Annotated in this window: 49 protein-coding genes and 5 tRNA genes; 16 read left to right on the forward strand and 38 right to left on the reverse strand. The window is 40.5% G+C overall.

Annotated elements, in window-relative coordinates; all coding sequences use genetic code 11:
* Positions 1–846 precede the first annotated feature (846 nt).
* A complete protein-coding gene (locus GLP24_RS17190; RefSeq protein WP_152654316.1) occupies positions 847–1,182 on the forward strand; it encodes a DUF1904 domain-containing protein in 336 nt (111 codons plus the stop codon).
* 96 nt (positions 1,183–1,278) lie between these two features.
* The gene (locus GLP24_RS17195; protein WP_101770104.1) at positions 1,279–2,145 is read left to right on the forward strand and encodes an endonuclease/exonuclease/phosphatase family protein; all 867 of its coding nucleotides are present in this window, start codon (positions 1,279–1,281) and stop codon (positions 2,143–2,145) included.
* Here the strand turns inward: GLP24_RS17195 and GLP24_RS17200 are convergent.
* From GLP24_RS17200 to gloB, 3 genes are all read right to left on the reverse strand, one after another.
* On the reverse strand, positions 2,142–2,831 hold the full coding sequence (locus GLP24_RS17200; protein ID WP_101770105.1) for a Yip1 family protein: 690 nt from the start codon (positions 2,829–2,831) through the stop codon (positions 2,142–2,144). The two genes, GLP24_RS17195 and GLP24_RS17200, sit on opposite strands and share 4 nt — an antisense overlap.
* Entirely contained in the window at positions 2,828–4,378 is a 1,551-nt protein-coding gene (locus tag GLP24_RS17205) for a lytic transglycosylase (RefSeq protein WP_152654317.1), read from the reverse strand. The genes GLP24_RS17200 and GLP24_RS17205 overlap by 4 nt, the downstream gene beginning before the upstream one ends.
* A gap of 71 nt (positions 4,379–4,449) precedes the next feature.
* Positions 4,450–5,208 carry a hydroxyacylglutathione hydrolase gene (gene gloB, locus GLP24_RS17210; protein WP_101770106.1) on the reverse strand — a complete coding sequence of 253 codons (759 nt, stop codon included), beginning with the start codon at positions 5,206–5,208 and terminating at the stop codon, positions 4,450–4,452.
* Between the two features lie 41 nt (positions 5,209–5,249).
* Between gloB and GLP24_RS17215 the strand changes: the two genes are divergently transcribed.
* Positions 5,250–6,008, forward strand: coding sequence for a methyltransferase domain-containing protein (locus tag GLP24_RS17215; protein ID WP_101770107.1), 759 nt, complete (start codon positions 5,250–5,252; stop codon positions 6,006–6,008).
* An 8-nt stretch (positions 6,009–6,016) separates the two neighbouring features.
* On the opposite strand, the gene rnhA is transcribed toward GLP24_RS17215, so the two are convergent.
* Complete coding sequence (gene rnhA, locus GLP24_RS17220; RefSeq protein ID WP_045038183.1) at positions 6,017–6,481, reverse strand: ribonuclease HI; 465 nt, start codon at positions 6,479–6,481, stop codon at positions 6,017–6,019.
* 51 nt (positions 6,482–6,532) lie between these two features.
* On the opposite strand from rnhA, the gene dnaQ reads away from it, so the two are divergent.
* Together dnaQ and GLP24_RS17230 are read left to right on the forward strand one after the other, a co-directional pair.
* Positions 6,533–7,252 (forward strand): DNA polymerase III subunit epsilon, encoded by a 720-nt coding sequence (gene dnaQ, locus GLP24_RS17225; RefSeq protein ID WP_152654318.1) that lies wholly within the window; start codon positions 6,533–6,535, stop codon positions 7,250–7,252.
* A 10-nt stretch (positions 7,253–7,262) separates the two neighbouring features.
* Complete coding sequence (locus GLP24_RS17230) at positions 7,263–8,477, forward strand: TIGR03503 family protein (RefSeq protein WP_232616319.1); 1,215 nt, start codon at positions 7,263–7,265, stop codon at positions 8,475–8,477.
* Positions 8,478–8,529: 52 nt separating this feature from the next.
* On the opposite strand, the gene fadE is transcribed toward GLP24_RS17230, so the two are convergent.
* Positions 8,530–10,983, reverse strand: a complete 2,454-nt coding sequence (gene fadE, locus GLP24_RS17235) for an acyl-CoA dehydrogenase FadE (protein ID WP_232616320.1) — start codon at positions 10,981–10,983, stop codon at positions 8,530–8,532.
* 490 nt (positions 10,984–11,473) lie between these two features.
* Here fadE and dauA point away from each other — a divergent pair, with 490 nt between their 5' ends.
* From dauA to GLP24_RS17250, 3 genes are all read left to right on the forward strand, one after another.
* Positions 11,474–13,165, forward strand: coding sequence for a C4-dicarboxylic acid transporter DauA (dauA, locus tag GLP24_RS17240; RefSeq protein ID WP_232577947.1), 1,692 nt, complete (start codon positions 11,474–11,476; stop codon positions 13,163–13,165).
* Positions 13,166–13,266: 101 nt separating this feature from the next.
* Positions 13,267–13,845 (forward strand): D-sedoheptulose 7-phosphate isomerase, encoded by a 579-nt coding sequence (gene lpcA, locus GLP24_RS17245; protein ID WP_232616321.1) that lies wholly within the window; start codon positions 13,267–13,269, stop codon positions 13,843–13,845.
* Between the two features lie 88 nt (positions 13,846–13,933).
* Positions 13,934–14,731: a class II glutamine amidotransferase gene (locus GLP24_RS17250; protein ID WP_221945181.1), complete on the forward strand. Its 798-nt coding sequence runs from the start codon at positions 13,934–13,936 to the stop codon at positions 14,729–14,731.
* An 81-nt stretch (positions 14,732–14,812) separates the two neighbouring features.
* On the opposite strand, the gene purN is transcribed toward GLP24_RS17250, so the two are convergent.
* Both purN and purM read right to left on the reverse strand, forming a co-directional pair.
* Complete coding sequence (gene purN / locus GLP24_RS17255; RefSeq protein WP_232613619.1) at positions 14,813–15,454, reverse strand: phosphoribosylglycinamide formyltransferase; 642 nt, start codon at positions 15,452–15,454, stop codon at positions 14,813–14,815.
* Between the two features lie 4 nt (positions 15,455–15,458).
* Entirely contained in the window at positions 15,459–16,499 is a 1,041-nt protein-coding gene (purM, locus tag GLP24_RS17260) for a phosphoribosylformylglycinamidine cyclo-ligase (protein WP_101770116.1), read from the reverse strand.
* Positions 16,500–16,700: 201 nt separating this feature from the next.
* On the opposite strand from purM, the gene upp reads away from it, so the two are divergent.
* Entirely contained in the window at positions 16,701–17,327 is a 627-nt protein-coding gene (gene upp / locus GLP24_RS17265; protein WP_101770117.1) for a uracil phosphoribosyltransferase, read from the forward strand.
* A gap of 95 nt (positions 17,328–17,422) precedes the next feature.
* On the opposite strand, the gene GLP24_RS17270 is transcribed toward upp, so the two are convergent.
* Positions 17,423–18,676, reverse strand: coding sequence for a uracil-xanthine permease family protein (locus GLP24_RS17270; protein WP_101770148.1), 1,254 nt, complete (start codon positions 18,674–18,676; stop codon positions 17,423–17,425).
* A gap of 275 nt (positions 18,677–18,951) precedes the next feature.
* On the opposite strand from GLP24_RS17270, the gene GLP24_RS17275 reads away from it, so the two are divergent.
* On the forward strand, positions 18,952–20,118 hold the full coding sequence (locus GLP24_RS17275) for a DUF2066 domain-containing protein (protein WP_232616322.1): 1,167 nt from the start codon (positions 18,952–18,954) through the stop codon (positions 20,116–20,118).
* A gap of 103 nt (positions 20,119–20,221) precedes the next feature.
* Here GLP24_RS17275 and GLP24_RS17280 read toward each other — a convergent pair whose 3' ends face one another.
* The 4 genes from GLP24_RS17280 to bepA are packed head-to-tail and all read right to left on the reverse strand — an operon-like array spanning position 20,222 to position 23,107.
* Positions 20,222–20,644 (reverse strand): DUF2069 domain-containing protein, encoded by a 423-nt coding sequence (locus GLP24_RS17280; RefSeq protein ID WP_232616323.1) that lies wholly within the window; start codon positions 20,642–20,644, stop codon positions 20,222–20,224.
* 14 nt (positions 20,645–20,658) lie between these two features.
* Complete coding sequence (gene wrbA, locus GLP24_RS17285; protein ID WP_232616325.1) at positions 20,659–21,258, reverse strand: NAD(P)H:quinone oxidoreductase; 600 nt, start codon at positions 21,256–21,258, stop codon at positions 20,659–20,661.
* Entirely contained in the window at positions 21,255–21,611 is a 357-nt protein-coding gene (gene arsC / locus GLP24_RS17290) for an arsenate reductase (glutaredoxin) (RefSeq protein ID WP_101770121.1), read from the reverse strand. The genes wrbA and arsC overlap by 4 nt, the downstream gene beginning before the upstream one ends.
* 29 nt (positions 21,612–21,640) lie before the next feature.
* Entirely contained in the window at positions 21,641–23,107 is a 1,467-nt protein-coding gene (gene bepA, locus GLP24_RS17295) for a beta-barrel assembly-enhancing protease (protein ID WP_232579540.1), read from the reverse strand.
* 163 nt (positions 23,108–23,270) lie between these two features.
* Here bepA and GLP24_RS17300 point away from each other — a divergent pair, with 163 nt between their 5' ends.
* Together GLP24_RS17300 and GLP24_RS17305 are read left to right on the forward strand one after the other, a co-directional pair.
* Positions 23,271–23,525 carry a sulfurtransferase TusA family protein gene (locus GLP24_RS17300; RefSeq protein WP_232579539.1) on the forward strand — a complete coding sequence of 85 codons (255 nt, stop codon included), beginning with the start codon at positions 23,271–23,273 and terminating at the stop codon, positions 23,523–23,525.
* A 5-nt stretch (positions 23,526–23,530) separates the two neighbouring features.
* On the forward strand, positions 23,531–24,601 hold the full coding sequence (locus GLP24_RS17305; protein WP_101770123.1) for an AI-2E family transporter: 1,071 nt from the start codon (positions 23,531–23,533) through the stop codon (positions 24,599–24,601).
* 75 nt (positions 24,602–24,676) lie between these two features.
* Here the strand turns inward: GLP24_RS17305 and bcp are convergent, their stop codons facing one another.
* Entirely contained in the window at positions 24,677–25,141 is a 465-nt protein-coding gene (gene bcp, locus GLP24_RS17310; protein ID WP_152654329.1) for a thioredoxin-dependent thiol peroxidase, read from the reverse strand.
* A gap of 73 nt (positions 25,142–25,214) precedes the next feature.
* On the reverse strand, positions 25,215–25,751 hold the full coding sequence (locus GLP24_RS17315) for an ACT domain-containing protein (protein WP_101770125.1): 537 nt from the start codon (positions 25,749–25,751) through the stop codon (positions 25,215–25,217).
* A 359-nt stretch (positions 25,752–26,110) separates the two neighbouring features.
* On the opposite strand from GLP24_RS17315, the gene dapA reads away from it, so the two are divergent.
* Together dapA and bamC are read left to right on the forward strand one after the other, a co-directional pair.
* Positions 26,111–26,989, forward strand: a complete 879-nt coding sequence (dapA, locus tag GLP24_RS17320) for a 4-hydroxy-tetrahydrodipicolinate synthase (protein WP_101770126.1) — start codon at positions 26,111–26,113, stop codon at positions 26,987–26,989.
* Between the two features lie 51 nt (positions 26,990–27,040).
* A complete protein-coding gene (gene bamC, locus GLP24_RS17325; RefSeq protein ID WP_101770127.1) occupies positions 27,041–28,051 on the forward strand; it encodes an outer membrane protein assembly factor BamC in 1,011 nt (336 codons plus the stop codon).
* A gap of 83 nt (positions 28,052–28,134) precedes the next feature.
* Here bamC and lipA read toward each other — a convergent pair whose 3' ends face one another.
* The 12 genes from lipA to leuS all read right to left on the reverse strand — a co-directional run bounded on the left by lipA (position 28,135) and on the right by leuS (position 41,263).
* Entirely contained in the window at positions 28,135–29,106 is a 972-nt protein-coding gene (gene lipA, locus GLP24_RS17330; protein WP_045040757.1) for a lipoyl synthase, read from the reverse strand.
* Complete coding sequence (lipB, locus tag GLP24_RS17335) at positions 29,103–29,753, reverse strand: lipoyl(octanoyl) transferase LipB (RefSeq protein WP_101770129.1); 651 nt, start codon at positions 29,751–29,753, stop codon at positions 29,103–29,105. Before lipB ends, lipA begins: the two co-directional genes overlap by 4 nt.
* A gap of 221 nt (positions 29,754–29,974) precedes the next feature.
* Complete coding sequence (gene ybeD, locus GLP24_RS17340; RefSeq protein WP_101770130.1) at positions 29,975–30,256, reverse strand: DUF493 family protein YbeD; 282 nt, start codon at positions 30,254–30,256, stop codon at positions 29,975–29,977.
* Positions 30,257–30,472: 216 nt separating this feature from the next.
* Complete coding sequence (locus tag GLP24_RS17345) at positions 30,473–31,645, reverse strand: serine hydrolase (RefSeq protein WP_101770131.1); 1,173 nt, start codon at positions 31,643–31,645, stop codon at positions 30,473–30,475.
* Positions 31,646–31,875: 230 nt separating this feature from the next.
* Positions 31,876–32,766 carry a septal ring lytic transglycosylase RlpA family protein gene (locus GLP24_RS17350; protein ID WP_101770132.1) on the reverse strand — a complete coding sequence of 297 codons (891 nt, stop codon included), beginning with the start codon at positions 32,764–32,766 and terminating at the stop codon, positions 31,876–31,878.
* Between the two features lie 3 nt (positions 32,767–32,769).
* Complete coding sequence (rodA, locus tag GLP24_RS17355; RefSeq protein ID WP_152654333.1) at positions 32,770–33,891, reverse strand: rod shape-determining protein RodA; 1,122 nt, start codon at positions 33,889–33,891, stop codon at positions 32,770–32,772.
* Positions 33,891–35,846, reverse strand: coding sequence for a penicillin-binding protein 2 (gene mrdA, locus GLP24_RS17360; protein ID WP_101770134.1), 1,956 nt, complete (start codon positions 35,844–35,846; stop codon positions 33,891–33,893). Before mrdA ends, rodA begins: the two co-directional genes overlap by 1 nt.
* 6 nt (positions 35,847–35,852) lie before the next feature.
* Positions 35,853–36,323, reverse strand: coding sequence for a 23S rRNA (pseudouridine(1915)-N(3))-methyltransferase RlmH (rlmH, locus tag GLP24_RS17365; RefSeq protein ID WP_101770135.1), 471 nt, complete (start codon positions 36,321–36,323; stop codon positions 35,853–35,855).
* A 6-nt stretch (positions 36,324–36,329) separates the two neighbouring features.
* A complete protein-coding gene (gene rsfS / locus GLP24_RS17370) occupies positions 36,330–36,647 on the reverse strand; it encodes a ribosome silencing factor (RefSeq protein ID WP_101770136.1) in 318 nt (105 codons plus the stop codon).
* A gap of 222 nt (positions 36,648–36,869) precedes the next feature.
* A complete protein-coding gene (gene holA / locus GLP24_RS17375; protein ID WP_221945164.1) occupies positions 36,870–37,898 on the reverse strand; it encodes a DNA polymerase III subunit delta in 1,029 nt (342 codons plus the stop codon).
* Entirely contained in the window at positions 37,895–38,548 is a 654-nt protein-coding gene (locus GLP24_RS17380; protein WP_101770138.1) for an LPS-assembly lipoprotein LptE, read from the reverse strand. The genes holA and GLP24_RS17380 overlap by 4 nt, the downstream gene beginning before the upstream one ends.
* A gap of 141 nt (positions 38,549–38,689) precedes the next feature.
* The gene (gene leuS / locus GLP24_RS17385; RefSeq protein WP_152654335.1) at positions 38,690–41,263 is read right to left on the reverse strand and encodes a leucine--tRNA ligase; all 2,574 of its coding nucleotides are present in this window, start codon (positions 41,261–41,263) and stop codon (positions 38,690–38,692) included.
* A gap of 169 nt (positions 41,264–41,432) precedes the next feature.
* Between leuS and GLP24_RS17390 the strand changes: the two genes are divergently transcribed.
* The gene (locus tag GLP24_RS17390; protein WP_101770140.1) at positions 41,433–42,002 is read left to right on the forward strand and encodes a zinc ribbon-containing protein; all 570 of its coding nucleotides are present in this window, start codon (positions 41,433–41,435) and stop codon (positions 42,000–42,002) included.
* An 89-nt stretch (positions 42,003–42,091) separates the two neighbouring features.
* On the opposite strand, the gene GLP24_RS17395 is transcribed toward GLP24_RS17390, so the two are convergent.
* The 7 genes from GLP24_RS17395 to mtgA form a co-directional block, all read right to left on the reverse strand.
* Positions 42,092–42,850: a lipid-binding SYLF domain-containing protein gene (locus GLP24_RS17395; RefSeq protein ID WP_101770141.1), complete on the reverse strand. Its 759-nt coding sequence runs from the start codon at positions 42,848–42,850 to the stop codon at positions 42,092–42,094.
* Between the two features lie 124 nt (positions 42,851–42,974).
* Positions 42,975–44,528, reverse strand: a complete 1,554-nt coding sequence (gene lnt, locus GLP24_RS17400; RefSeq protein WP_101770150.1) for an apolipoprotein N-acyltransferase — start codon at positions 44,526–44,528, stop codon at positions 42,975–42,977.
* Positions 44,529–44,531: 3 nt separating this feature from the next.
* On the reverse strand, positions 44,532–45,404 hold the full coding sequence (gene corC / locus GLP24_RS17405) for a CNNM family magnesium/cobalt transport protein CorC (RefSeq protein WP_101770142.1): 873 nt from the start codon (positions 45,402–45,404) through the stop codon (positions 44,532–44,534).
* A gap of 82 nt (positions 45,405–45,486) precedes the next feature.
* A complete protein-coding gene (gene ybeY / locus GLP24_RS17410; protein WP_101770143.1) occupies positions 45,487–45,948 on the reverse strand; it encodes an rRNA maturation RNase YbeY in 462 nt (153 codons plus the stop codon).
* Positions 45,948–47,045, reverse strand: coding sequence for a PhoH family protein (locus GLP24_RS17415; RefSeq protein ID WP_232616324.1), 1,098 nt, complete (start codon positions 47,043–47,045; stop codon positions 45,948–45,950). The genes ybeY and GLP24_RS17415 overlap by 1 nt, the downstream gene beginning before the upstream one ends.
* A gap of 113 nt (positions 47,046–47,158) precedes the next feature.
* Complete coding sequence (gene miaB / locus GLP24_RS17420) at positions 47,159–48,586, reverse strand: tRNA (N6-isopentenyl adenosine(37)-C2)-methylthiotransferase MiaB (protein WP_101770145.1); 1,428 nt, start codon at positions 48,584–48,586, stop codon at positions 47,159–47,161.
* Positions 48,587–48,755: 169 nt separating this feature from the next.
* The gene (gene mtgA / locus GLP24_RS17425; protein ID WP_101770146.1) at positions 48,756–49,484 is read right to left on the reverse strand and encodes a monofunctional biosynthetic peptidoglycan transglycosylase; all 729 of its coding nucleotides are present in this window, start codon (positions 49,482–49,484) and stop codon (positions 48,756–48,758) included.
* A 158-nt stretch (positions 49,485–49,642) separates the two neighbouring features.
* On the opposite strand from mtgA, the gene GLP24_RS17430 reads away from it, so the two are divergent.
* The gene (locus tag GLP24_RS17430) at positions 49,643–50,803 is read left to right on the forward strand and encodes a 2-octaprenyl-3-methyl-6-methoxy-1,4-benzoquinol hydroxylase (protein ID WP_232576396.1); all 1,161 of its coding nucleotides are present in this window, start codon (positions 49,643–49,645) and stop codon (positions 50,801–50,803) included.
* A 162-nt stretch (positions 50,804–50,965) separates the two neighbouring features.
* On the opposite strand, the gene GLP24_RS17435 is transcribed toward GLP24_RS17430, so the two are convergent.
* From GLP24_RS17435 to GLP24_RS17455, 5 genes are all read right to left on the reverse strand, one after another.
* Positions 50,966–51,050 (reverse strand) — tRNA-Leu (locus GLP24_RS17435).
* A gap of 36 nt (positions 51,051–51,086) precedes the next feature.
* Positions 51,087–51,163 (reverse strand) — tRNA-Met (locus GLP24_RS17440).
* Between the two features lie 38 nt (positions 51,164–51,201).
* Positions 51,202–51,276: transfer RNA gene (locus tag GLP24_RS17445), tRNA-Gln, on the reverse strand.
* A gap of 41 nt (positions 51,277–51,317) precedes the next feature.
* Positions 51,318–51,402: transfer RNA gene (locus GLP24_RS17450), tRNA-Leu, on the reverse strand.
* 81 nt (positions 51,403–51,483) lie between these two features.
* Positions 51,484–51,568, reverse strand: a tRNA-Leu gene (locus GLP24_RS17455).
* Positions 51,569–51,582 lie beyond the last annotated feature (14 nt).

Below are 51,582 nucleotides of genomic sequence, written 5' to 3' on the forward strand. Positions count from 1 at the left end.
ATTAAAGAAGGCTCATATCGAAAGATATGAGCCTTTTTGCTATCTATAATTTATGAATATAGTTCTTACTGGCAGAGCAGCAGATTCCGCCATACCGAAAATCAGCACGTGATGGTAGTTCGAACCTCGTAACTTCTGCCATATTCAAGAAAGCCTCGATAGTAATATCGGGGCTTTTTTACGTCTGTATTATTGTAATAGATTAGGTGTGGTTCGTAATTGGCAGAGCAGCGGATTCGCCATACTGAAAATCAGCGTGTGTTGGGAGTTCGAACTTCGTAACTTCTGCCATATTAAAGACGGCTTATATCGAAAGATATGAGCCTTTTTGCTATCTGTAATTTATGAATATAGTTCTTACTGGCAGAGCAGCGGATTCGCCATACCGAAAATCAGTGCGTGTTGGTCGTTCGAACCTTGTAACTTCTGCCATATTCAAGAAAGCCTCGATAGTAATGTGAGGCTTTTTTACGTCTGTATTATTATGATCGAGCAGTATAGCGTTAATTGGCAGAGCAGCGGATTCGCTATACCGAAAATCAGCGCCTGTTGGGAGTTGGAACCTCGTAACTTCTGCCATATTCAAGAAAGCCTCGATAGTAATGTGAGGCTTTTTTACGTCTGTATTATTATGATCGAGCGGTGTAGCGTTAATTGACAGGATCGCTGATTCACCATTCCGAAAATCAGTGCGTATTAGACGTCTGAATATCGTAACTCTTTTTATTACAATCATATTCAAATTTTTATTTAACAATAAATAGGGTTATAGATAATAAAAATTCGAGATAGGGTGATGTTAAGTGGTAATGTAGTAGAGTAAATAGTCAAATTTTTGGAGTTTTTATGCCACATCTTCGTTTTCGTGCGATTGCATTTGATACCGTAAAACATCTATCAACAGCATTAGTTGATGATTTACAGCCATTAATGAAATGTCCTCGTGAAGATTTCACATTAGAGCATATTCCAGCCTCATTTATTTTTGACGGTGAAGTGTCTGATGCTTACCCATTTGTTGAGGTATTTTGGTTTGATCGTGGTCAAGAGGCTCAAGATCGTGTTGCTGCAGTGATTACTGCGGCTATAAGGACTGCGGTTGCCGATAATAATCAAGATGTAGCCGTTATTTTTACCGCGCTGACACCTTCCGCATATTACGATAATGGTCAGCATTATTAATCTGCTGTTATTCCCATCTTGGTTTTATTATTTTTAATTTTATGATGACATTAGCCCATTAATCTAATGGGCTAAGTTGTCTGTGTAGGCGCTATTATGGCACGTAGAACAAAAACAAAAGTGGTTGCTGGTTTAGGTGTTGTGGCGGGCGCGTTGGGGTTCGGGGCGTTTAATTCATCATTTGATGTAACAATGCAACCTGAAGTGACCAATGAAGTTTTTGCCCCACATTTTACTTACCGTTGTATTGAAAGTGAAATTGCGCCACCGCTAGATGATAATGGTGTACTTACGGTTGCAGTATGGAATATATATAAGCAGCAACGCCCTAATTGGCGTCAAGCATTAGAAGAATTTACTCAACAAAGTGATTTGGTGTTATTGCAAGAGGCGAGTTTAAATACCGATCTCAAAAACTATTTAGATGCAAATCATTGGCAAGTGAGAATGGCTAATGCGTTTCGTTTTCTTGATACACCTGCAGGAGTGATGAATTTATCGCGAGTATCTTCACGTCAAACATGTGCTTATCTGGCGATGGAGCCATGGTTACGTTTGCCAAAATCAGCGCTCTTATCGCAATTTACATTATCTGATGGTCAAACTCTTGCGGTAGTTAATCTTCATGGGGTTAATTTTGCCATTGGTTTAAATGAATATAAGCAGCAATTAGACAGTTTAAAATCGGTTTTAGAACAGCACCAAGGACCGATTATATTAGCGGGTGATTTTAATACTTGGCGTAAAGCGCGAATTAAAGTCGTTCGAGCTTTTGCGCATTCGCTGGGATTAAAAGAGGTGCAATACCATAATGATCATAGAGTTAGAGTGCTAGGTAAGCCGCTTGATCATTTGTATTATCGTGAATTGCAGTTGGTAAAATCAGAAGCACCAAAAACAGATGCTTCTGATCATAATCCATTATTAGTGACGTTTAAATTAACGCACTCAGTGATGTACTAAGCTGAAATAATCAGTAACGGCCATACAATGAGTGTTAACACCCAAGGAAGCACTGCGACAACAATGGCTTTTGCACGGTCAAGATCCGTCCAGGCACTCACTGCTGCGTAAGTTAAGGCGATATACCATGGTGCTAATAACGGCATGGTAGTCGCTAGTGCTGCCCAGCGATTATTTAATGGTAATTTTAGAAGACCATTAATACTATTTAAGTCTGCTGCATTAGGTAGAATACTATTGGTGTTAAACATAACATTAATATAACTGGCAATGTCACCAATAAAAGAGGGCAACATAATAAAACAAGCGGCGGCAAGCCATTTACCGTAGCTGTGTTGATGGTGGCTACTTTTAGTGGCTAACTTTAACCATAACGCCAGTACAAAAATCACTGCTGTACGGCCGGTGATATCACTAAAAACTTCACCTGCAAGTAATACTTCGCGCGTTAACCAAGTCTGTTGTGCATTGTCACCAATATTACCTAGTTGGGCCTGTATTGCTTGTTGCAGCCATGGCATATCAACATGGTTAAAGTAACTGCCCCATAAAATGAATGAACCTAAAATAATCATTAAATAAGGTAAAATTGCCCATTTCGGTCGTTCATAGATAGCCGCAAAGCATTCTATTGGTGAACGAAAAAGATCGATAACCGCGACAATCGGGTTTTTAGATGGTGTCATGCTTGTACCTTACGAGGATCAATCACTAATTTTAGCTGTTGACCTTGTTTAATATATTTATTGTTAGCCAGATTATTCCATTTTTTAATCTCAGCAACAGAAATATCATAGCGTTGAGCGATGACACTTAAACTATCCCCATTTTGTACTTTGTAATGGATCGTTTTGTGGTTAGCGGCAGTTTTCTTTGATGTTGTCGATACATTTAAGCGCTGCCCTTGGTGTAATACGGTATTTTTACTTAGGCTGTTAAGTTGTTTAAGCTTTGCGACGCTAGTTTTGTATTTATGGGCAATGTTCCATAAATTATCGCCTGACTGCACCACATAATGCTGTACTTCCATATGGGTAGCGACACGGTGTTGACGATTGACTAATGAGATTGGTGATGCCGGAATTGTCAGTGATTGGCCAATACGAATATTGGTAGTTTTAAGTTTATTCACTTTTTGAATTGTTTTAATACTGCTGTGGTAACGTTTGGCAATTAACCCTAGGCTTTCACCTGATTTAACACGGTGATGATGAGTGATCATACTCGCGTTACGGTTTTGTGCTAATTCACGTCTAAAGTGCTTCACTTTATTGATTGGTAATAATAAATGATTAAGACCATTAGGGGCTGTCACGCCACGACGATAAGCTGGGTTTAAATCTTTTAATTCACGAGTGCTAATACCTGCAAATTCTGCGGCAATGGTAAGATTCATTTGTACGCCAGGTTTAACGATAGCGATAACGGGTTTATTACTGATGGGTTCGATGTGGAAACCGTATTTTTTAGGGTGCATGATAATATCAGCAACCGCATACAGTTTCGGCACATAACTGCTTGTTTCATTAGGTAAATCAAGATTCCAATAATCGGTTGGTTTACCTGCGGCTTTGTTTTTACGGATAGCACTAAAAACACGGCCTTCGCCAGTATTATAAGCCGCTAATGCTTGTTGCCAGTTACCATCAAATTTCTTATTTAAATACTCAAGTAGATTAAGTGCAGCAGTAGTAGATTTAACAACATCACGACGGCCGTCATACCAACTATTTTGTTTTAAGCCAAAACGACGACCCGTATCAGGAATTATTTGCCATAGGCCTGCAGCGGCCATGTTTGAGTATGCATGCGGATCAAATGAGCTTTCTACAATAGGTAAAAGAGCCAGTTCTAGCGGCATACCTCGTTTTTCAACTTGTTCCGTGATGTAGTACAGGAAAGGTTGAGCACGTTGAGCAATAATTTCAAGATTGCGCGGGTTATTTAAATACCAGTTACGGTAATATTGAACGCGCTTGTTGTTCGGAATTTTAGTGGTGATCTGCATCGCGATGCGATCCCATACATCTTGCTGCTGTTGAGGTGTTAGTTGAGCCACAACAGGTTGTGTTTTTTTAATGATAGGAACAATGGGTACTACAGTTTCAACTGGAGTATTAGTTGGTTGCTCAACGACAGTTTTTGATTGGTTAGTATCGGCCTGCGTTGTCTCTTTTGTCGTCTGACAACCTGCGATAACAAGCACACTTGCTAAAAGAATTTTGAATTTCATGACAGTCGTTTGTAGCCAAAATGGTTGGTGATAATACTTGCCCAACCACCTTGGTTACAAGGGGAGAAATGTTAAAATTCGTCTTTCCAACGTCGAAGTGCCGCAAATGTTTCAATATCTGAGTTATCGTACGCTTTATCAGCAACTGAGCGTTTAATACTTGGCTGATCACAACGTAAAAAAGGGTTAATAAGTTTTTCATTATGAAGAGTGGTCGGTAAGGTACTTTGACCGTTTGCACGTAGACGATTAACTTGATCACGATAATGTTGTAAGTGAGCATTATCTTGTTCTGCAACTAATGCAAAAGCAAGGTTTCCTGCTGTGTATTCGTGAGCACAATAGATGTTAGTTTCATCCGGTAATGAAGCTATCTTTTGTAATGAATGAAACATTTGTGCTGGTGTACCTTCAAAAATACGACCACAGCCAGCAGAGAATAATGTATCACCGCAAAATAGTTTTTCATCACCGACATAAGCAACATGACCTAAAGTATGTCCAGGGACACTAAGCACCATAAAGCGTTCACCAAAGATATCAACTTGATCGCCATCTTCGACAGGACGAGTGATACCAGGAATTGGCTCATCATTGGGACCAACAACTTTTATGGCAGGGAAGCGACGTTTTAATTCACTAATGCCACCGACATGGTCATGATGATGGTGAGTAATCAGAATTGCATCTAGAATTAAATTATCTTTTTCTATTGCCTCAAGAACCGGCGTGGCATCCCCTGGATCAACAACGACACAATGATTGTCTGGGTTTTGAATCAGCCAGATGTAATTGTCTTTAAATGCGGGTATGCTTTTAACAGTTAACATGAATTTTGTCTCCAGCCCTATCAGGTGTTGAGCAGTATCTTATGAAGCCAGCGCGTACAGTAACACACATTGAAGTTCCTTATACATGGTCGAATGTGATCAATGGTGAATGGGTAGCAGAATTACTACAGGCGCGACTCGACGAGTGGTGTCCTAAACTATTTGGCTATCATATGTTAAAGCTTGGCGGCCTCAGTGCAGAGCTGACCAGTAGTCATTGTAATATTCAACATCAAATTAGTGTTGATAAATTCAGTCCTAAACGAACTATTACGGCTGATGCGTTAGAGTTACCTTTTATTGAAAAATCATTTGATGCCTGTTTATTAATGCATCAATTAGATTATGCCGTTGATCCTCATGGATTATTGCGTGAAATTGATCGCGTGATGGTTGATGATGGTTACTTAGTGTTAAGTGGTAATAATCCTCTTAGCCTACTAGGTTTACGAGGACTATTGCCTTGGAATCGTAATCATGCGCCGTGGACAGGGAAAATGTATTTATCGTTTCGTATCAATGATTGGTTACGATTATTAAATTATGAAGTGGTATACCAAGAAACATTTGCTATTGTACCGGCGACTCGGCATCTTGCCTGTGCCGCATGGCTTGAGCATGTTTTATCGGAACCGTTATCTGCGGTGGGTAGTTTGTATTTTATTGTGGCACGTAAACGTACTTGCCCATTGAAATTGATCAAACCAACGTGGAAATTACGGCGTCAATTAGCGCCGCTACGTATTAATTGCCGTACTCAAGCTGAAGAAATAGAAACTAAAGCCCCGCCACGTTTATAAATCTAGGTTTAGTTTGGTTGGTAACCAGTATCTGCTTGAGTGGGATTTTCAGCGCCTGTACGCGCTAAAACATCACAACGTTCATTTTCCGGGTGTCCAGCATGACCTTTAACCCAATGCCATTGAACTTGATGACGTTGCGTTTCTTGATCAAGCTGTTGCCAAAGATCGGCATTCTTTACGGGTTTCTTATCCGTAGTTTGCCAACCTCGCTTTTTCCAATTATGGATCCATTGCGTAATTCCCTGACGCACATATTGACTGTCAGTGGTAAGATCAACGCTGCATGGTTGTTTTAAACTTGCAAGTCCCATAATAGCGGCAAGCAGTTCCATGCGGTTATTGGTGGTCATTAAATAGCCACCACTAAGCTCTTTTTCGTGTTGTTTATATCTTAATACCGTGCCATAGCCGCCGGGACCAGGATTACCTAGACACGAACCATCGGTGAAAATTTCTACCTGCTTTATCATAGTGGGTAGTTTTGCCTTAGATAAAAACTTAAGTTTGACATATTAGCGACTATGAAAGCCACAAACCAACGCATTATTGTATTTGATACAGAAACAACGGGTATGAACAAGGCCGGCCCTCATTATGAAGGCCATGGTATTGTCGAAATCGGTGCAGTTGAGATCATTGATCGAAAATTAACCGGTAATTCGTTCCATGTTTATATCAAGCCTGATCGAACTATCGATCCAGAAGCTATTGCTGTTCACGGTATTACCGATGAATTCTTACGTGATAAGCCAGTGTATGCTGATATTCATCAAGAGTTTATGGATTTTATTGATGGAGCAGAACTTGTCGCACATAACGCGTCGTTTGATACCGGTTTTATGGATTATGAATTCCATAAAATGGGCGCAAACATCGCGAAAATAGAAGATATTTGCCACGTTACCGATACGCTAGCCATGGCCAAAAGGCTGTTTCCTGGTAAACGTAACAATCTTGATATCTTATGTTCACGTTATGGTATTGATAATTCTCATCGAACCTTGCACGGCGCATTACTCGATGCTGAGATCCTAGCTGACGTTTATTTGATGATGACCGGTGGTCAAACGTCATTACGTTTAAGCAGTGGCAATGATTCAACAACTGAGAGCAGTATTCGACATCTGGGCAATAACCGAAAAGTATTAAAGGTTATCTATGCATCTGCCGATGAACTAACAGCACATCAAGATAGGCTTGATTTGATTGGTAAAAAGGCAGACGTTATCTGGCGTCTTTAGAGGCATTATATTGCGGCGATTATGGTTACTTATTTTCTATGTTCCGCTTTGTGCTTGGATGCAAATATCGAGTGCTTGGGCGCAAACGGAGACGAGATTAACGTGGCTTGATAATCGCTTTCGCGTTGATCCGGCGATTGAGCAAATATCATTTATTGTTACACGTGAGCAACCGAGTCAATCGGTAGTTTTGGTTGCTCCCGATGGACGAAAGTATTATGCAAATCGTCATTCTAAGACAATGTCGTGGTATACCGATAATGGGATGGATATTGTTTCGATTAACCATCCCATGGCTGGGCCGTGGCAAGCGTTAGGTAAAGTGTCAGCTAATAATGGCATTAGGTTTATTTCTAATATTCAACTACAAGCTGAAACATTACCCTCCCAATTGTATCAAACGGAAGTATTAAAATTTAGTGCACAACTGACTCAAAATGAACAACCATTACTGTTACGTGATTTTTTAGATCGCGTGCAATTGAAGGTGATTTTTTATCCGCTGACATCCATATTATCGAATGAATCGAATGAATCTGCACCGATTGAGGTGGGACAATTTTCGGATGATGGCCAGAAGTATGATGAAGTCGCGGGTGATGGCATCTTTACTGTGGCACTGAATGTGGATGTTGAACCCGGTAAGTATCGCGTTGAAATTGCATCAATTAATGGGGTGTTTAAACGTGTAGTCGAGCAAACGGTGCTCGTTTATCCGACACCAATCATTACGTCATTTGTACAAAGTCATCAACCATTAACGCCGCATAGCGTTGACATTGAGACGAAAGCCGATCAAATGCTTGCGGGGTCATTGGCTGCTTATCTTGTGGTTAAACAACCCCAGCAAAAGCCGACAATTATCCAACAAAGCTCTCACCTTCAACAATCACACTTAGTGCTCTCATGGCCTAATGATGCTCAGATAGGTAAGGCATGGTGGCGTGGTTGGGCTTATGTGACCGATTTATTGACTCAGCGAGAGTTGGTATTTCGTTTGCCTCAACAAAATTATACCCAAGTTGCTGCCGTCGCTGTTGATTTTAGTGTGTCTTTAGCGCAGCAACAGGCAAAAAGGCAGTTAATTGTTCTTCATGAGCAACAACAACAACGGTTATTTTGGGTTGTCGTTACCAATATCGTCATCGTTATAAGTGTGCTGGTGGTGTTATTGATATGGCGACGTAAACGAGTCGTTCAGAGTGATTTAATTGTGCCTAAATAAGCAAGTGATGCTCAGAGACTTTTGCTTTTGAACGTCACAATGATGCGCTTATTTAAGCGGCACTATCAATTGAGGCTGTGGTTTGAAGCGGGTTAATCGCTAATTGTGTTGGATCAAAGTCATCAACATTAATGGTGTCTAACCGTCCTACTTCTGCTCGGTGAAGTAATTGCGCTTCTTCGGTGGTGATGACGCCGAGTTCTAATCCTATTGCTGCAACCTTACCTAATTGCATGAACGGTAATAGTGTCTTCGCGGCTTGACAGACACGATCATAAATTGGTTCTGCTGCGAGAATATCAACTAGAGCGACCTCCATCATTCCAACTGCATTATTTGCTGTTGCTTCTAAAAATTGACCGCGACCAATACGATCTCGCGTAGCTGATGGCGTTTGAATTAAGTGTGCCAGTTGGTGATCTAATTCATCACTCGGTTGGCGGCGACGTAATCCCATCGGTAAAACAATGAATCTTAACCCACGAGCAATAGCTTTATTAGGGAAATTAGCTAAAAAGTTATCAATAGCAACTTCTGTTTGATAAAGCGCATCTTGTAATCCCCAGTGTACTAACGCGATGTCATCTTGTTGCTGACCTTCATCGGTATAACGTTTTAGTGTGGCTGAGGCTAAGTATAATTGACTTAATACATCACCTAAGCGGGCAGATAATCGCTCTTTACGTTTAAGTGAGCCACCCAATGTTGCCATTGAGATATCGGCTAATAATGCGAGGTTTGCGCTATAGCGATTCATTTGTTGATAATAGCGATAGGTTGCATCTTTGTGGGGGGCTGATGAGCCTCGACCATCGGTTAAACCTAACCAAAAACTGCGTATTATATTGCTAAAAACAAACCCAATATGACTAAATACTGCATTATCAAAACGATCAAGTGCACGTTGTGGATCGTCGGTATAAGCGGCATTAATTTCATTAAGTACATAAGGGTGACAACGAATAGCGCCTTGCCCAAAAATGATCATTGAGCGGGTTAATATATTCGCGCCTTCAACGGTAACAGCAATAGGGGCACCTTGATAACTTCGAGCAAGAAAATTACGAGGCCCCATACAAATCCCTTTTCCTCCGACGATATCCATCGCATCAATAATGCTTCGTTGGCTACGATGGGTGCAGTGGTATTTAACGATGGCTGAAATAACCGAGGGCTTTTCACCTAAATCTATACCCGTGACGGTTAATGTTGTCGCAGCATCAAGTACATAAGCATTACCGACAATACGCGCTAAGGGTTCTTCAATGCCTTCCATTTTACCTATTGGTAATTTAAATTGACGACGAATACGCGCATAAGCACCGGTTGCCATTGCGGCTGTTTTTAAACCGCCGGTGGTGTTTGACGGTAAGGTGATACCTCGTCCAACAGACAAGCATTCAACTAACATTTTCCACCCTTGGCCAGCCATAGTTTGGCCTCCAATGATGAAGTCAATTGGAACGAATATTTTATCACCTTGGGTTGGACCATTTTGGAAGGGAATATTAAGTGGAAAGTGACGACGGCCAATCTGAACCCCATCAAGATCGGTTGGGATTAAGGCGCAGGTGATACCAAGATCCTTTTTTTGACCAAGTAAAAAATCGGGATCAAATAATTTAAAGGCTAAGCCTAACACGGTAGCGACTGGGGCTAAGGTGATGTAACGTTTATTCCATGTCAGCTCCATTCCCAGTATTTCTTCACCTTGCCAGATGCCTTTTTTGACGATACCAAAATCAGGAATAGATCCTGCGTCCGAACCAGCTTCTGGGCTAGTTAGAGCAAAACAAGGAATTTCATCACCCGCAGCTAGGCGTGGTAAGTAATAATCTTTTTGTGCTTCAGTGCCGTAGTGTTGTAATAACTCTCCTGGACCTAAAGAGTTTGGTACACCAACCGTTGAAGATAAGACCGCTGACACTCCGGTTAATTTTTGTAATACCAGAGATTGTGCATAAGCTGAAAACGCTAATCCGCCATATTGCTTTTTAATGATCATGGCAAAAAATTTATGCTGTTTAAGTTGTTGCCATACTTCAGGCGGCAGATCGGCGAGATCATGAGTGATATGGAAATCATTGACCATACGGCAAATATCATTGACTGGACCCTCTAAAAAAGCGTGTTCTGCTGGCGTTAGGGTCGGAGCTTGAATGGCATGAAGTTTGTTCCAATCGGGGTTACCACTAAAAAGATCCGCTTCCCACCATACCGTACCTGCGTCAATTGCTTCTTTTTCGGTCTGTGACATTTGAGGTATGATTTTTTTAAAATGTTTCAGTGCTGATTGAGTAATAATTTTTTTACGTAAGATGGCAATATTTAGGGGGAGAGCAATCACGGTAAACGTTAACCAGCTAATAATTCCTGTAACATTTGCTAAGGTACCTAAGACTAATAATGCTGCAATAGTGACAGTGAAAATATGGCGAGATAGTCGGTGATAAGCAAGGATGCCAAGCACACAGATAAAGCTAATTAAGTATATAAATGTCAACATAGCGATTCTCCGCAATCATATAGCAGTACAGTGTATTGTATATAAAGAAGGTTCGTTCTTTGGTCATATTTTTAGCACAATATTACGAGGTGTTTTTTTTAGTATGGCGGCCTTTAAAATCAAGGTAAGAGGTCTAACCACTCATAATTGATTGTAAGTTATTTTTTAAATAAATGTAAAATATTTAATTGTTGAATCAATGGTGGATGAGAACGTAAAAAACACCAAAACAGCGGTTTTACTTGCATTGATCGAGATCATTAGTGAATTTATTTTCACTTGCGAATTATTAGTGAAGCGTTAACATATAGCACTATTGTGATACCGTTCACGTTATTAGAATTGTATGTTTTTTATACGGCCAATAAGTGAATGGTATTTCCGTTTGTTGCCTTTCCCGATTTCCGACTGACAGTTGCCCGCCGGACCCTCTTTCGGGTTGACATCAATGCCTATTTTTTTATGTGCAAATAAGCACAGGGGTTTTGTTGTGTTGATTTTTCAAGCTCTTTCTAAATCGTGGAAACAGGGATATACCCTTTCCAAGCTGCGTGCCGATTTAGTATCTGGTGTTACTGTTGGTATTGTGGCTATTCCATTAGGTATGGCATTATCAATCGCTGTTGGTGTTCCTCCTCAACATGGTTTGTATACTGTTATCGTCGCTGGTTTTTTAGCAGCGTTATTGGGTGGCTCACGGTTTAATATTACCGGTCCAACAGCGGCTTTCGTTGTAATATTATTGCCGATAACACAGAAATACGGTTTATCAGGATTAATGCTAGCGACCATGATGTCTGGTGTTATTTTACTACTGATGGGCATCTTTCGTTTGGGGCAATTGGTCACTTATGTGCCTTATCCTGTAACGACAGGTTTTACAGCTGGGATTGGTTTTGTTATTGCTTTTCTACAGCTAAAAGATCTGCTTGGTTTGCATGTTTTAGGCAGTCCTATTCATTTTCCTGAAAAAGTGATGGCGTATTCACATGCGATCTCAACCACTAATTATGCCGATACATTGGTTGGTATTATTACGATTCTGACATTTATTGTCTGGGCAAAACTGAAAACCCGAATTCCACCCCATTTAGTTTCTTTATTAGTGGGTACAGTTTTAGCACTAGCTTTAAATCACTTTAGTCTTGAGCACGTAACGTTACTCGGTGAAAAATTCAGTTACACCATTGGTAATATTATTGGCCATGGTATTCCTCAAGAAGCACCACAGTTTTTACCACTATGGCAATCAAGTACTTTTAACTGGGCAACAATGATTGAGTTAATGCCATCAGCGTTAACGATTGCAATTTTAGGTTGTATAGAGTCTTTATTGTGTGCCGTAGTTGCTGACGGTATGACCAGTACTAAACATAATCCGAATGCGGAATTAGTTGGTCAAGGTATTGCGAACATTGTTGTACCATTCTTTGGTGGTATCCCTGCAACGGCGGCTATTGCTCGTACTGCGACCAATATTCGTTCTGGCGCTTTTTCTCCAATCTCTGGCATTATTCATGCGATTTTTGTTTTAGCTGCAATGTTAGTATTAGCACCTGTATTGTCTTATGTACCAATGAGTGCCTTAGCCGGTTTACTTATCATGGTGGCATGGAATATGTCAGAAGCACCACACTTTGTACACACATTAAAAGTGGCACCTCGTCGTGATGTTGCTGTTCTAATGACATGTTTTATTTTGACTGTTGCATTTGACATGGTTGTTGCAGTAATTGTTGGCTTATTATTAGCTGGCGTATTGTTTATTCAACGTATTGCAAGCTTAACTACGGTTACTATTACTGATGATAAACATCCGCACCTTAATTTCGGTAGTGATGTTGTGGTGTATGACATTAATGGTCCGTTATTTTTTGCTGCGAGCGAAAAAGCATTCTCTGTAATTGAGCATGCAACAATGGAAACACGTGCCGTTGTGCTTGATTTTAGCGATGTATCAACGATTGATATCACAGCTATTCATGCTTTTGAATCCGCATTGGATCGGTTATCTACTTTACCTGTATATTTGCTAGGGGTACTACCGCATGTTGAACGTAAATTGGAGCATGCAGGTGTATTTGAACTGACAAATCTTCATTTAGTGCAGTCAATTACGCAATTGCAGCAAATTTTAGTGGTTAATTCCGACAAAGCATCAGATCAAGAGTCGACACTGTAAGTTATTTGTATGTAAACTGCGATTATTGATGTATTACACCATCAAGCGAGCATATTGCTCGCTTGATTTGTATTTAATGGAAAACATTGAGAGAGCAGCTTATGTATAAAGATCTGATCCACAGCGAATTGACTGATGCCGCTGACGTCCTAAACCGTTTTTTAAATGATGATAAGAACTTAGCAGATATTGAAGCGGCGGCTAAATTGTTAGCTGATTCATTTAAGCAAGGTGGAAAAGTATTATCATGCGGTAATGGTGGTTCTCATTGTGATGCGATGCATTTTGCTGAAGAATTAACCGGTCGCTATCGAGATGATCGCCCAGGTTATCCTGGAATTGCAATTTCAGATCCGAGCCATTTATCTTGTGTCAGTAATGATTTTGGTTATGAATATGTATTTTCTCGCTATTTAGAAGCTGTCGGCGCTAAAGGCGATATATTGTTTGGATTATCAACCTCAGGCAACTCTGCCAATATTCTGAAAGCAATTGAAGCGGCGCAAGCTAAGGGAATGAAGACCATCGCCTTAACAGGTAAAGATGGCGGCAAAATGGCAGGATTGGCGGATGTTGAAATTCGAGTTCCACATTTTGGTTATGCCGATCGCATTCAAGAAATTCATATTAAAATTATTCATATTTTAATTATGTTAGTTGAAAAAGAAATGGAAAAATAATCGTCGATTGGTTATAAATAAATCAAATAATAACAATGATTATTGATCTTTAAATAAGCATGATTCAGCAAAAAGAGCAGAAATAAAAATGTGTGAATTATTAGGCATGAGTGCCAACGTACCAACAGATATTTGTTTTAGCTTTACTGGTTTAATGCAGCGTGGTGGTAATACAGGACCACACCGTGATGGTTGGGGAATTACCTTTTATGAAGGTAAAGGATGTCGAACGTTCAAAGATCCTAATCCAAGCTGTCAATCACGTATTGCCGAGTTGGTGCAACAATATCCAATAAAGAGTCATGCTGTTGTGAGTCATATTCGTCAGGCTAATCGTGGTGGGGTGAGTTTAGAAAATACGCATCCTTTTACGCGTGAGCTATGGGGTAATTATTGGACTTTTGCTCATAATGGTCAACTGACAGGTTATGAGCAATTAGTGACTGGCCGCAATCAAGCGGTGGGTGATACTGACAGTGAAATTGCATTCTGTTGGTTAATGAACCAGTTAGAGATTCGTTTCCCGGTCTTGCCCGCTGATATGACGCCAGTGTTTGGTTATTTTGCGGAGTGTTGTGACACATTACGTCAATTGGGTGTGTATAACATGCTACTGAGTAATGGTGAGTATGTACTAACTTATTGTACTAATAACTTACATTGGATCACTCGTCGAGCTCCGTTTGGTAAAGCATCATTAATTGATGAAGACGTAACAATTGATTTTCAACGTGAAACAACCGCCAATGATGTAGTAACGGTCATTGCTACTCAGCCGTTAACCAATGATGAAAATTGGCAGAAGATGGTAAGTGGTGAATTTCGTGTATTCCATTTTGGTGAAGTGGTTTATGATGCAATTGCAGTAGATGTTAGTACTTGCTAACGGTAGTGCCCGCTATTAGTAACAGATAATAAAAAGGCGATCTCAATGAGGTCGCCTTTTTTAGATAAATAGATTAAGTCATTACTGTGCAGCATAGCCTTGTGGTGGCAGTTTGTTACCATCTAGCACCGCATCACCATTTTGCATTAATAATCGCTGACTCAGTAGCCATTGGATCACTAATGGATAGATATTATGTTCTTGTCGTTGTACTCGTTCAATAACATCATCGACACTGTCTGTTGTGAAAATTGGCACTTTAGCCTGTAAAATAACGGGGCCACCATCTAACTCTTCGGTAACGAAATGGACACTGGTGCCATGTTCTGTGTCTCCCGCATCAATAGCGCGCTGGTGGGTGTTTAATCCCGTATATTTAGGTAACAAGGAAGGATGAATGTTAAGCATTTTCCCTTGATAATGGTTGACGAAATCTGCAGATAAAATCCGCATAAAACCCGCTAACACAATCACATCAGGCTGATAAGCATCAATTCTTTCAATCAGAGCTTGATCATAATCTTGGCGGTTGGCGTAATCAGTTACAGCAATAGAAAGTGTCTCTATGTTGGCAAATTGGGCTCGCTCAAGGCCATAAGCATCGGCTTTATTTGAGATCACAGCAGCAATACGGCTATTTTTGATGATGCCATTGGCACAACTATCAATAATCGCTTGTAAATTAGTGCCATTTCCTGAGATTAAGACAACAATATTATGCATAGCTTTAGTTAATCTCTACTTGCTCTTCACCGACTGCGGCTGTAGCAATTTCACCGAGCAGCCAAGCATTTTCGCCTTCGGCCTGTAAAATTTCAATTGCCAGTGCTGCTTGTGCTGGTGGTAAAGCAATCACTAAACCGACACCACAGTTGAAGGTTCGGTACATTTCATAGGTATCGACATTACCCGCCTGTTGTAACCAGTTAAAAATAGCAGGCCATTGCCAGCTGTTGCCATCAACAACGGCTTTAGTACCTTGTGGTAATACGCGTGGGATATTTTCCCAGAAACCACCACCAGTAATGTGAGAAATGGCATGAATATCACAGTTCTCAATCATTTTTAGCGCTGATTTGACATAAATTCTAGTGGGTGTTAATAAATGTTCAGATAGTTTTTTACCGTCAAGATCTTGATTAAGATCTGCTTGGGAAATTTCTAATATTTTACGAATTAATGAATAACCGTTTGAGTGGGGACCACTTGAACCGACAGCAATAAGTGCATCGCCAGCAGTGACTTTTGAACCATCAATGATGTCAGCTTTTTCTACCACACCAACACAGAACCCCGCGACATCGTAATCTTCGCCATGGTACATGCCCGGCATTTCAGCAGTTTCACCACCGATGAGTGCGCAACCTGATTGAATACACCCTTCACCAATCCCTGCTACAACGCTGGCTGCAGTATCGATATCCAGTTTACCTGTGGCGTAATAGTCTAAGAAAAACAATGGTTCAGCACCTTGTACAATCAGATCATTAACACACATGGCCACCAGATCAATACCAATGGTATCGTGCTGTTTTAGATCTATAGCAAGGCGAAGTTTAGTTCCTACGCCATCAGTTCCTGACACTAAAACGGGTTCTTTATATTTAGTTGGTAATGAACATAAAGCACCAAAACCACCAATCCCCCCCATAACTTCAGGGCGATGAGTGCGTTTAACTACGCCTTTAATACGGTCAACTAACGCATTACCAGCATCAATATCAACACCAGCATCTTTGTAACTAAGAGAAGAGTTTTTGTTGCTCACAGATGATCCCTCAAACGCATTAAAGTAAAAAACCAACATATAATAACAGCAGTTATTATAGTAAGGCAAACGTTTGCGTCAAATTGTGAGTGTGGCTATTTTTTAGCCAATTAAACATTTGATACTATCGGCAATCGATTGGCTTGGTATATAATGCTGCGATTTTTATATTTTTTTATAATTTAGTTCCCAGGAGTCGAGATGAAAGTCGTTGAGGTGAAACACCCGCTGGTTAAACATAAGATTGGTCTTATGCGTGAAGGTGATATTAGCACTAAGCGTTTTCGCGAATTGGCAACCGAGGTTGGTAGCCTATTAACGTATGAAGCGACTTCAGACTTCGAAACAGAAAAATTGATCATTGAAGGTTGGAATGGTCCAGTTGAAGTTGATCAACTAAAGGGTAAAAAAGTGACTGTAGTGCCTATTCTTCGTGCCGGTTTAGGTATGATGGATGGTGTATTAGAGCATATGCCAAGTGCACGTATCAGTGTTGTTGGTATCTACCGTGATGAAGAAACGCTAGAGCCTATTCCGTACTTTAATAAATTAGCGTCGAATATTGATGAGCGTATTGCATTGGTTGTTGATCCAATGCTGGCGACTGGCGGTTCAATGATTGCAACGCTTGATCTATTAAAAGAACATGGCTGTACGCAATTTAAGGTATTGGTACTTGTTGCTGCGCCTGAAGGTATTGCGGCTTTAGAAAAAGCGCACCCAGATGTAGAGCTATACACAGCGGCTATTGATGAAAAGCTAAATGATAAGGGTTACATTATTCCTGGTCTTGGCGATGCGGGCGATAAAATTTTCGGTACTAAATAATTTTAGTATTGATTATCGCTGATATAAAAAACCGGACCAAGAATGTCCGGTTTTTTTTATTTTAATTGGTCGTCTATAAATGACAATTGTTGTAATTATAGATGTTCAGTATCTTCAATTTGTGCATTATCAACCACATTAGTTTCACCTAAATCTTGTGGTAGAATCAGGTTCAATAAAATAGCAACAATACCGCATAGGCTCACACCTTGTAAGCTAAATTCACCGATACCAAATGCCATTCCACCAATACCAAATACTAATGTTACGGCTACAATCACGAGATTGCGGGCTTTATGTAAATCGACTTGATTTATTATCAGAGTATTTAATCCAACCGTTGCAATCGAACCAAATAATAAAATCATTATGCCGCCCATTACTGGTACTGGAATAGTTTGCAGTATTGCGCCTAATTTACCAACAAATGCTAAAACAATTGCAGTAACCGCTGCCCAAGTCATGATGACAGGATTAAATGCTTTGGTCAGCATAACGGCACCTGTGACTTCTGAGTAGGTAGTATTAGGTGGTGCACCAAGAAAAGAGGCGACAATTGTTGCAATGCCATCACCCGCCATTGTACGGTGTAAGCCTGGTTTTTTGAGGTAATCTTTTCCTGTTACATTAGAAATAGCTAAAATATCACCGACATGTTCTACCGCAGGTGCAATTGCTACTGGAATCATAAACAAGACAGCATTGATATTGAATTCAGGCAAGGTGAAATTAGGAACAGCCAGCCAACTTGCTTGTACAACAGGTGTGAAATCAATAACACCAAAACCAAGACTAGTAACGTAACCTGCTGTAATACCGCCGACGATTGGAATTAATTTTAGAATACCTTTAGCAAAAACACTTAAGGTAATAGTGACCGTAAGGGAAATCGCTGAGATCCATAAAGCAGTATCGTGAGCGATTAATTGCACGTCACCGCCGCCAGTTTTACCTACTGCCATATTCACTGCCGCGGGTGCTAATCCTAAACCGATCACCATGATGACTGGACCGACAACAACGGGAGGTAATAAGCGATGAATAAACCCAACACCACGAATCTTGATGATACCGCCCATGATGACATAAACCACGCCCGCCATCATGAGACCCCCCATAGTGCTTGCAACACCCCATGTTTGGATGCCATACATCATAGGAGCAATAAAGGCGAAAGATGAGGCTAGAAAAATGGGTACCGATCGTTTAGTGACGACTTGAAATAAAAGTGTGCCAGCACCTGCGCCAAATAAAGCCACATTAGGATCCAGTCCTGTTAATAACGGAACCAGAACTAATGCGCCAAATGCTACAAATAGCATTTGTGCACCTTGAAGAACCTGCATCATGATATTCATCTCTAAGTAAAAAAAATCGCGCAATCCTATCACGAAAGCAAACGATAACCTAGATTAATAAAAGACGAAAAGTACCTGTAATTGCTCGAATTTAGAACGAATGGCGTTTTGTTTGCATATGAGTGATCTTTGCACTATTAAAAATGTGAGTTATAAAATGATATTGCTGAAATTGTCGAATAATTTTCTCATTCTCTGCGCTATGATACGGCACCAATGATAAAGCCTGTTGTCTGCTTTAATAGGTCCATTTTTTTGAGTTAACCATGAGTCTTACTATGTTGCGATTTGCATTATTATTTTTAGCGGTATTGGTATTGCCGGTACAAGCTGCGACGGTAAATGATCTTTATCGAACCCAAGTTACTTTGATCGGAAGTGACCAACAAGCCGATCAAGCTGCCCGTGAACAGGGATTAGCAAATGTGTTGGTAAAAATATCAGGTAATACTGATATTTTAAATAACGCTACGATTAAAACTGCGATTACTAATAGCGGTCGTTATGTTAGTCAGCTTGGTTATAGTCAAGTTGATGGTCAACGCGCTATTAATTTAAGCTTTGATAAAAACCAAATTAAACAATTATTGATTAAATCAAAAGCGAGTATTTGGAAAGAGCAACGTCCAAATATTTTAGTGTGGATGGTCGATAATGATGGCCAGCAACGTAATATTCTGTGGGATCAGTCAACCAATGCGTTGGTTAACGACACTAAACAAGCCGCTGATAGTCGAGGTTTACCATTAACGTTCCCTGTGGGAGATATAACGGATGAAACGGCTGTAAATGCGTCAGATTTATGGGGTGGTTTTATTGATCCTATTGCTGTGGCAAGTACGCGTTATCATGCGGATGGATTATTATTGGTGAAAGCGCAACAACAGCCAGACGGAAATGTTAGCTTAAATTGGCAGTTTTATCCGCAGCAACCAAGTAAGATTGCAACGGCAGAAGTACAACCGATTACAGGTACAACATCTGGCACATTGGCACAATCATCAAATAAGATGATTAATCAAGTGACGGATTACTTAGCTAATAAATATGCCGTCGTTTTAGGTGGTGTTGCTGGTGGTAAAGTTAATATTGAAGTTGATAATATTCAGTCAACTGAAAACTTTTTTGCTCTAGAAAAAATGCTTAATGGTTTAACGACTGTGAACAGTGCTAATGCCATGAGAATTAAAGGCGATAGTGTTATTTTTCAATTAAATCTTCAAGGTTCTGAGCAGGCATTCCATCAAGAGATTAGCCATGATGATCAAGTGCGTCAAACTCAATCAGCAATAGCTTTTGCTGCTGATCCTGTCGTGTCGACTACCTCTGCAATAATCCCCGTGACAACTGATACTGTCAGTGCTGTACCATCAGTGACTGCTTCAAGTGCATTAACCGTAACGGCACAAAATATTTATTCTTGGAATAGTTAATTACATATTAACAAAGTAATTAGATGACGTTATTTTGAGTAAAATAAACAACCTCAGTATATTCAGTGCTGAGGTTTTTTTTATCACATTTTAGTGCTAACGATTAATCGTTATAGCGCGCATGCTCTTCACGCTCAACTTGTGATAATCGTTTTAATTTAATCCCTAGTTCTTTAGCCCGCAAACGCGCAAAAAGAATGTTACTAATAAAACATACACTAACGATAATCAACTCGATGGCAGCTAATCCTTGTTCACCATCATTGAGGACGATAAGCGTGACGGCATGCAGAACATAAAACATTAGAATAAAATTTGCCCATGCATGGGTATAAGGTTTTGCAGCAAATATTCCGGGTAAGGGTAATAATAAGGGGATGACCCATAACGCGGTGATGATGAATGCGGATAATTGAGGATGAGACGATAGTTGTAATTGCCATAGGCTAATGAAAATAATCAAACTGCAATAATTGATCAATGCAGATTGACGAGCAAAATGTGTTAGTCGTTGCATTTTGGGCATGAAGACTCCTTTTTCTAGCCACTTAATTTACATGCTATGGTTGCTAAACGCCGTCCAATGGCTTGAGCAAGTGCTATTTCATCTGGGTGTAATTGTTTATTTGTACCGTTATTAATATGCGATGCGCCATAAGGTGTGCCGCCATGGTGCGTTGTATGTAACAACGGTTCAGAATAGGGAATCCCCACAATTAACATTCCATGATGTAATAGCGGTAACATCATTGATTGTAGCGTAGTTTCTTGACCGCCGTGTAATGATGACGATGAGGTAAACACGCAGGCAGGTTTTCCTATTAATGTACCGGATAACCATTCGGCACTAGTACTGTCTAGAAAGTGTTTGAGTGGGGCTGCCATATTGCCAAACCTAACAGGACTTCCCATCGCCATTGCTGAACATTGCTTGAGATCATCATGAGTGACAATGGGATCAGTACTTGTTTCTATCCGTGTCGATATTACTGATGTCGTCGGTGTTGTATGAATGTCTGCTACCGTTCTTAGTATCGCTTCACAGCCATCGACTTGTTCGATGCCACGGCCAATATGACGTGCTAATTGGCGCGTATTACCATGAAGACTGTAATAGAGCACTAAGATTTTAGTCATTATAAAATACTCAAAACATGCTCAGGTGGACGTCCCATTGCGGCTTTATCGTTGTCACTGTTAACCACAATTGGTCGTTCAAGTAATTTAGGGCACGATATGATTGCTTCAAATAAAGCGTGATCCGTTAGTGTTTCCGCATCGAGTTGTTGTTCTTTATATTGTTGTTCTTTAGTTCGCATCATCTCACGTACATTGCTATAACCGAGTTGACGGTAAAGTTGTTGTAGTTGTTCAATAGCGGGAGGGGTGTCTAAATAATGAATGACGGTTGGCGTAATACCATGCTCTGTCAGTAAAGCTAATGTTTCACGACTTTTTGAACAACGCGGATTGTGATAAATCGAAATAGTCATTGTTAATTCCTTATCAATAAAAAGAGCCACTAAAAAGAAGAACGTAAAGCTTCAAATTTGGCTTGTTGAAGGCGAAGTTGATCCAATCGTGCATCATAGCGCGCTTGATCGAGTGAACCTAGTTTTGCGCGTTGCGCCGCTTGCGTGTAGTTACTGATTGCCAGCCCCCATTGTGCCCGTAATGCGGCTAATTCACCCATTGCTGCGAGCTCACCATCACGTTTATTTTGTTTGGCATAATTTTGCGCTAATAATGCCCAGCCATTAATATCATTAGGTTGCTGATAACTATAACGGGTCAGTATGTTAATACTTTGCTGGTAACGTTTAGCTTCTAATAAAGCATTGGCTAAATTAAGTTGTAACACGCTACTCTCTGGTTGATATTGTAATGCGTTTTTTAAACGAGTGATCGCTTTATCATATTGTTTTTGATATAAATTTAAGTCTGTTTCCGCGTCGATGTAAAATAAATTATTAGGTTCAGCTGTAAGTAATGGCAACAATAATTGTTGAGCTTTAGCATACTGACCTTTATCGATATAGACCAAGCTCTTACCATAATTAAGTTCTTTATGTTGGTTGGCTGGTGCTTTTTTGAGTTCAGTATTAAACCAGTTTAAGGCTGATGTTTGGCTAAAACCGACATAGCGTGCCACCATACGTGATTTCGCCAACAGATAGTGTTCAGATGGTGGCAATCTAACGACTGAATAATTATTCGCACGTAAACGACTGTCTGTAATGCGTGATTCTGGTAATGGGTGACTAAGTAACATTGGGGGTAATTTAGTGGTATAGCGGTATTGTTCGGCTAAACGTTCAAAAAAATGTGGCATTGCTTGTGGATTAAAACCTGCCTTGGCGAGGGTAGATATACCGATGCGATCTGCTTCTTTTTCATTACTACGGGTATGGTTTAACATACCTTGTATTGATATCGCTGTTGTTGCGTGTAATGCTGCTATCCCCGCTTCAGGTGCTGCAATTACTAATAATAAAGAGCCTAGCATCGCTGCCATTGTCGCTGGGTTTTTCTTTGCTTGATCTTCTAAAGTACGAGCAAGATGGCGTTGAGTGACATGAGCAATTTCATGTGCGATAACTGACGCGAGTTCACTTTCCGTTTTAGCATGTAAAAATAATCCTGAATGGACTCCAATATTACCGCCAAATAAGGCAAATGCGTTGATCTCATAATTCTTAATCAAGAAAAAATCAAACGGCGTTTTAACACCATCAGCATTAGCAACTAATTTATGCCCAAGATCTTGGATATATTCTGATAATACGGGATCATTAATAATGGGACGACTGGCGCGCATTATTCGCATGTACATCTCACCATATTCAATTTCTTTATCAATAGTCAGCGTTGATGCTGCTGTCGTACCAATGTCAGGTAATGAAGAGGCGTTATTCGCTATAGCCGGCAAGCTAGTACTTAACAAGGCTGACAGTAAGATATAGGTTGGTGCTTTAGCAAATTGGAACATATAAATAATACAACCACCATGTCGATTAATAGGGGAAAACGGGGCAATTATCGATAACCTTCTGCATTGTTACGACAGCGAATTTTAGCTTAGGTTCGCTATTGTGATATTTCGCTTTGTGGTTATCTCGCTTATTCCTTGCGGTTAAGGTTACAATACGATAATGGATAATCACTGTCACGCAATTGGAATGGAAATCCTAACACTTGATCTCATGGCTCACCGTTGTCCATTAGCATTATTGATAGTAAAGCGAAAATGTCGCGATTTATTGTCGATCCAGAAACTTGAAATTAAGGTTTTAGCCGACGGCACTAAAATGGATATTATTCGTTATTTGAAAAACAATGGATTTATTCTTGATATACAGGCTGAAAATACCTATCAGCTGGTTATTTTTGTGAAAAAAGGACTGTAATTCTCATGCTGCATATGTTTAAAAGTTGGTATCAGCGCCGATTCTCTGACCCTCATGCTGTGAGTTTAATGATCATTTTAGCGGGGGCTTTTTTAACCTTATATTTCTTTGGTGGGTTAATCACACCATTGCTGGTTGCGATTGTGCTGGCGTATTTGCTTGAATCTCCCGTAGCACGTTTTACCCATTGGGGTCTGCCTCGTACATTTTCTGTTGCTATCGTGCTGATTATTTTTGCAGGGCTAATGGTGTTAGCTTTGTTTGGCTTAGTACCGACGATTTGGCATCAAATTACCAATTTAAGTGCTGATGTGCCGAAAATGTTTAATGATTTGCAGGTTTATGTCTCAAGTTTACCTGAACGTTATCCTGATTTTGTACAACCGCTTCAAGTGACTGTATTAACCGATACCTTACGTGAGAAAGTATTGACAGTAGGCGGTAGTGTAGTCAAAGGTTCATTATCATCATTAGTGAGTTTGGCGACACTCGGAGTCTATTTGATTTTAGTGCCATTATTGATTTTCTTTTTATTGAAAGATAAAGATATTATTTTACGTTCATTTATTGATGTTTTACCTAGTAATCGTCGTTTAGCGACTAAAGTAAGTGCTGAGATGAATCAACAAATCTCTAATTATATTCGCGGTAAAGTGATCGAGATCTTCATTGTTGGTATCGCGAGTTATATTGTTTTTGTTGTGATGGGACTTCAGTATGCTGCGCTACTTGGAGTATTAGTCGGTTTATCCGTACTAATTCCTTATATCGGTGCAGCAGCGGTGACAGTACCGGTTGCGATGGTCGGATTATTCCAATGGGGTTGGACACCTGAGTTTTGGTGGTTGTTAGCCGCTTACGGCATTGTACAAGCATTAGATGGCAATGTTTTAGTTCCCGTTCTGTTCTCTGAAGCGGTTAACTTACATCCCGTGGCAATTATTGTTGCGGTATTAGTGTTTGGCGGTTTATGGGGGTTCTGGGGCGTATTCTTTGCGATCCCATTAGCAACTTTAGTCAAAGCTGTGTGGGGCGCATTAGTGATGAAAGATAATACGCCTCCTGTTAGTTATTAACGTTATTAAGTAGTGTAAATACTAAAAAAAACCACAACGACTGATAACAGCCTTTGTGGTTTTTTTGTGATTAGATTACTGATTAAGGTAATCTAATACGACTTGATGATGATCTTTGGTTTTGAATTTATCAAACACGTGTTCAATCTTGCCATGCTCATCAATTAAGAAACTGATGCGGTGCAAACCATCATAAATTTTGCCCATGAATTTTTTCTCTCCCCACACGCCAAATTGATCAGCTACTGCATGATCTTCATCAGATAACAGGGTGAAGTTAAGATTATCGCGTTCAATAAATTTAGGTAAACGCTTAACAGGATCAATACTGATACCTAAAACAACCACGTTAAGGGCTTCTAGTTCAGCTTTACTGTCGCGTAAACCACACGCTTGAACGGTACAACCTGGGGTCATTGCTTTGGGGTAAAAATAAGCCAGTACTTTCTTACCTTTAAAATCACTTAAGCTGACGGGTTGGTCGTCTTGGTTGAGTAACGTAAAAGTGGGAGCGAGCATTCCTGCTGTTAGTGTATTCATGCAGCTGTCCTTTTAATAAGTCATAAACGTTAATATAACATGCGCTGTTATGGTGTGTTTTATGGGTAATTAATTAATGGTGCCCAATAAAATTGACAGTACCGTGAGCGTTTAGTTGGCTACAAAGCGTTTCATATTCTTGTTGTAAGCTCACTAAATTACAGTCTTCGGGTAAATTGGTACTGATTTGAAGCACTAATTGATTGTCGATATCAGTATGACCATTTTCAATGGTGTTGGCACTCAAGGTTGAGATGTCAATTTTTCGGCTAGCCATGAAATGGGTGAAATGTTTAATCAGCCCTGGGCTATCTTTTGCTTCAATATGAAAATCCGCCGTATATGGAAAGAAGCGAGCAATATGTTTATTGGTGCGTTTCATCACCGTGATTAAATCATGCTCTTGGCCTTTTAGTGGCAACGTTGATTCAATTCTTGAGATAGCATTGCTATTGCCAGAGAGCAACATAATTAGCGTGAATTCAGAGCCAAAAAGAGCGATTCGACTATCAACGATGTTACAGCCACTGTGCGCGACAAGATGGGTGATCTCATCAGTGATACCTGGTCGGTCAGTACCTACTGCGGTTATTACAAGGTAATGTTCCATATTTAGCGCCATTTTTTCGTGATCATTATTAGCATGTTAGCACAGACTGATTCTTCAAAAGAGCGCAAATCATCATCAATAATCACAAATTTTTTTATTATAATTGTGTAGTTAACAAGAATAATGACTCATCAAAACGTATTTTTAGTGTTAGAAACGTTAGACACAACCGACAAGCTTAAAATGAATACGATAAAGCGCGTCAGTTAATGGTTTTCAGTCACCCTTTGCTTGAGTTTATAGTCGTGCAAAAGTACCATGACTTACAAACTAGCTATATACCGTAACCATTTTTATTGATTGGTTGTTAATGTTATTAGTTTAGAATCGTTACGATATATAAAACAGGGGAGACGGATATGTTTTCAGGAAGCATGGTAGCACTACTAACGCCATTTGGTCCTTCAGGTGAAGTTGATTATATCGGCCTAAAAAAGCTGGTTGATCACCATATTGCAGCAGGTACTACGGCTATTATTGCTGTTGGAACAACCGGTGAATCGACAACATTAACGGTTGATGAGCACATTAAAGTTGTTTTAAAAACGTTAGAATATGTTGATGGACGTATTCCAGTTATTGCAGGTACGGGGGCAAATGCAACCCATGAAGCGGTAACGATCACTAAACTGTTTTCTGGTACTGGAATTGCAGCCTGTCTAAGTGTGACGCCATACTATAATAAACCAACTCAAGAAGGTTTATATCAACATTATAAAGCGATTGCTGAAGCGACTGATATACCACAAATATTATACAATGTACCCGGTCGTACTGCGGTTGACTTACTACCAGAAACAGTGGCGCGATTAGCAAAACTTGATAATATTATTGGTATTAAAGATGCCACGGGTGATATTACTCGCGTTAAAAAAACACGGGAACTTTGTGGCGCAGATTTTATCCAACTAAGCGGTGATGATGCAACGGCGGTTGATTTTGTTGCTGAAGGTGGTCATGGTGTTATTTCTGTTACTGCCAATATTGCAGCAGCAGCAATGGCGACAATGTTTAACCTTGCGTTAGAGGGGAACATTGACGCGGCTCAAGAGATCAACCAACGCTTAATGCCATTACATACCAAACTGTTTGTTGAAGCGAATCCTATTCCCGTTAAATGGGCCGCTTACCAAATGGGATTAATTGAACACGATAACTTACGACTTCCGCTTACTGTTTTAAGCGAATCACAGCAGCCTATTGTTAAACAAGCACTTGTTGATGCTAACGTATTATAATACGTAGTTATTTATTAGTCGTTGTAACAATCTAGGAGCGCAGGAGCATAAATGAATTATAAATACCGGCTAGCATTAGCTGCCGTCGTAGTGACAACTATCACCGCATGTTCTGGTGGTACAGACAGTCGTCGACAGGCCGCGCAAGATTTTAATTATCTTAATACGCCATCACTTGAAAGTTGGACGTTGCCGGCAGGTGCTCAACCTTTTAGTAATACAAACTATGCTATTCCGCAACGTGTGTATCAAGGTGAAGTAGGTACTAAGGTTGATATTCGTCCACCATTACAGGTGTTAGAGTTGATCCCTGGCGTAACCTCTGCGATTGATCAGCAAGGTGTAACGCTGTTTATGCCATCGTCAAATGGCCTTATGAAGATCTGGCGTGTAACACAACAGCTAATTACGGATAATAAAGTCGGTATTGTAAAACAAAGTGCTGATCGTATTGATACTGATTGGGTTTCTTGGACCAATGATGACGAAGACACTAAGATCAGTACTCGTTATACGATTGCAAAATCACCTAATATTAATAGCTACCGTATTACGTTAACTGATTGGCGTGAAAACGGAGAAGTTAAACCGGTTAGTGCTGATAATAAGCGTCGTTACAGTATTTTAATGACCAATTTAGTGATGTCGAAGTACGATAATATGGCTCGTGAGCAAGCGCGTTTAGCGGCTGCTGAGCAATTGAAAAATATTCCAGTGGTAATGGGTACGGATCGTAGTGGTCTACCGATTATTATTGCACGTGCACCATATGATGATATGTGGGAACGTTTACCGATAATGTTACAAAAATTAGGCTTTACCGTTGAAGATCGTAATCGTTCACAAGGTTTAATTGAAGTTAAATACCGTCAGCCTGATGATGCATTTTGGACTCAGTTAGGTACGAAACCAATGAATTTAACCAATGATAAATATCGTATTTTGGTTGGTGATTTAGGTAATCGTACTTCATTGAACATTACTGATAATGAAGGTAAACCAGTAACAGTTTCTGTATTAGATTCTATTGCTCCGGTATTTGGCGCTGCTTTTGCTAAATAATTAACCTGTTATCTCGGTTATTAAAAAACCGCTTTAGTTGATCACTAAAGCGGTTTTTTTATTGAAACTAACTAACGAATTAATTATTTAATTTCAACACCTTGGGCTTGTAAGTCGGCATGGTAAGACGAGCGGACAAATGGACCACAAGCGGCATGAGTAAAACCAAGATCTAATGCGATTTGCTTTAGTTCATCAAACTCTTCAGGCGGTACGTAACGTTCAACCGGTAAGTGATGACGACTTGGTGCAAGGTATTGACCAAGAGTTAGCATGGTAACGCCATGAGCGCGTAAATCTGTCAGTACCTGAATGATCTCTTCTTTTGTTTCACCCAGTCCCATCATGACGCCTGATTTTGTTGGTACTGTTGGATGAATTTCTTTAAATTTCTTTAATAGATCCAACGACCATTGGTAGTTCGCTCCAGGACGTGCCTTACGGTATAAGCGTGGGGCAGTTTCTAGATTATGGTTAAAGACATCTGGCGCTGTATCGTGAAAAATTTCTAGTGCACGATCCATGCGACCACGGAAATCTGGCACTAAGGTTTCAATATGAATTTGTGGGCTTTTTTCACGAATCGCATTAATACAATCAACAAAGTGCTGCGCACCACCATCACGAAGATCATCACGATCGACTGAGGTTACAACCACATAACGTAATTTCATATCTGCAATTGTTTGTGCTAAATGGCTTGGCTCTTCTGCATTGGGTGGTAATGGACGACCATGGGCAACATCACAAAATGGACAACGACGAGTACAAATAGCACCTAAAATCATAAAGGTAGCAGTACCGTGATTAAAACACTCTGCTAAATTCGGACATGATGCTTCTTCACAAACAGAATGAAGGTTGTTTTTGCGTAGGGCTGATTTTATTTCTTGAATGCGTTTACTGTCTGATGGCAGTTTTATTCTCATCCATGAAGGCTTACGTAGCACTTCTTTGGGTGCTTCTTCTTGGGCAACATTACGTACCGGAATTAATGCCATCTTATCTGCATCACGGTATTTAACGCCTTGTTCAATTTTAATTGGTTTGCTCATAGTTGATTGCTTTCCGTCATCCACTCGACCTGTGAGTAGTCGAGTAATTTTGTTAATTCTTCAATGAGTACCGGCTGAACTTCCATCAGTTCACTCGGGCCATTTAATGACGCGGTTTGCGTCATTTCCATTCCAGCATAGCCACAAGGGTTAATACGTTGGAACGGGGCCAAATCCATATTTATATTAAGTGCCAGACCATGAAAAGAGCAGCCGCGTCTGATCCGTAATCCTAATGAACATATCTTGCGATTGTCGACATAGACACCAGGTGCATCAGGGCGAGCATTAGATGTAATCCCAAATTGAGATAGCGTATTAATAATTGTGTTTTCGATGTGGCTGACTAGGTCACGAACACTGATTTTTTTTCTGCGTAAGTTAATCAATATATAAGCAACTTGCTGACCTGGACCATGATATGTCACCTGACCACCACGATCACTTTGAACGACTGGAATATCACCTGTGTTGAGCAGATGTTCTACCTTTCCAGCTTGACCTTGAGTAAAGACTGGGTGGTGTTCAACCAACCATACTTCATCAACTGAGTTATCAGTGCGGTCATTGGTGAATTGATGCATAGCATCAAAGGTAGTTTGATAATCACAACGGCCAAGATTTCTAATAATAAGAGATTTTTGCAAATTTGTGCCTATTTATTGATATAACGCAAAGCGTCATTTTATGACTGTGAACCAAGTCATTATACCTAAACTATCCAAAGATGCATGATTAACCCGTAATTCAGTGCTTATTAATAGTTTGCAGGGGGATATCGAAGGGGTAAAAGAAAGTAAAAGAAAAGAAAGATGAGGGGATAAAGAGAAAAATGGCGACCCAGAAGTGGTCGCCATAGAGTTTACTGCTATAGCACAACACGCACGATATCGATCGCACCAAGTTCTTTATACAGTGTTTCGATTTGTTCAACATTAGTTGCATTTACAGTAACAGAAACTGCGGTATAAGTTCCTTTACTGCTTGGCTTAGATGTTGGAACGTAATCGCCAGGGATCGTTTTTTGGATAACTTCAACAATACGATCTGCTAATTCTGGTTTATTTTCACCCATGACTTTGAAAGCAAAGCTACAAGGAAATTCCAATAGGTCTTTTAGTTTTGGTTGTTCTTGCTCTTGTTCTTGCATATAGAACTCCAGAGTTGCGTTTATTCAAATTTAGGCCGTGTTATGGATCACAAAACACGAAGTATATTGGCATCTTAATGCGTCATTAGTTGGAACACAAGAACACAATTGAAGAGAGAGTACGAGGTTATTGCAAAATAGGTATGCAAGCTTGAGAAGCAAAAAAAAGCCGCCATCGGCAGCTTCTTTATGAGTGTTTTTGGTCGTGATTACGGCTTAAAACCAGCTTTGTACTAACATCATTACATAATCAACCAAGCGACTAAAGAAGTTACCTTGCTGTACTTCAGTGAGTGCAACTAAAGGATATTGAGCAATATCAGTATCACCTAAGCGGTAATAAAGCGTACCCATTACTTCACCTTTTTTAATTGGCGCTTTAAGTTCTTTCGTTAGTACGAAGCTTGCTTTTAAATCTTTAGCTTGGCTACGAGGGAGCGTAACGTAAGTATTTTCATTTACACCTAGATTTACTTTATCAGTAGCACCCATCCAGACTTTTTCAGTCACAAATGTTTGATCTTTTTTATAAGGCGTTAATGTTGTAAAAAAACGGAAACCATAAGTGAGTAGTTTTTTGCTTTCAGCAAGGCGAGCATGTTTACTCGCGGTACCCATAACGACGGAAATTAGACGCATATCGCCTTCCGTTGCGGTGCTGACTAAACTATAACCGGCATTGTTAGTATGGCCTGTCTTTAGACCATCAACATGCATGCTTTGATCCCACAATAAACCATTACGGTTATATTGGGTAATGCCGTTATATGTGAATGATTTTTCATCGTAGATCTTAAATTCATTCGGAAGATCATGGATAAGCGCACGCGCAAGAACAGAAAGATCATAAGGGGTCGTGTATAAATTGGGATTATCTAAACCATGGACATTGGTGAAATGGGTTGATTTCAGACCTAGATTTTTTGCCCAACCATTCATTAATTCAACAAACGCTTGTTGTGATCCCGCAACGTGTTCAGCCATTGCCACACAAGCATCATTACCTGAATCAATAATGATGCCACGGTTAAGGTCTGATACTTTAACGGTTTTACCCACTTCTAAGAACATCTTTGATGAACCTGGAAAGTTTTTAGCCCATGCTTTTTTACTGATAACGACATTATCATTAGGAGAGATATTGCCATTTTTAATTTCTTGACCAATAACATAACTGGTCATCATTTTTGTTAGGCTCGCAGGCGCTAGTTTTTCATTTTGATTGTGACCAGCAATGATTTTGCCTGAGTTGTAGTCAATAAGAACATAACCTTTAGCCGCAATTTGTGGAGCTTCAGGTACTACTGCTGGTGATGCAGCAACAGTAGCTGAAGCCAGCAGAGTGGCGGAGATGGCTACAGAACGGAAAAGCACAGCTGTTTTCTTCATGATATATCTAACTTTAATTAATCTGTGGCTAAAAAGTGGGCTTACTATAACAGATAACATATTGGCAATCAGTGCTAGAACAGAAGTTTCCATCGTTCAGACATTAGGAGATTAAGATTAGCTTCGTGGTCATTGTTATGGGCACACGCTATAAAAAACCTATAGTTTTATGATTTCAATGAAAAAACTATAGGCTGTAAGTATGATTATGAAATAACGAGAAGGTTTAGTTATCGTTTTTCCGTGATCATAAATGCTTGTGGATAATGTTTATTTTTTATTTGAGCGAGCAATAAATCAGCATCTTTGTGATCTAAAAATGGACCTAAGCGAATACGGAAAATAGTCCGATCAGTGATTTTTTCAATATCAACACTGGTGCTGTAACGTTTTTTTGCTTCGCGCTGCATTTGATCCGCTTTTTGCTGACTATTAACCGCCGCTAATTGGATAAAATATTGGATTGGAATTGGTGCTTTCTTTATTTCAGCTTTCGTTGATGGTTTCGGTACGGTTAATACTTCAATTTTCACAGGAGCAGTACCATAGCTTATTACGCCCAATTTAGACGCTGCAGCCATGCTTAAATCAATAATACGGCCATCATGAAATGGACCACGATCATTAACGCGAACAATGATTGATTTATGATTGAGTGTATTTGTAACCCGTACAAAACTTGGTAATGGTAAGGTCTTATGTGCCGCTGTCATCGCGAACATATTATACACTTCACCATTGGCTGTTTTATGGCCATGAAATTTTTCGCCATACCATGATGCAAACCCTGTTTCGGTATAACCTTTGGGATTTTTAATAATATGGTAGCGTTTACCGCGTAGGGTATAGTCTTTATTTCCACCACGGCTATAAGCTTCGTAGTGGGGAGTAATTAATTTTACTTTTGAAAAATTAGGGATGACATTGGGTGCGCGATCATCTTTAAGAGAATAACGTCCTGCATTAGGATCATCAGTGTTGGGTTTGGTGACTTTAACGATTTTAACCACTTTAACTGGTTTAACCGTTGTATCTGGTTTTGTTTGTGGCTGTTGGGTTTGTTCAGGCGAAGAACTACACCCAGCAAGAATTAGGAAAAAAACTACAAATAGTGAACGCATTTATTAGGTCGCCTTCGACAACATTTTTCTATGAGTGTGAATGGACATTAGAATACCAAAACCAGCCATAAGAGTAACCATTGAGGTTCCGCCATAACTGACTAAGGGGAGGGGAACACCTACAACAGGTAATAATCCACTCACCATTCCGATATTAACAAAAATATAAACAAAAAAACTGAGCACGATACTGCCTGCCATCATACGCCCAAATGCTGTTTGAGCTCTGCTCGCAAGTAATAATCCTCGTCCAAGCACAAATAGATACATTGCTAATAAACCAATAACACCCGCTAATCCCCATTCTTCGGCTATCACCGCAAAAATGAAGTCAGTATTACGTTCAGGAACAAATTCTAATTGTGATTGAGTACCATGAAGCCAGCCTTTCCCAGTGATCCCTCCTGAACCAATGGCAATTTTTGATTGGATGATATGGTATCCCGCACCTAATGGGTCAGACTCTGGATTAAACAAGGTCATCACTCGAGTGCGTTGATAGTCATGCATCAGGAAGAACCATAACACAGGAATAAAGGCTGCGAGTAATACCAATGCACCAATTATCACTCGCCAGCTAATTCCTGACAGAAACAGAACAAATATCCCTGATGCGGCTATCAAAATCGAGGTGCCGAGGTCAGGTTGCTTGGCAATTAAAATCGTTGGCGTGAAAATTAACACTAATGCCACGAAGATATTGATAAATGTTGGCGGTAAAGGGCGGTTACCAATAAACCGTGCCACCATTAATGGTACTGCAAGTTTGATTAATTCTGAGGGTTGAAAGCGAATAAAACCGAGATTAAGCCACCGTTGCGCGCCTTTAGAAACTTCACCGAATGCAAGTACACTAACGAGTAGTAATAATCCGATTCCAAATAAATAGGGTGCCCATGCTTCATAGTGGCGTGGGGCAATTTGTGCGAGTAAAAACATGACCCCAAGTGATAACACCATTCGCATTGCTTGTCGTTCCATCATTGGCATACTTTGGCCGCTGGCACTGTACATTATCACCAATGAAAAACTCATAATGGCTAATAAACCGAGTAATAATGGAACATCAATATGTAAGCGATCACTTATACTTGGTTTTTCGCCAGTTGTTGCCATGATGCTCATTAACGTACTTCCGCAGTAGTTTTTGCAGGTGTTACCAATTGTGGAGGCAACTCAGTAATTGGTTTAATTAGCATATGGTCAAATATTTTTCGTGCTATAGGACCACCATTACTTGAACCACCGCCAGCATTTTCTAATACCATCGCGACCACAACTTGTGGTTTATCAAACGGTGCAAATGCAGTAAATAGGGCATGGTCACGTAAATGCTCTTCTAATTCATCGGCATTATATTTTTGATTTTCAGCTAAACCAAAGACTTGAGCTGAACCTGATTTACCACCCGCTTGATAGGGGGTGTTATAAAACGCTTTACGTGCTGTGCCACGGTTACCGTAAAGTACGCGGTGCATACCTTCACGTGCGATTTCCCATGTTTTTTGATCGACGCCAGTGATTGGTGAAAAATCTTTGAATTCAGCAGGTGCTTCTACATTGCCATCAATAATATTTTTAAGTAGGTGTGGACGATGTACAACGCCACTATTAACCAGTACGGAGGTTGCTTTCGCCATTTGTAATGGAGTTGCAGTCCAATAACCTTGGCCTATACCTACAGGAATAGTATCCCCTTGATACCATGGGCGCTTATGACGGGTTTGTTTCCATTCACGGGTGGGCATATTTGCTTTACTTTCTTCGTGAATATCAACGCCGGTATATTCGCCATAACCAAATTTATTCATCCAAGTTGAAAGACGATCAATACCCAAATCGTAGGCAACCTGATAGAAATAAGTATCGACTGATTCTTCAATCGCTTTATAAATATTGACTCGACCATGACCCCAACGCAGCCAGTCACGGAATTTACGACTGGTAGTATTCGGTATTTGCCACCAACCGGGATCATTACGGGTTGTATTAGGTGTGATCACCCCTTCCGTTAATGCAGCAACGGCAATAAAAGGTTTAACGGTTGATGCTGGTGGATAAATACCGAGCGTGACACGATTGACTAGAGGACGATCTGGATTATTCAATAAGGCATTATATTTCTTACTTGAGATCCCACGAACGAACAGATTAGCATCATAACTTGGGCTAGATACCATGGCTAAAATAGCATTATCTTTAGGATCTAATACCACGATAGAACCACGTTTATGTTTAATGATCTCTTTGCCTGTAACAGGATCAACAGTATGTTCAGTTAATAAGTTTTGAACATATTGTTGTAGTTTAATATCAATATTGATCTTGATATCTTTGCCTGGAATCGGGGGAATATATTTTAGGGTGCGGATCACGCGTCCACGGCTATTGACTTCAACTTCTTGGTAACCAGAAGTGCCGTGTAAGAGTTCTTCGTAATAACGTTCAACGCCCAATTTTCCCATATCACGCGTAGCTTTGTAATTACTTAGCTTTCCGGCTTTATCGAGTTTTTTAAGGTCACGATCGTTAATTTTAGCCACATAACCTAAAACGTGAGTTAAGGCATCCCCGTAAGGATAATAACGTTTTAGGTGGGCTTTAACTTCAACGCCAGGTAGGCGATGTTGATTGACCGAAAATAGGGCAACTTGTTTTTCGTTGAGGTGCTCAAGAATAGGGACTGATTTAAAACGACGTGTACGACGGCGTTCTTTTTGGAAATTAGTAATGTCTTCATCAGTAATGCCCATGATCTGTTTAAGATCGGCAAAAGTCTGATCGAGCTCAGAAACTTTTTCTAAGGTGATTTCAAGGCTGTAGATAGGCCTGTTTTCAGCTAATATCATCCCGTTACGGTCATAAATTAAGCCGCGATTAGGGGAGACTGGGACAATTTTAATGCGATTATCATTAGAGCGGGTTTGATAGTCCTGATGTTGTTCAACCTGAATATGGAACAGATTAAACAGCAGCAGGCCTACAAGTATTGCGATACCAATAAATGAGACAAGAGCTCGACGAAAAAACAGTGCCGACTCAGCGCGATGATCGCGGATCTGGGTTCGCTTTTGCCTCATTTATTATTATTCCCTGTGGTACGGATGGTTAGCCGTGACACTCCATGCCCGGTATAAGCTTTCTGCCATAACCACGCGCACCAATGGGTGTGGTAAAGTCAATGGTGATAATGACCAGCTTTGTTCTGCCGCTGCTTTACATGCAGGAGAAAGTCCTTCAGGTCCGCCGATCAAAATTGATACATCGCGTCCGTCTAGTTTCCATGCATCCAATTGTTGTGCCAATTGTCCTGTATCCCAGCGTTTACCTGGAATATCAAGGGTAACAATACGGTTTCCTTTAGCAACAGCGGCTAACATAGCCTCGCCTTCTTTTTGAAGAATGCGAGGAATATCAGCATTTTTGCCACGTTTTCCCGCTGAAATTTCAATTAATTCCAGTGGCATATCTTTTGGGAAGCGACGGCTATATTCTTTATAACCGTCCTCAACCCATTTTGGCATTTTAGTACCAACAGCAATCAGTTGAAGCCTCATGGTCAATTAGCTCCAAAGCTTCTCCAGTTGGTATAGCTCACGAGCGTTTTCTTGCATAATATGTAGCATAACATTGCCCATATCAACAATAACCCATAGGCCTTCTTTATCGCTACTGATGCGTAGAGGTGGGTAATCAACTAATTTTGTTTCTTTTTCTACGTGATCGGCAATAGAAGCCACATGACGGTTAGATGTACCAGTACAGATAACCATTAGATCAGTGATGCTTGATTTGCCGCGGACATCAATTGTTACGATATCTTGTGCTTTAATGTCGTCAATTTTATCAACAATGAAATCGTGTAGTTCTTGAAGCTGCAAAGGGATTCCCTCACTTGAGTGTTAGTATAGTAGTGGCCGATTGACGCTATAACTAGCATCGATAATGTCAAATAGACATACTGACCATGAATTGTGCCGCAGTATACCATGCTCTTATCAGACAGCGATAAGCGGACAAGGTTCCGACGGTATTTTTTCGCATGTTTGTTTAGTGATTTTGTTCAAATAGGTAAAAAGTCGCGATTTTGACCTGTATTAAGATTAATTTAATGGCTGTAAATGAGTTGATATGCCACACATTTCAGCACATAAGCAACTCAAGTCTGACCATGGTTGAGTGTCATAGTCGGTTTTTACCTGAATTTCTAGTAATGTTAGCTGGCGGATAATGGTAACTAAGGCCATAAGCGGTAGTCGATGCAAAGCCCCAATGTACATTTCACGACGATTTTGCCATATCCTAAATTGTTCAAAAATGAGATTTAAAGGTGTGCCTTTATTTCCCATTTCTTGCATTTTATACAATTGAGCTAACTCACGTTGCAACGTTCGTAATAAAATTGTTGCTTCTACACCTTCCGCCTGTAATTGACGCAATATGCGTTGGCTACGTTTAGCTTGTCCGGCTAACAGTGCATCAATTAATTGAAATGGGGTGTAGTGATTATGGCGACTCAATGCTTCTTGTAACCGAATGGTGGTTAAAATACCATCAGAATACAATAATACTAATTTATGTAAGCTTTGTGATAATGCCAGTAAATTACCTTCATGCCATTGGGCTAACATTTGTATTGATTCATGATCCGGTTTTAAACCTAAGATCTGACAACGGCCTTGAATAAAACGCGGCATTTGACGTGGATCTGGGGTATTACACGGTACATATAACCCAATATTATCGAGTGCTTTAAACCATTTAGTACTTTCCTGTTTTTTATTAATTCTAGGTCCAGTTAAGAGTAATAAAATATCAGGATTTAGTGCGTCAATAACCTCTAGTAATGCTTTTGCTTGATTGGCATTTAGGCCTGTTTCTGCTATTTCGAGCTCAATAATTTGTTGGGCTGAAAATAAGCTCATGGCATTGCAGCAATCTAACACCGCATTCCAATCAATACTATTATCGATAGTAAAGCTATGGCGTTCAAGAAAACCTTGTTGTTGGGCGATATGTTTAATGTTATCGCCCGCTTCTTGTTTTAATAATAGCTCATTACCAAACAGTAAATAAGCCTGACGCAGGCCTTTTGTCAGCTGCTGCGTCAGTTGTTCTGGGTAGGCTCTCATTGTGCGTTGTGATCTTGTTTTTTATGTATAACTGCAGGTGTTGTGGTGATGGTCGTTGTACTGCCATCTTTAATCGATACTTTTTGGTTATGTAAAATCTGGTTTAATTCAGCGTTGAGTTTGTCTTCTTCCATCTTATTAAACACTGTGGTCAGACGCGCCAGTTTACGCATGATTTGTTGTGCGGCTTGTTCACGCATCACATTCACTAATTCGTCACGTTCTACTGATTTAGCCAGTGCTGAAAGTGGGTTATCCAAGAAAGTACGCGTAACTTTAGTACTAAACTGTTCAATACCTTGATTAGGAATCGTCACCGTGTAGTTAACCGTTAAGGTTAAATCATATTCTGCTTTACCGTTATTTTGATATAGCGATAACGTACTGTCGCCAGTTGATTCACTGGTGATATTAAGGTTCGGTATGGTTGCTGCTGGTTTTACTTCTTCAATACCATGCAGTTTAAATTGGTATTTTACCATACGGGTTAATTGACCGTAGGGGTCAAAACTGGTTAACGATAGCTTAGCAATCCCTTCCGGTAGCATGTAGTTACCACGAAGATGAAAGCCGCAAGAAGCTGTTGTAAGCGCGAGAAGAGTAATGATAAGTAGTCGAGTTAGGCTGTTGGCCGAGAAAAAACTTTTCACGAAAGTCAGCTCCTTGATAGAAAAGAAGGTGCGCTGGGCGCAAAATTAAATATGACCGTAATTATAAAGATCCCCGCAGAAGCGGGGATCTTTAGGCTATTTACTGCTTTAACAACAATGTTATACAGTAGTTAACCTTGATTAGTTAGCAACAATGTTAAGTAGTTTACCTGGTACATAAATAACTTTACGTACAGTATTTCCTTCAGTGAAGCGAGTTACGCCTTCATCTGCCATTGCTAATGCTTCTACTTGCTCTTTGGTTGCGTCTGCCGCTACCGTTAATTTAGCACGTAGTTTGCCGTTAACTTGAACAATGATTAGCTTTTCATCTTCAACCAATGCAGCTGCATCAGCTTGTGGCCATACAGCATGGTCTATATCTGTTTGACCTAGAGCTTGCCACATTTCAAAACAGATATGTGGTGTCATTGGGTAAAGCATCGTAACAATCGCTTTTAGTGCTTCATCAAGAATAGCACGATCTTGTACTGATTCTTGTGGCGCTTTAGCTAGCTTGTTCATTAATTCCATGATTGCAGCAATCGCGGTATTAAATGTCTGACGGCGACCAATATCATCACTTACTTTAGCGATAGTTTTATGAATATCACGACGAAGTGCTTTTTGATCATTGCTTAATGTTGTGGTATTAACGGTTTTAGCGGTGCCTTTTTCAGCATGCTCACGAACCAGTTTCCAAACACGCTTAAGGAAGCGGTTTGCACCCTCAACGCCAGATTCTTGCCACTCAAGCGTCATATCAGCAGGCGATGCAAACATCATAAATAAACGTACGGTGTCAGCACCGTATTTGTTTACCATCTCTTGTGGATCAATACCGTTGTTTTTAGACTTAGACATTTTGATCATGCCTGAGTGTTCAACGTTATGACCTTTAGAATCTACCGCTGTTGTGATACGGCCTTTGCCGTCACGTTCAACGATTACATCTGTTGGCGCAACCCACTCTTTACCACCTTTGTCAGTAGTGTAGAAGAACGCATCAGCCAATACCATGCCTTGACATAGTAGTTGCTTAAACGGTTCGTTAGAGGTTACGTAACCCGCATCACGAAGTAATTTGTGGAAGAAACGTGAGTACAATAGGTGCATACACGCGTGTTCAATACCACCAACATATTGATCAACAGGTAGCCAGTAGTTGGCTTTCGCTGGATCAAGAATATCATCAGCTTGTGGTGAACAGTAACGTGCGTAGTACCAAGATGACTCCATAAAGGTGTCAAAGGTATCAGTTTCACGCAGTGCTGGTTCGCCGTTAAAGGTGGTTTTAGCCCATTCTAAGTCAGCTTTAAGCGGACTTGTTACGCCATCCATTACCACATCTTCTGGAAGAATAACGGGTAGTTGATCGGCAGCAACAGGATGTACTTGACCATCTTCAGTCGTTACCATTGGGATTGGTGCACCCCAGTAGCGTTGACGTGAAACACCCCAGTCACGAAGACGGAAGTTAATCGTTTTCTTGCCTTTGCCTTCCGCTTCAAGTTTTGCTGCAATTGCATCAAACGCTTGTTGGAAGTTTAGACCGTCAAATTCACCTGAATTGAACAACACACCTTTTTCAGTGAATGCTGCTTCAGAGATATCAAATTCGCTACCGTCTTCTGGCTTAATTACCGCCATGATGTCGATGTTGTACTTAGTTGCAAATTCAAAGTCACGTTGATCGTGAGCAGGAACTGCCATTACTGCGCCTGTGCCGTAATCCATTAATACAAAGTTAGCGATGTATACTGGTACTTCACGACCGTCAAGTGGATGGATAGCAGTAAAGCCAGTATCCATGCCTTTCTTTTCCATTGTTGCAAGTTCAGCTTCAGCAACTTTGGTGTTACGGCACTCATCGATAAATGTTGCTAGGGCTGGGTTGTTCTTAGCCGCTTTTGCAGCCAGTGGGTGACCTGCTGCAATGCTAACAAATGTCACACCCATTAGGGTATCTGGACGCGTTGTGTAAACTTCTAAATCGTTTTGACCTTTAACGTTAAACGTTAATTCAACGCCTTCAGAACGGCCGATCCAGTTACGCTGCATGGTTTTAACCATTTCAGGCCAACCATCAAGGGTATCAAGGTCGTCAAGTAACTCTTGTGCGTACTCAGTAATTTTAATGAACCACTGTGGAATCTCTTTTTGTTCTACAGGGGTATCACAACGCCAGCAACAACCGTTTTCTACTTGCTCATTTGCTAGAACAGTTTGGTCGTTAGGACACCAGTTTACAGACGATGTCTTTTTGTAAACTAGACCCTTGTTGTACAGTTTAGTAAAGAACTCTTGTTCCCAACGGTAGTACTCAGGAGTACAGGTTGCGAATTCACGGCTCCAATCGTAACCAAAACCTAATAGCTTAAGTTGGTTCTTCATGTACTCGATGTTTTCGTAGGTCCAAGGTGCTGGCGCAGTGTTATTTTTTACTGCTGCGTTCTCTGCTGGTAGACCAAATGCATCCCAACCAATTGGCTGCATGACATTTTTGCCTTGTAAGCGTTGGTAGCGAGAGATAACATCACCGATAGTGTAGTTACGCACGTGACCCATGTGCAAGCGACCACTTGGGTACGGGAACATGGACAGACAGTAGAATTTTTCTTTATTAGGATCTTCACTAACAACAAAGGTCTTATTGTTATCCCAATGTTCTTGAACTTTTTGTTCAATGTCCTGTGGACGATATTGTTCTTGCATCGATGACATCCAGAATTTTGTGAGTTTAATACAAACACATTCATTGTAATCGACATAGGATAACCAAAGGTAAAGGTGTCAACAATAGCTGATAGCAATTCGGCGACCTTAATCTTACATTTGGCCGTAATTACGTAATTATTTTGCACATTGGCAGAGGATTAATCCCATGACTAAGCAACAAAAGCAGTATGAAGCAATATTAGAAAAAGTAACTGAAGCGCTTAAGCATAGTCCAGAAGAGCTAAAGAAGTTTTTTAAGATGACGGAGCTTTATGGTAAAGCTGCGAGTGATATGACTAAAGATGAGCTTTCATTAGTTGAAGCTTACATTAAAAGTGATCTTAAAACGACTGAGCTTTATGGCAAAGCTGCGAGTGATATGACTAAAGATGAATTATCATTAGTTGAAGCTTATGTCAAAAGTGATTTAAAAACATTTACTGAAGAAGTAAAAAATAGTTCACAACCCTTCAGTGAAAGTCCATTTTATAAGTTAGTCAGTGAAAGCATTTGGAAAAATTTAGCTGAAGTTACTGATAAAACCCAATTAGAGTGGATTGAGGTTATGGATGATATTCAGCATAAGGGCGTTTATGAAGCTGGTGAGCTTGTTGGGTTGGGTAATCTTGTGTGTGAGAAATGTGGTCATACAGAAATGATCACCCATGTGACTCGCATTGAGCCATGTGTGAAATGTGGCTGTAAACAGTTTTCACGTTTGCCATTGAACCCATAAATGGTTATTTGCATTATTAGTAGTAATATAAAACGCAGCCATATTAAGAGCTGCGTTTTTATTGTTATGTAATAAATCTAACGCTTAATTTAATAGTCAGGTTTTTCAATAAGATCAACAACCACTGCTGAGTCTGTAGATTTTATTGTTGCCGCAGGTTTTTGCATTTGTTGATATTTTCTTGGCTGTGATTGAGACATTGTTTGGGATGGTTGATCGTCAGCGTTAAACTTAGGTAGCACCTGATCATAGCCTTTTATTTCACGGGTTGCGGTTGTCATTGGCTCATAGGTGAATTTTTGTCCGGCTAATGATGCTTCAATCATAGCTCCACCTTTAGCACGAGTGAAGATAGCAACACCATTAATGTAGCTTTGGGTCATATAGTCACTACCTGCACTGATACCAGCCCCTGCTGTTCCGATCTTAGCTGAAGCACCTTCTGTTAAGGCTACTGCTGATGCTTGAGCATCTAATTCTAAGCCACCATCAATAAAGCGATCGTAAGCACGTTTATCTTGGAAGAATAGAATCTCACTAAAAGCTTGGCCGCCAAATTGTAACCCAATAGACACTTGGTATAACTTAGCAAATCCCATTGCTTTATTCGCTTTAAATACAACCCCTGAGCCGTAAGCACCACCAATCCAAAAGCCGCCTTTACCCACCGATGGAAAAACAGCATATCCATAAGCCGAATGGAAAAAAGGTTGTGTTTGTGGGGATTTATAAAAAAGTGCTAGTGCGTCTTTGGTATCATTTTGTTGTTCTTGAGCAAGTACTTGTGTTGATAGCATTAACATCAATAATGAACATAAAGAGGTAAATATTTTATGTGTTGCTTTCATCTATCATTCCTCATCTCGTTGCTGGTGGTTGATTCTTGTAGGATTGCCGTTATTAGTTGTTAATTAAGATCACAATAAACTAATCGTAAAAAAGAAGGTGAAGTTATTAGCTTCACCTTAAATTTTATTCTTTTTCCGTTGGACGTACGTCACGAAAATGTCCGCGTTTACGTCGAACAAGTAGCCAAGATAATGCTAATGCCCATAAACAGTAACCATATAACGGCCAACTGCCTAAGGTGGTGTAGGGTGTCATCCCAATGGTTGGGATCACTTTATCTTTTAATACGCCAGTGACAAATTGCGGTAATTCTTTGGTGATATGACCATTATGATCAACCACTGCTGTAATACCCGTATTTGTTCCACGCAATAATGGTTTACCAAGTTCAAGCGCCCGCATTTGAGCAATTTCCATGTGTTGGAATGGGCCAATTGAGTGGCCAAACCATGCATCATTAGAAAGCGTAAGCAGTAACTCTGTTTTTTTTGTAACGTTTTGACGAATTTGTTCACCAAATGCAATTTCATAACACAGCGCAGGTGCAATTGAATAACCATGGGCTTGAATATTCGGTTGAATATAAGCACCGCGGCTAAACGATGACATCGGCAGATTAAAGAACGGTGCTAATGGACGTAACAAGCTAGCAAACGGCACAAATTCACCAAACGGTAACAGGTGGTGTTTTGTGTAACGGGTTGCAGTCTTGTAGTTATAAGGGCCATCAGCATCGACACCGAGCGTCAAAATATTATTGAAAAACTCGCCATCTGCTTTTCGATCTAAAATACCAGTGATCACGGTGCTGTTATTAGCGCGTGCGGCCGCATCCAGATTTTGTAAGAAGGTTGGAATATCTTCTTCAAGTGCAGGAATGGCGGCTTCTGGCCAAATAATTAAATCGGCACCCCAGTTATCACGGGTGAGATCCATATATTTCATCAACGTTGGCCAGCGGTGACTGGGTAGCCATTTCTCTTCTTGCGAAATGTTACCTTGGATCAAAGCAACACTGATACTGTGTTTAGGATCGGGTTTTACCCACTGTGGAATACCGGCTAATACCGCTAATATTGCCACTAATACCGCAACCATGAATGGACGCCAGTTACGGTAGTAAAGGGTTGCAGTTATTGATCCCGATATAAGCACTAAGGCGAGAGTGATCCCTTCGACACCAAAAATGGGTGCGAAGTGTGCCAATGGCGTATTAAGTTGGCTGTATCCCATCCATAACCAAGGAAAACCAGTAAATAACCAGCCACGGATCCAATCAAGTACTAACCAAATAACCGGACCGGAAAGCAGTAATTGATGTAATGGCCGTTGGCGATTAAAACGATTAAATAAATAGCCAAATAATGCTGGATATAATGCTAAGTAACTAATTAGCAAGCACATTAAGAACATGCTGGCGATTTTAGGCATACCACCAAAGGTATCGATGCTGACATGTACCCAGCTGATACCAGTACCAAACATACCTAGACCATAAAAAAAGCCAATCAGTGCTGAGCGTTTAGGGGATTGTTTCTGTAATAAAAGGAAAAACAGAATCAGTGTTAGTGGCGCGATAAATGCGTAGTCATAAGGAGCAAAAGACAAGGTCGCAATCGCACCTGCAGGGACAGCTGCAAGCAACTGTCCCAATGAGATGAGTGTTTTTTTTGTCATCATTTATGGAGTAATGGTAGGTTGAAAGGCTTCGTCAGGTACAGTTACTTGTAACTGGATAACGCGACGGTTATCAGACGAGGTCACTTTAAATGAATAACCATTAACTTCAACAACTTCACCGCGCGATGGCAAGTGACCAAAACTCATCATAACCAAGCCGCCGACGGTATCGACTTCTTCATCACAAAATGAGGTATGGAACAGTTCATTGAAATCTTCAATGGTTGTTAGGGCTTTGACTGCGTAAGTATGTTTACTTAATTGACGAACTTCTTGTTCTTCTTCGTCGTCAAATTCATCTTCGATTTCGCCAACAATTTGTTCAAGAATATCTTCAATAGTGATAACACCAGATACACCACCAAACTCATCAACCACAATTGCCATGTGGTAACGCTCTTCGCGGAACTCTTTTAATAGGCGATCAACACGTTTACTTTCAGGCACTACAACGGCTGGACGTAATACTTTGTCGATATCAAAGGGCTCACTGTCAGGCAATAAATAACGCAGTAAGTCTTTGGCTAATAAAATGCCTTCGACATGGTCTTTATCATCACTAATAACAGGGTAGCGTGAGTGTTGAGCTTCAACAATTAAATCAATAAGATCTTCTAGCTTCTGAGAACGCTCGATAGTCGTCATTTGTGAACGTGGGATCATAATGTCACGTACACGCATTTCTGCTATTTCCATCACACCTTCGAGCATGTCGCGGGTGTCATGATCTATCAAATCGTTTTCTTCCGAGTCACGGAATACTTCAACTAATTCTTCACGGTTTTGTGGTTCACCTTGAAAAAGTTGGCCAATACGTTCAAAGAAGGACTTTCTACTCGGACCTTCAGTTGTTGGAGAGTTATCTGCGTTCATTATTTACTTTATCAACTAAGTGGACATTGCCACGGAAATGCAGCTTGGTTTATCAAGCTGCGGAATATTTTGGGGTATGTTACTACTTTTCAGAAATGTAAGGGTCGATAAAGCCCATGTTTTGCATGATTTCAGTCTCTAATGCTTCCATTTCTTCAGCTTCATCGTCTTCGATATGATCATAACCTAGCAGATGGAGACTGCCGTGTACAACCATATGTGCCCAATGCGCATTAAGTGGCTTTTGTTGTTCAAGCGCTTCAGTTTCTACAACTTGACGACAAATAATGAGATCGCCAAGTAAGTTCATTTCGATTTCTGGTGGCGCTTCAAATGGAAAAGAAAGTACATTTGTTGGTCGATCTTTGCTTCGGTACTCAAGGTTGAGTGCGTGGCTTTCTTGCTTATCAACTAATCGAATAGTGACTTCAGCATCGGCCTGAAATGGGGTGACTGCGGCATTTAACCATTGCTGGAATTCAGCCTCAGTCGGTAACCCAGTTTCGTCTGCTGTTGCAAGTTGTAGATCAAGATAAATCGCCATTAGTTACTCTTTTGTGATTCAATTTTAGCGGCAGTCGCGATGGCGAATAAGGCGGCATCTTTGGCGTCTTGTTCTGTACGACGACGTTGTTCTGCTTGTTTTCGTTGTTTTTGATCGTCACTTTCCCAGATTTCATAGGCTTGAACAATGCGAGCGACAACAGGGTGGCGCACGACATCATTGGCTAAGAAAAAGTTAAAGCTAATCTCTTCAACATTTGATAATACTTCAACTGCATGACGTAAACCTGAACGCGCGCCACGCGGTAAATCGATTTGAGTGACGTCGCCAGTGATCACTGCGCGTGAATTAAAGCCAATACGCGTTAGGAACATTTTCATTTGTTCAACAGTGGTATTTTGGCTTTCATCTAAAATAATAAACGCATCATTAAGGGTACGACCACGCATATAAGCTAACGGTGCGACTTCAATTACATTACGCTCAATAAGCTTTTCTACGCGTTCAAAACCTAGCATTTCAAACAAAGCATCATAAAGTGGGCGTAGGTATGGATCGACTTTCTGGCTTAAATCACCGGGTAAGAAACCCAATTTTTCCCCTGCTTCAACGGCAGGACGAGTAAGCAGAATACGGCGAACTTCTTGACGCTCAAGGGCATCAACGGCAGCGGCAACGGCAAGGTAAGTTTTCCCCGTACCCGCAGGGCCGACACCAAAGGTAATATCGTGGGTCACAATATTGGCAATATATTGGGCTTGGTTAGGCGTGCGTGGTTTTATGATCCCTTTTTTGGTTTTGATATGGACTTCTTTACCAAAAGGGATGCTTGTTTCTATGGTTTGTTCTAAGACGCCAGAGGCTTTAATTGCTAGATGAAGTTGGTCGGGTTCAATATCGGGAATGTTGTTATGTACGGGAGCCGTATCAACGTATAAATCTTTAATGATATTGGTGGCAACATCAGCAGTGTGTGGTTGGCCCACGACGCTAAAATGGTTGTTGCGATGATTGATTTCAACACCTAGACGACGTTCTAGCTGTTTGATGTTGTCGTCGAAAGGACCACAAAGGCTGGAAAGACGCTGGTTATGGGCGGGTTCCAGATCAAATTCTACAGTAATTATCTTGTTCAAGGTTTGCCTCTCATTGAGGTCGCCTATTAAGTAGGCGACCATATTTTCAGGGCATGCGACTTACTTTGAATAATCGTTATTACTGCTTGTTGTTTAACGGCAGTGAATCGCTATTATTCAGGAGTATATACGCCTACACCTAAATCATCTTCACGGCGCGTTTTTGCCATCATTGCTGCTGGTGACATTGCAACACGAAGATCCATTTCTGCTTCAGTGCGAACAAGTTCGCCACGTAATGAGTTAGTAAATACGTCGACGATTTTCACATCAACAAATTGACCAATCAATTCAGCAGAACCTTCAAAGTTTACGATACGGTTGTTTTCAGTACGTCCGCGTAGTTCCATTACATTTTTACGTGATGGACCTTCAACCAAAATACGTTGTTCTGTGTCTAGCATTTGGCGTGCATGACGCATTGCTTGGCTATTGATTTGCTGCTGTAGGGCGTAAAGACGCTCTTTCTTCACTTTTTCAGTCAGATCACAAGGGTAATCTGCCGCTGGTGTGCCTGGGCGCGGTGAGAAGACAAAGCTGTAGCTAATATCAAAATCAATATCACGAATCAGTTTCATGGTATCTTCGAAATCTTGATCCGATTCGCCAGGGAATCCAACAATAAAGTCTGAACTCATGGTGATATCTGGACGCACTTTACGTAACTTACGAATTTTTGACTTGTATTCAAGTACCGTGTGAGGGCGCTTCATCATCGTTAGAATACGATCTGAACCACTTTGTACTGGTAGGTGTAAGTAGTTAACCAGCTCAGGGGTATCTTTGTAAACGTCGATAATGTCGTCAGTAAACTCAATCGGATGGCTTGTCGTATAACGTACACGGTCAATACCATCAATTGCTGCGACTAAACGCAGTAATTCAGCAAAACTTGCAAGCTCACCATCGAATGTTGGGCCGCGGAATGCGTTCACGTTTTGGCCTAACAGGTTAACTTCACGTACACCTTGTTCTGCCAGTTGTGCAATCTCATACAAAACATCATCTATCGGACGGCTAACTTCTTCACCGCGAGTGTAAGGCACTACGCAGTAAGTACAATATTTAGAACAGCCTTCCATGATAGAGACAAATGCAGTTGCACCGTCAGCACGAGGTTCAGGTAAGTTATCGAATTTTTCAATCTCAGGGAATGAAATATCCATTACTGTTTTTTCATTTGATTGAGAGCGTTTAATCATCTCAGGCAAACGGTGTAGGGTTTGTGGACCAAAAATAACATCAACGTAAGGTGCGCGTTTGCGAATAGAATCACCTTCTTGAGTCGCTACACAGCCACCAACGCCGATCACTAGATCGGGTTTTTTATCTTTTAGTTTTTTCCAACGGCCTAGCTGGTGGAAAACTTTTTCTTGTGCTTTTTCACGGATCGAACAGGTGTTAAGTAGCAGAACATCTGCTTCTTCTGGGATTTCTGTTAACTCGAAGCCATTAGCAGCATTAAGAAGATCGGCCATTTTTGATGAATCGTATTCGTTCATCTGGCAGCCCCAGGTTTTAATCAGCAGTTTCTTCGCCATCTCTCTTCGCTCGTAGTGTTGATTCATTACATTCAGAATTACGGGCTGACAGGTCGCATTACGTTATTTTTAGGGTAATGCCCTGTAGCAAGCCGCGTATTGTACTGCTTTAAACTCGGTCTGACTAGATCATCACCACCCTGAAAAAAGTGTGGTCTTTTGTCTTTGACTAGCGATAGAGATTAAATGATTTAAAAAGTGATTGTTCATCATAGACCTTATTTAGCGTAACCATACCTAGTTGACGCATTTGTTTACGGATCCATAATGTTCGTTGATAGACATAATTACTCATTGGACTGGCTTTTATTTTATACGGATTAGGTAATACTGCGGCCAGTTGTGCTGCTTGTTGAGCGCTAAGTCGACTCGCTGGAATATGGAAAAAATGCTCACTAGCCGCTTGAACACCATAGATCCCCGGACCAAATTCAATGACGTTTAAGTAGGTTTCTAAAATACGATCTTTGCCCCAAATAACCTCCATCCATAATGCAAAATACAATTCGATGCCTTTACGAATAAAAGAATGACAGGGGAATAAAAACACATTCTTAGCAGTTTGTTGAGTAATGGTACTAGCACCTCGGCTGGGACCATTTTTACCGCTGTGTTCAAGGACAAAGAGGGTTGCATTAAGATCGATACCGTGGTGTTCAGGAAAGGTTTGATCTTCTGAAGCTATCACCGCTAATTGCATATTTTTTGAAATCTTATCCAAATTAACCCATTGATGATGTGTTTGCTTTGGATAACCTTGTGGCGGAAATAGAGTACGGCTAATTTCCCAGCCCCAAAACGGTGGGTTAATAAATTTAAAAATGACGATCAGAACAATCGGTACAATTAACGCGCCTAAAATAAATTTAACGATAAAACGTTTAAAGCTTGTCAGCATGGTGATTGGATTCCTGTCAATGATGAAAGGGAGTGATTAGCGATGAATACATTATGGTAGTACCCCAATAACCGTATTTTCTTATACAATCATCTAACACAATGGTTTGAAAGATTATAACCAAATAATAAGCTTGGGCATAATAGGTAGGTAAAGATATGGAACAATATGATGTCATTGTTGCCGGTGGCGGTATGGTGGGGGCCGCTACCGCGATTGGTTTAGCTCAACAAGGCTTAGAGGTGGCAGTGATAGAAGGTTATGCGCCACAGCCATTTATGTCAGCACAAGCGATGGATTTACGCGTATCGGCTATTTCTCCACGTTCAGTCGTACTCTTAGAACAATTAGGAGCATGGAAAACGGTGATGGCGATGCGCTTATGTCCCTTTAAACGTCTTGAAACATGGGAAAATCCTGAGTGTCGCACTCGGTTTAATGCCGATGAGATGCAACTGCAACAATTAGGTTATATCGTCGAAAATCGTGTCATTCAATTAGCGCTATGGCAGCAATTTGAACAGTACGACAATATTACTTTATTGTGTCCTGCAACCATGGTCGCAGCGACTGCGATTGATGATGGTTATCAGATCGAATTAGACGATGGTTCACTGCTTAATTGTGGTTTACTCATTGGTGCTGATGGCGCTAACTCTCAAGTACGCCAGCAAGCGAATATTGGTATTACCGCGTGGGATTATCGCCAGCATTGTATGCTAATTAATATCACAACGGCTTTGCCACAACAGGATATTACTTGGCAGCAGTTTACGCCAGCGGGACCTCGGTCATTTTTACCTTTGCCTGGCCATCAAGGATCACTTGTTTGGTATGACTCTCCTGCTCGAATTCGTCAATTATCAGCAATGCCAGCAGCGCAATTACACGCTGAGATTGTGGCAACGTTCCCAAGTGAATTAGGCGAGTTTACGGTGCTTAATCATGGTAGTTTTCCTTTAACACGTCGTCATGCGCAAACGTATTATAAGTCGAATGTGGTGCTATTAGGTGATGCTGCGCATACGATTAACCCATTAGCAGGACAAGGGGTTAATTTAGGCTTTAAAGATGTCGCTTGTTTATTAGAAAAAATCAACCAAGCAGGCAATGAGTGGCAACAACCTCAAGTTCTGGCTAATTATGAACGTTGTCGTCGCCCTGATAATTTGATTATGCAAACTGGAATGGATTTTTTCTACAGCACGTTCAGTAATAATATTGGGCCATTAAAGTTACTGCGCAATGTAGGATTACGGGCTGCTGATCATACTGGCGCGATAAAAAAACACGTATTGAAGTATGCAATGGGGATATAACGATAGTATTGAATGTCTTTTGTAACGAAAATAAAAACAAAAAGCCGAGTAAAATTAATTACTCGGCTTTTTATTTATTCTTTTACTTGCAGTTGGCATCAATGGAGATGATCACTATATTGCAGATAAAAGAAAACCTACTCAAAGAGTAGGTCTCTAATATGGTGCGGAAGGAGAGACTTGAACTCTCACACCTTACGGCGCTAGAACCTAAATCTAGTGCGTCTACCAATTCCGCCACTTCCGCAAATTTTTTATCTCTTTGAACATTATCAAAAGAGAATGGTGGCTACGACGGGATTCGAACCTGTGACCCCATCATTATGAGTGATGTGCTCTAACCAACTGAGCTACGTAGCCAACATAGAATACTGAAATGAATCAATACTCTTAAATAGTGGCAGGTCTACCTGGATTCGAACCAGGGTATGACGGCATCAAAAGCCGTTGCCTTACCGCTTGGCGATAGACCTACTGTGCTTATTTTCATAAGACTTTCACAAACTAGAGAGAATGGTGCGGAAGGAGAGACTTGAACTCTCACACCTTACGGCGCTAGAACCTAAATCTAGTGCGTCTACCAATTCCGCCACTTCCGCATATTGTCAGTTATAAATAACCGTATTTCTCTAGTGTATTGTTTAAATCAGTAATTGGTAAAAAGCCGATTTAAAGAATAATGGTGCGGAAGGAGAGACTTGAACTCTCACACCTTACGGCGCTAGAACCTAAATCTAGTGCGTCTACCAATTCCGCCACTTCCGCAATGATTAACTGCT

This window comes from Photobacterium carnosum (genome assembly GCF_021236965.1).
Taxonomy (GTDB): Bacteria; Pseudomonadota; Gammaproteobacteria; order Enterobacterales; family Vibrionaceae; genus Photobacterium; species Photobacterium carnosum.

What these genes read in the sequence shown, in the direction of transcription:
- GLP24_RS17190 (WP_152654316.1), top strand. Translation starts at nt 847, where the DNA reads ATGCCACATCTTCGTTTTCGTGCGATTGCATTTGATACCGTAAAACAT.
- GLP24_RS17195 (WP_101770104.1), top strand. Translation starts at nt 1,279, where the DNA reads ATGGCACGTAGAACAAAAACAAAAGTGGTTGCTGGTTTAGGTGTTGTG.
- GLP24_RS17200 (WP_101770105.1), bottom strand. Translation starts at nt 2,831, where the DNA reads ATGACACCATCTAAAAACCCGATTGTCGCGGTTATCGATCTTTTTCGT.
- GLP24_RS17205 (WP_152654317.1), bottom strand. Translation starts at nt 4,378, where the DNA reads ATGAAATTCAAAATTCTTTTAGCAAGTGTGCTTGTTATCGCAGGTTGT.
- gloB (WP_101770106.1), bottom strand. Translation starts at nt 5,208, where the DNA reads ATGTTAACTGTTAAAAGCATACCCGCATTTAAAGACAATTACATCTGG.
- GLP24_RS17215 (WP_101770107.1), top strand. Translation starts at nt 5,250, where the DNA reads ATGAAGCCAGCGCGTACAGTAACACACATTGAAGTTCCTTATACATGG.
- rnhA (WP_045038183.1), bottom strand. Translation starts at nt 6,481, where the DNA reads ATGATAAAGCAGGTAGAAATTTTCACCGATGGTTCGTGTCTAGGTAAT.
- dnaQ (WP_152654318.1), top strand. Translation starts at nt 6,533, where the DNA reads ATGAAAGCCACAAACCAACGCATTATTGTATTTGATACAGAAACAACG.
- fadE (WP_232616320.1), bottom strand. Translation starts at nt 10,983, where the DNA reads ATGTTGACATTTATATACTTAATTAGCTTTATCTGTGTGCTTGGCATC.
- lpcA (WP_232616321.1), top strand. Translation starts at nt 13,267, where the DNA reads ATGTATAAAGATCTGATCCACAGCGAATTGACTGATGCCGCTGACGTC.
- GLP24_RS17250 (WP_221945181.1), top strand. Translation starts at nt 13,934, where the DNA reads ATGTGTGAATTATTAGGCATGAGTGCCAACGTACCAACAGATATTTGT.
- purN (WP_232613619.1), bottom strand. Translation starts at nt 15,454, where the DNA reads ATGCATAATATTGTTGTCTTAATCTCAGGAAATGGCACTAATTTACAA.
- upp (WP_101770117.1), top strand. Translation starts at nt 16,701, where the DNA reads ATGAAAGTCGTTGAGGTGAAACACCCGCTGGTTAAACATAAGATTGGT.
- GLP24_RS17270 (WP_101770148.1), bottom strand. Translation starts at nt 18,676, where the DNA reads ATGATGCAGGTTCTTCAAGGTGCACAAATGCTATTTGTAGCATTTGGC.
- GLP24_RS17275 (WP_232616322.1), top strand. Translation starts at nt 18,952, where the DNA reads ATGAGTCTTACTATGTTGCGATTTGCATTATTATTTTTAGCGGTATTG.
- GLP24_RS17280 (WP_232616323.1), bottom strand. Translation starts at nt 20,644, where the DNA reads ATGCCCAAAATGCAACGACTAACACATTTTGCTCGTCAATCTGCATTG.
- arsC (WP_101770121.1), bottom strand. Translation starts at nt 21,611, where the DNA reads ATGACTATTTCGATTTATCACAATCCGCGTTGTTCAAAAAGTCGTGAA.
- bepA (WP_232579540.1), bottom strand. Translation starts at nt 23,107, where the DNA reads ATGTTCCAATTTGCTAAAGCACCAACCTATATCTTACTGTCAGCCTTG.
- GLP24_RS17300 (WP_232579539.1), top strand. Translation starts at nt 23,271, where the DNA reads ATGGATAATCACTGTCACGCAATTGGAATGGAAATCCTAACACTTGAT.
- GLP24_RS17305 (WP_101770123.1), top strand. Translation starts at nt 23,531, where the DNA reads ATGCTGCATATGTTTAAAAGTTGGTATCAGCGCCGATTCTCTGACCCT.
- bcp (WP_152654329.1), bottom strand. Translation starts at nt 25,141, where the DNA reads ATGAATACACTAACAGCAGGAATGCTCGCTCCCACTTTTACGTTACTC.
- GLP24_RS17315 (WP_101770125.1), bottom strand. Translation starts at nt 25,751, where the DNA reads ATGGAACATTACCTTGTAATAACCGCAGTAGGTACTGACCGACCAGGT.
- dapA (WP_101770126.1), top strand. Translation starts at nt 26,111, where the DNA reads ATGTTTTCAGGAAGCATGGTAGCACTACTAACGCCATTTGGTCCTTCA.
- bamC (WP_101770127.1), top strand. Translation starts at nt 27,041, where the DNA reads ATGAATTATAAATACCGGCTAGCATTAGCTGCCGTCGTAGTGACAACT.
- lipA (WP_045040757.1), bottom strand. Translation starts at nt 29,106, where the DNA reads ATGAGCAAACCAATTAAAATTGAACAAGGCGTTAAATACCGTGATGCA.
- ybeD (WP_101770130.1), bottom strand. Translation starts at nt 30,256, where the DNA reads ATGCAAGAACAAGAGCAAGAACAACCAAAACTAAAAGACCTATTGGAA.
- GLP24_RS17345 (WP_101770131.1), bottom strand. Translation starts at nt 31,645, where the DNA reads ATGAAGAAAACAGCTGTGCTTTTCCGTTCTGTAGCCATCTCCGCCACT.
- GLP24_RS17350 (WP_101770132.1), bottom strand. Translation starts at nt 32,766, where the DNA reads ATGCGTTCACTATTTGTAGTTTTTTTCCTAATTCTTGCTGGGTGTAGT.
- rodA (WP_152654333.1), bottom strand. Translation starts at nt 33,891, where the DNA reads ATGAGCATCATGGCAACAACTGGCGAAAAACCAAGTATAAGTGATCGC.
- mrdA (WP_101770134.1), bottom strand. Translation starts at nt 35,846, where the DNA reads ATGAGGCAAAAGCGAACCCAGATCCGCGATCATCGCGCTGAGTCGGCA.
- rlmH (WP_101770135.1), bottom strand. Translation starts at nt 36,323, where the DNA reads ATGAGGCTTCAACTGATTGCTGTTGGTACTAAAATGCCAAAATGGGTT.
- holA (WP_221945164.1), bottom strand. Translation starts at nt 37,898, where the DNA reads ATGAGAGCCTACCCAGAACAACTGACGCAGCAGCTGACAAAAGGCCTG.
- leuS (WP_152654335.1), bottom strand. Translation starts at nt 41,263, where the DNA reads ATGCAAGAACAATATCGTCCACAGGACATTGAACAAAAAGTTCAAGAA.
- GLP24_RS17390 (WP_101770140.1), top strand. Translation starts at nt 41,433, where the DNA reads ATGACTAAGCAACAAAAGCAGTATGAAGCAATATTAGAAAAAGTAACT.
- GLP24_RS17395 (WP_101770141.1), bottom strand. Translation starts at nt 42,850, where the DNA reads ATGAAAGCAACACATAAAATATTTACCTCTTTATGTTCATTATTGATG.
- lnt (WP_101770150.1), bottom strand. Translation starts at nt 44,528, where the DNA reads ATGACAAAAAAAACACTCATCTCATTGGGACAGTTGCTTGCAGCTGTC.
- corC (WP_101770142.1), bottom strand. Translation starts at nt 45,404, where the DNA reads ATGAACGCAGATAACTCTCCAACAACTGAAGGTCCGAGTAGAAAGTCC.
- ybeY (WP_101770143.1), bottom strand. Translation starts at nt 45,948, where the DNA reads ATGGCGATTTATCTTGATCTACAACTTGCAACAGCAGACGAAACTGGG.
- miaB (WP_101770145.1), bottom strand. Translation starts at nt 48,586, where the DNA reads ATGGCGAAGAAACTGCTGATTAAAACCTGGGGCTGCCAGATGAACGAA.
- mtgA (WP_101770146.1), bottom strand. Translation starts at nt 49,484, where the DNA reads ATGCTGACAAGCTTTAAACGTTTTATCGTTAAATTTATTTTAGGCGCG.
- GLP24_RS17430 (WP_232576396.1), top strand. Translation starts at nt 49,643, where the DNA reads ATGGAACAATATGATGTCATTGTTGCCGGTGGCGGTATGGTGGGGGCC.